The following is a 57,671-nucleotide window of genomic DNA, read 5'->3' on the forward strand; positions in this document are numbered from 1 at the left end:
TTGTCAGCCGGCTCAACAGCGGCGTCGCTGGCCTGTTGAAGAAGGCCGGCGTCAAGACTGTGCAAGGCTGGGCGACGTTCCGCGACGGCAAGACCGTCGAAGTCGAGACCGAGATGGGCGTGCAAGTGATCCGCGCCGAGGTGATCGTCATCGCCACCGGCTCGGCGCCGGTCGAATTGCCTTTTCTTCCCTTTGGCGGGCCTGTGATATCGTCCACGGACGCGCTGGCCTTGAGCGAGGTGCCGAAGAAGCTTGCCATCGTCGGTGGCGGTTATATCGGGCTGGAACTCGGCATGGCCTTCGCCAAGATGGGGGCGAAGGTGACCGTGGTCGAGGCCTTGCCGCGCGTGCTGGCGCAGTATGATGCCGAGCTGACCCGGCCGGTGGTCAAGCGGCTCGCCGCGCTCGGCGTAGAGGTGGTGCTTGGCGCCAAAGCCAAGGGACTGTCGACAAAAGGCGATGCGCTGCTGGTCGAGACAGCGGACGGCAAGAGCGCCAAGGTTGCCGCCGACAAGATCCTGGTGACGGTCGGCCGCAAGCCGGTGACCGAAGGCTGGGGGCTCGACCAGATCGACCTCGATATGGCGGGCAAATTCATCAAGATCGACGACCAGTGCCGCACCTCGATGCGCGGCATCTTTGCTATCGGCGACGTCACCGGCGAGCCGATGCTGGCGCATCGCGCCATGGCGCAAGGCGAAATGGTCGCCGAGATCGTCGCCGGCCACAAGCGCAGCTGGGACAAGCGGTCGATTCCCGCCGTCTGCTTCACCGATCCCGAACTTGTGACGGCGGGGCTTTCGCCGGAAGAGGCCAAGGTCCAGGGCGAGATCAAGATTGGCCTGTTCCCGTTCGCCGCCAATGGGCGGGCGATGACCAAGCTGGGCGAGGATGGGTTCGTTCGGGTGGTCGCTCGCGCGGACAACCATCTGGTGCTGGGCATCCAGGCAGTCGGACAGGGCGTGTCGGAACTGTCGGCTTCGTTCGGACTGGCGCTGGAAATGGGCGCGCGGCTGGAGGACATAGCCGGCACGAACCATGCGCATCCGACGCAAGGCGAGGGCTTCCAGGAAGCGGCGCTGAAGGCGCTCGGGCACGCGCTGCATATTTGAGGCGGTGGTGGCGTAAGAAGCGGTGATGTCCGCGGGGCATTGCCCCCCTTTGTCCTGCCGGACATCTCCCCCTCAAGGGGGGAGATCGGCAGTTTCGGGAACCGCGCCTCTTCTAAGACTTTGAAAATTGGCGAAATCTTAGATTACAGCAAATCTCCCCCCTTGAGGGGGAGATGCCCGGTAGGGCAGAGGGGGGCGATGCCCCGCTAACCTCTCTCAAGAGAGACGTTGCACCTTCAGCTCGCCAGCCGGCTTACCATCTCATGTTGCGCATAGGCGCGGCCGAAACGGTTGGCCAGAAATGCATCCAGCGCGATATCTTCCTGCTTGACGAAGCCGGTGGCCGGCAGGCTGCCGTCGGCCAGCATGTCGAGCACGGCGCAGATGCCGGATGCGGTGGTGATCTGGATGGCGCTGCGCACCTGATTGCCGACGCGCTGCGAATAGATCTTGTTGGCGTAGGTTTCCTGCAGCAGGCGGCCGTTGCGGCGACCGGAGACGGTGACGAAGACGATGACGACGTCCTGCAGCGTCGCCGGGAGCGCGCTTTCGAAAATGTCCTTCAGCACGTCGCGGCGGTGGCGCAGGCCGAGGTCGTTGAGCAGCGCCTTCATGATCGCGGCATGGCCGGGGTAGCGGATGGTGCGGTAGTTCAGCGTGCGCACCTTACCCTTCAACGTCTCGGCGAGCGTGCCGAGCCCACCCGAGGTGTTGAACGCCTCGTAGGTGACGCCGTCGAGCGAGAATTCCTCGCGCTCTTCCAGCGGCGGCACTTCGATCAGTTCGCCCTCGACGATCGCCTCGCACGGCTCGCAATATTCGTTGATGACGCCGTCGGTGCTCCAGGTCAGATTGTAGTTCAGCGCATTGGACGGGTATTGCGGCAGGGCGCCGACGCGCATGCGCACGCTTTCCAGCGTGTCGAAACGGCTGGCGAGATCGTTGGCGACGATCGAGATGAAGCCCGGCGCCAGCCCGCATTGCGGAATGAAGGAGCTCTTGCCCGAGCGGGCCAATTCCTTGACGCGACGGGTCGAGACGACGTCCTCGGTCAGGTCGAGATAGTGCACGCCGGCGCTGGCCGCCGCCTCGGCGATGCGCGTGGTCAGGTGGAAGGGGGCGGCGCTCAGCACAGCGAATTTGCCCGCAAGCGCTGCTTCCAGCGCGCCTGGTGCGGCGATGTCGAGTTCCAGCGTTTCGACACCGGCCGGCAGTTCCGCCGCGGCAAGCTGTACCGCCGCACGGTCGACGACGGTGACGGCATAGTCGCCGGTGGCGGCGAGCATCTCCGCAATGGTCGAACCGATCTTTCCGGCGCCGACGACAACAATCTTCTTCATGACCAATCCCTCAAGCAAAGCAAAATCCTGGGAACAGAATCGCAGCTTGCCCGTCGAAAGGAAGCGTGGAATTGTGCGAAATGAAACTCTGATTGCGCAATTTGCCGAAAGGATTCGTCGAAATGCTCAGTGAAGCCGAACAGGCGCTGCTTTCCCTGCTGCGTTCCAACGCCCGCGCTTCGACGGCCGAACTGGCGCGACAGCTCGGCGTCTCGCGCACGACGGTGCAGAGCCGGATCGAGCGGCTGGAACAGCGCGGTATCATATCGGGTTACGGCGTCAAGCTTTCCGCCGACTATGAACAGGGGCTGGTCAAGGCGCATGTGCTGCTCACCGTCACACCCAAGCTTGCCGACAAGGTGGTGCGGGCCTTGCAGGCGCTGCCGCCGGTGCGGACGCTGCACTCAGTCAGCGGCAATTTCGACATGATCGTCATCGTCGACGCGCCGTCGATCCGCGACCTCGACGCGCTGCTCGACCAGATCGGCGCCATGGACGGGGTCGAACGGACCTCGTCGTCGATCATTTTGTCGACAAGGATTGATAGATGAGCGGGCTTCTCAGAACTTGGGTTCCTCGCCCCCGCAAAGCGGGGGAGAGGTGGCCGCGAAGCGGCCGGAGAGGGGGCTTTCGTAGGGCTCGGCGCGAAATGACTCGAACTGGCGCGGTCGGCGCAGCCCCTCTCCGTCTCGGCTTCGCCGAGCCACCTCTCCCCACTCTCGTGGGGCGAGGAACCCAAGCTGGCATTGGTCGGCACCGGTAATTTCGCCAACTAATCCGTCGCCAGCGGAAAGCTCACCATCACCGCCAGCCCAGGCTCACAATCCTCCAACGCAATCGACGCCCCGTGCAGATCGGCGATGGCCCTGACCAGGCTGAGGCCGAGGCCGCTGCCTGGTGTCGAGCGGCTGTGGTCGAGCCGGTAGAGCCGCTGAAACACTTTTTCGCGTTCGTCGGCAGGGATGCCCGGTCCATCGTCGGCAACGCCGGCAAGGACATGATCGTCCTGGCGCGCCACCGACAGTTTGATCGTCGTGCCGGGCGGGCAATGGCGCAGCGCATTCTCGACCAGATTGGCGAACATCTGCGTCAGCAGCTCCGGGTCGCCATGGATGCGGGCGGCGGTCTGATGCAGCTCGACCGACGACAACGACTTGCCGTCATCCTCGGCCACGTCGGCATAAATCTCGGCGATGGTTTGCAGGATCAGGCCGAGGTCGACATCGGTGAACCGCGCCTTGCGGGCTCCGGCCTCGATCTGCGCAATGCGCAGCAGCGCATCGAAGGTCTCGTTGATCTGATGGCCCTCGGCGCGCGCATCGGCCAGATCGCCGGAAACGTCGCGATCCTGCGCGGCCTTGTCGGCCGCACCCTCCAGGATCATCTGCAGCCGGTTGAGCGGCGTCTTCAGATCGTGCGCGATGTTGGCGCTGACCTGCTTCATGCCTTCGACCAGGCCCGACAGGCGGTCGAGCGCCGCGTTGATCTGGCTGGAGACGATGTCGATGTCGTCGCCCTTGCCGGTCAGCGGAATGCGGGTGTCGAGCCGGCCATGCGAGACGTCGACCATGGTGGCGGCAATGCCGTCGAGCCGGTGCTGGACACGCGAGGCCAGCAGGGCGCCGCCGGTGACCGCCAGGCCGGTGATGATCAGGGTTGCCCAGCCGAAGCTCATCAGCATGATCGTCTCCAGTTCCTCCGTCTCGGACAGGCTGAAGGCGATCGTCAGCGTGTTGGGGCCGATGGCGCCGGAATAGGCGCGGTATTCGGTATCAGGCGGCACGCCGGGCAATACGGCGTCGAACGCCGAGAACCCGTCGGGAAGCCCCGCGGCGGTGAAGTTGCCGGCCAGCCGGTTGCCGGTCGCGTCGGTCAGCGAAAACAGCTGTTCTGTCTTCAGGCTGCGCGCGGAGTGGCTTTCGACGGTCTCAACCAGTTCCTTGAGATCATTGTCGGCGTAGGTCGCGGCGACGACGGCGTAGGTTTCCTTGATGGTGTCGTCGAGGCGTTCGGCAAGATCGGCGCTCATCATCTGATAGACGATGGCGCCCGACAGCACGAAGGCCAGCATGAACAGAAAGCCGAATGTCAGCGCGAGCCGGAACGGCGTGCTGCGCAGCAGGCGAGACCATGTTCCGGTCATGGCGCGAGCGGTGCGTGCAGGCTGTAGCCGGTGTTGCGGACGGTGTGGATGAGCTGGGTCTCGAACGGCTTGTCGATCTTGGCCCGCAGCCGGCTGATATGGGTCTCGACGACGCTGGTCTTGGGATCGAAATGAAAATCCCAGACACGCTCCAAGAGCATGGTGCGGGTGATGACACGGCCTTCGCCGCGCATCAGCACCTCGAGCAGGCTGAATTCGCGCGGCTGCAGGTCGATCGGCTGGCCCTGGCGCGTGACGCGCCGCATGATCAGGTCCATTTCGAGGTCGCCAACCCGCAACACGGTCTTCTGCTCTTGCGCCGCCGGCCGGCGGCCGAGCGCATGGATGCGGGCAAGCAGCTCGGAAAAAGCGAAGGGCTTGACCAGATAGTCGTCGCCGCCGGCCTCGAGGCCCTCGACGCGGTCATCGATGCCGCCGATGGAGGTGAGAAAGATCGCCGGGGTGCGCACACCGGCCGCGCGGACCGCCTTGACCATCGACAGGCCATCGAGACCCGGGATCATCCGGTCGGCGACGATCACGTCATAGCTGCCGCTGGTTGCGGCGAAAAGCGCGTCATGGCCGTTGCGCAGGAGGTCGCAGACATGGCCGGCCTCGGTCAGTCCCCTGACGATATAGTCCGCCGTCCTGTGGTCGTCCTCGACAAGAAGAAGTCGCATCGCTGTTCCGGTTGATCGCCGATATCCGGCACACGCTACCACCGGCATGGGCCCGTTCCTAGGATGACGAAATCAAGGTTCAATCCGACTCCAGCAGGATCTCGTCGATGTCGTCAGCGTTTTTCTTCATCGTCATGTAGAGAACGAGCGCGATGATGCAGCCGAGGAAGATCAGGCTGGTGAAGGTGCTGCCGAAGCCGAGGCCGCCCTGTTCGGCCGGCTGCGACAGAAAATCGCCGAAGGAGGCGCCGAGCGGCCGCGTCAGGATATAGGCGAGCCAGAAGGCCAGGATGGCGTCGAGATGCAGCAGCCAGTAGGCAAGCGCAATCAGCGCGATGACGCCGCCGAACAGCAGTCCGGTCGCCAGATAACCCATATCAAAACTCTCGGCGACGAGGTCGCCGGCGGCGGTGCCGAGCGAGAAGGTGAAGAGGATCGCCAGCCAGTAGAAGATCTCGCGGCGGGTGGTGAAGATGGTGTGGATCGACAGCGTCCGCTCGCTGGCGTACCAGACCGCGAACGTCGCTGCGAGTGCAACCGAGAAGGCGATCGTCGTCGTCTGCAGGCGCACGCCGAAATTGTCGACGAGGTTGTCGGTGATCAGCGTGCCGACGACGCTGATCAGCACCACCGCCAGCCAGTAGGCCCAGGGCACGTAGCGTTTCTGTGCGAACTGCAGGACAAGGGCGACGATCAGCACGCCGGTCATGATCAGCGAGGTGACGGTCAGCCCGAGCCCGAGATTGACGGCGATATAGTCGGCCGCCGTCTCACCCATGGTGACCGCCATCAGCTTGATCAGCCAGAAACCGAGCGTGACCTCCGGCACCCTGTTGTGGTCCGGTGCGGCGAGGTGCGTGTTGGGGGCGAGCATGGATAGGTCCCGAGGTTGCGGCCGGGTGGAAGCGATCCGGCATCTCGACATTAGGCAAGCGACTTCACTGCAGCCTGTCCCGAGGCATACAAATTCGTAAGGATGGCCGTGGTTGGCGCAAAAGGGCTTTACGAACCTCGCGCGTTGCGCTGATAGAAAGCGGGCGCCTTGTATCCGCCATCAATGGCGTGCCCGAGTGCGAAACCCGCAAGCCCCAGGGAACACGAATGACCTACGCTTCGCTCAAGCCGGTTTCAGAGGCCTTCGTGCAGCGCAAGCGGCTGATCTTCGTGCGGGCGGCGGCGGTGCTGGCGGTGCTGCTGCTGTTCCTCACCAAGCCGGCGCTCGCCGAGGGCTCGAACGGGCACGAAACGCTCGAATTCTTCGGCTTCTGCCTGGTGCTCGCCTGCGTCGTCGGCCGGCTCTGGAGCATCCTCTATGTCGGCGGCAAGAAGAATGAGGAGCTGGTTTCGACGGGGCCGTTTTCGATGAGCCAGAACCCGCTCTATTTCTTTTCGACGGTCGGCGCGATCGGCATCGGCCTGCTCTACGGCTCGCTGGTGGCGGCGGCAGTGCTTGGCGTGGCCAGTTTTCTCATCTTCCGCGTCACGGCGCGCAAGGAAGCCGAGTATCTGCTGGGCAAGTTCGGCCCGGCCTACACCGCCTATACCAAGGCGACGCCGCGGTTCTGGCCGAACCCGCTGCTCTATCGCGACGATGACCAGCTGCAATTCTCGCCGCGCGCGCTGAAGCGCACCTTCTATGACGGGCTCTATTTCCTCGCCATTTTCCCGGCCATCGAGCTGGTCGAGTATTTCCGGGAAACCGGCATGCTGTTCCCGGCCTTCATTACGCTCTACTGATCATTAAGGCCTGCTGCCGCTAAATCATGACGTTGCCGGAAGCCCGGCCGGTCTTGGTTTGAACGGAGATGACCGCATGCCAGCTTCGCTGCTGGCCGGCAGGGCCAGTGTGACAGTCTTCACAGCCGAAGACGCTTCCGCCTGGGCGGACCTGATGGCGGCGGTGCCGGCCGAGGTCGGCGATCGCCTGGCCGCCTTGCAAAAAATCGTTGGCGTCACCGGCGTGGCGCAATACCGCGACGGCCGCGCCGAGGCGATCGTGATCGGCCAGCGCCGGCCGGCGGCCGCGATGATGCGCATCGCACTGTTCTGGCCCGCCTCCAGCTTCATCAGCGGCTCGCGCCTGCTGGAGGCGCTGGAGAAGGAGGCGCTTGCGCAAGATCTGCTCTGCCTGCGTGCCGACGAGGACACGGTGCTGCGCATCGGCGGCCAATGGGAGCGCCGCGACGGCTTTCTGCAACGCTGGATCGGCATCGAGCCGACCCGTTGGCAGGAGCGGATACCACCGTCCTGGCCGCAGACGGCGGGCTTTACTTGCGGGCCGTCGGCGTTGGCCATGGCGATGGCCGGCCTCGACCCCGACTTGCGGCCGGACCGGGCGCTGGAGGTCGAGCTCTGGCGTGAAGCCACCACCATCATCGGCCCGAGCGGGCCGGGCGGCTGCGATCCCTACGGCCTGGCGCTGGCGGCGCACCGGCGCGGGCTGCGGACCGCAGTGTTCATGAGCAGCGCCGAACCGATCTTCCTCGACCGCGCCGCCTCGGAGGAAAGGCGCGGGCTGATGAGCTTCGTCCAGGCCGGTTTCAAGCGCGACGTCGAAGCCGCGTCATTGCCGATCGAGCCCCGCGCCTTTGCGATCGAGGAGATCGGAGGGGCGCTTGATCGTGGCTTGTTGGCGCTGGTGCTGATCGATCAGGCGCCGATGATGGGCTACACCTGCCCGCACTGGGTGCTCGTCCATGGCCATGGCGGTGGGATCTATTTCGTCAACGACCCCTGGATTGAGCCGGACCGGCTCGAACAGATGATGGACGTTGTCGACCTGCCCGTGATGGCGGCGGAGCTCGACCGGATGGCCTGGTACGGCAATCCGGCCTACCGGGCGGCGGTGCTGGTTGGGCCGGGTCCCGGGGTCTAGGCTCCCAGCGGATACGGCATATATCCAACAAAGCCGGCAATCTTCCAGCTGCCTTCGACCTTCCTGCAGAAATACAGTGTCTGCCATTTGAGCCGGTCGACGCTGCCATCGGCCTTGGCGATGGAACCGTCGAACTTCTTGTGCAGCACGGCGCGGTCGCCGTCGACATCGATGTCGCGCAGATTGGTGACGCGAAAAATCGCTTCGCGCAGCGGCTCGGCGAATTCGGTCGCCGCCGTTTCCTTGGCCTGGCGCAGCCACTCGTCGCGATAGATTTCCAGCCGTGGGAATTGCAGCCGCCAGGCGTCGGCATTGGCGAGAAAATGCGCATGCATGCCGAAGAAGCTTTCGGCGACGAAATCGTTCTCGACCATCGACCAGTCCTGGCCGATGAAAGCGTCGATGTCGCGCCGCACCAGCATCTCCCACAGCGCGTGGCGGTCGGCGTCGCCTGGTGGAAACGGGTTCTTGTCGAAGGTCATTCTCGGGTTCTCCGCTCTCGCATAGGATATCTCCGTCGCGGCCTGGAAGCCGTCCGGCAGGCGCGCACGATGCAAGCGCTCTTGTAATAAAGCAACGCGGATTTCGAAGAATGTTGCTTTCCAACAAGGGCCCTATCGGGACCGCCCCGATCGCGGTAAATCTGCGCCGAAGCGGGCGCCGCCTTGGCGCCCTGACGCATACTCAGAGGAGGCAATCCCTTGCCCAAACAAACTTTTGGAACATCCCATGTGCCGCTGTCGCCCGCCGTGCGGGCCGGCGACTTTGTCTTTGTCTCGGGCCAGGTTCCGGTCGGCAGCGACGGCATCGTGGTCAAGGGCGGCATTACGGAACAGACCGAACAAGTGCTCGCCAATGTGAAGGCGGCGCTGGCGCTTGCCGGCTGCACATTGGACGATGTGGTGAAGACCACGGTGTGGCTGGAGGACGCGCGCGATTTCGGCGCTTTCAACGCGGTTTACGCCCGGCACTTCCCGAAGAACCCACCGGCCCGCACCACGGTCGAATCGCGGCTGATGATCGACATCAAGATCGAAGTCGAGGCGGTCGCGTACAGGCCGGTCTGACAAGCGATAACGAAGCGGAGGTTTCCCCCATGCAATTCGACCTCCTGCTGAAGGGTGGAAGGCTGATCGATCCGGCGTCCGGCATCGACGCGCCGCGCGATGTCGCCATCGCCAATGGCCGGGTCGCTGCGATCGACGCCGATATTCCCGTGACCAGCGCCGCCAAAATTGTCGACGCGACGGGCTGCATCGTCGCGCCCGGCCTCGTCGACCTGCACAGCCACGTCTATTGGGGCGGCACCTCGCTCGGCGTCGACGCCGACCGGCTGGCGGCCAAGAGCGGCACCACCACCTTCATCGATGCCGGCAGTGCGGGCGCCGGCAATTTCCTCGGCTTCCGCCGCCATGTCATGGAGCGCTCGAAGGTGCGCATCCTGGCCTATGTCAACATTTCCTTTGCCGGCATTTTCGGCTTCTCGCAGACGGTGTCGGTCGGTGAATGCAGCGATCTCAGGCTCTGCGAGCCGCGCGAGGTGGTGGCAGCAGTGCGCGAGCACGCCGATGTCGTCGTCGGCGTGAAAGTCCGCTCCGGCAAGCATGCCGGCGGCACCAGCGGCATCGCGCCGGTCGATCTGGCGCTGGAGGCGGCCGACAAAGCCGGCCTGCCGCTGATGGCGCATATTGACGAGCCGCCGCCCGGCCGTTCCGAAGTGCTGCCGCGCCTGCGCCGGGGCGATATCCTCACCCATTGCTTCCGGCCGTTTCCCAACGCGCCGGTCTTCGCCTCCGGCGCGGTGCGCCCCGACATGCGGCTGGCACGCGAGCGCGGCGTCATCTTCGATCTCGGCCATGGCATGGGTTCGTTCGACTTCGAGGTGGCGCGCGCGATGCTCGCCGAAGGGCTGGCGCCCGATGTGATCTCGAGCGACGTCCACCTCTACTGCGTCGACGGGCCGGCCTTCGACATTCTGGTCTGCATGTCGAAGCTGATCGCGCTCGGCATGCCGCTGGTCGAGGTTTTGCGCGCGGCGACGCAAGGGCCTGCACATGCGATCGCAAGGCCGGACCTCGGCACGCTGGCGGTCGGTACCGTCGGCGATGTCGCCGTGCTCCGCCAGAAGTCCGGCCGTTTCACCTTCGTCGATGCGGTCGGCGCTGCGCTGGTCGCCGATCAGCGGCTGGTGTCGGAAGGCATCGTCATCGGCGGCACCTGGTGGCCGAACGAGGCGGCGAACGATTTGAGCGAGACGGAGCGTTTCGAAGCGCATGCCGACCATACGCATGTCGAGGTTGCCGCCAGGCATTTCGGGCATCGTCACGATTGAGCGGAGTGCCGGCGTGGTTACGCCGGCCCCATCGCGCTCAAGAACTGCTCGACCCCAGTGGTCGTCAAAAGCTCGACGCGCTCGCGAATCAGGTCATCGCTCCAGTTCCACCACTCCAACGCCTGCAGCCGCTCGACGATTTCGGGCTTGAATCGGTAGCGGATGACGCGGGCCGGGTTGCCGACCGCGACGGCATAGGGTGGAATGTCCCTGGTGACGATGCTGCCGGCGCCGATGACCGCGCCGTTGCCGATGGTGACGCCGCCAAGGATAGTGGTGCGGGCACCGATCCAGACGTCATGGCCGACCGTGATCGGCCCCTTGCCGACTGTGCCGGGCGCATTGCGGATCTTTCCGTTCACAAACTTAATCGGAAAGGTGGTCGCGGTGTCGATGCGGTGCTCGGCCGCGCAGATGAAGAGAACACCCGGGCCAACCGAACAGAACGACCCGATCCGCACCGGCACGTTTTCGTGCGGAACGAAGAACGATTCCTTGGTGAGCCCATAGGTATGGCGACCGATCTCGACGCCAGGCAGTGGCGGCAACGGGTCCTTCTTCAGTCCCAGCTTTATGCGAAGCCCTCTCAGCAGTCCCACCGGCTTCCCTCCCCCGAATGCCAGGCAATACAGGGAGACTACTCACCGCATCTGAAAAGTGCGCAAGTAGTTTCGAGTAGTGGCCCGATTAGCCGTTCCCCCTCGAGGGGGAAAGTACCGGCAGGCCTGTCTTTCGGCTGCGCGTTTGCGGCGCTGGTCGACCCCCACTCCGTCTCGGCTTCGCCGAGCCACCTCTCCCCCGATCGACGGGGTAGAGGAAAGGCGCCAGGCTTTTTTTGCCGTCAACGCTGGTCCAGCAACGCTCCCTTCCTTTCCCTCCGGAGGGGGGAAAGGTGGCGCTGCGAAGCAGCGACGGATTGGGGGAACCACGTGGCAATCAAGCCTCGCGCCGATAAGTCACGCCAGTCACAGAAGATGTGTGCATAACGTAGCGTCGATCGGGGGAGAGGTGGCGAGCGAAGCTCGACGGAGTGGGGGTCGAACCTTATCCGGCGTTGCTGACCGCCCCGTAAACCGGCGTCTCGATACCTTCCATCCGCGCCTTGATCTGTAGCGCCACATATTTGGAGTAAAACCGCGACAGCGCCAGATTGCCGCCGTGGAACCACAGCGCTTCCTGCGCCGTCGGCTTCCACATGTTGCGCAATTCGCCTTGCCAGGGGCCGAGATCGCCCTTGACGCCGGAGCCGAGACCCCAGCACGGACCGACCTTGTCGGCGACCTCGCGGGAGACGAGTGCCGCGACATTCTCGTTCATCGACTGGTAGCCGGTGCAGGCGATGATGGCATCGGCCTCGAGTTCGCTGCCGTCCTCGAACAATATGCCCTTCGCCGTCAGCGACTTGATGGCGACGCCGCTGCGGATGCCGATCTTGCCGTCGATGATCAGGTCGGAAGCACCGACGTCGATGTAGTAGCCGGAGCCGGTGCGGTAGGCTTTCATCAACAGGCCGGTTTCGTCGTCGCCGAAATCTATGGCGAAGCCGGAGGCGCTGAGCCGTTCGTAGAAGGCCGCGTCGCGCGCCCGGATGACGTCGTACAGCGCGCGCTGGCCCTTGGGCACCAGCGCGAACGGTGTCGAGGCGACGATCATGTCGGCCTTTTCGGTGGTGATGCCGCGCGCCAGCGCGTTCTCCGAAAAGATCTCGAAGCCGACTTCCATCAGCGTGCTGGACTTGACCACGGTCGTCGGCGAACGCTGGATCATGGTGACGTCAGCGCCGCTTTCCCAGAGATCGACGCAGACGTCATGACCCGAGCTTGCCGCACCGATGACGGCCACCTTCTTGCCGCGGAATTTGTCGCCGCTGGCATATTGGCTGGAATGCAGCAATTCGCCCTTGAACTGGTCGGCGCCGGCCAGGTCGATCTTTCGCGGCGGGCCATAGGCACCGGTGGCGAAGACGATGTGTTTCGGCTTCAGCGTGATCTGCCGGCCGACGCGGTCGACCACCACGGTCCATTCCTTCTCGGCTTCATCATAGGAAGCGCTGAGGCATTTGGTGGCGACCCAGTAGTTGAGCTCCATGACGCGCGTGTACATTTCCAGCCAGTCGCCCATCTTGTCCTTCGGCGTGAAGATGGGCCAGTTTTCCGGAAACGGGATGTAGGGCAGATGGTCGTACCAGACCGGGTCGTGCAGCACGAGCGTGCGGTAGCGGTTGCGCCAGGAATCGCCCGGCCTTGCGTTCTTCTCGATGACGATGGTCGGCACGCCGAGCTGTCTGAGCCGCGCGCCGAGCATGATGCCGCCCTGGCCGCCGCCGATGACCAGGCAATAGGGCTGCTCCGAGGCGCCGAGGTCACGCGTCTCGCGCGCCCGCGCTTCCGACCAGGTCTCGCGTTCGGGGTCGGCCTTGTGGCGCACGCCGAGCGGCCGTTCCGCCCCCTTGCGCTCCTCGAACCCCTTAAGGTCGGCCATCGCCGTGAACAATGTCCGGCAACGGCCATCGCGCAGGCGCATGATGCCTTGGCCCGAGGCCACGGCGGTTTCGAATGTGAACCAGGCCTCGATGGTGCCTTCGTCCACGGTTGCTTCGCCGGTGAGTTGCCATGCCGTTGGCCTGGTCGTCGCCAGCGTCGACTTGAGCATGGCGGCGATGGCCTCGCGGCCTTCCATCGTGGTGACGTTCCAGGTGAAAGTCAGCAGATCGCGCCAGTAGCAATCGTCGACGAACAGGTTGCTTGCCGCGGCGACGTCGCCGGATGCGAGTGCCTGCGCCAGGGATTCGAGCCATGCGGCTGCCTGTTTCGTCGGTGCGATCTCGAGCATTCTTTCCCTCTTTCTTCAGGTTGGCATCGCGCGGTCCTTCCTTCTCTCCTTGTGGGAGAAGGTGGCCTCGCGAAGCGAGGTCGGATGAGGGGTGCTCCAGCTTGGCGCCGACGGCGATCCTTCGCGCACCCCTCAACCGTCTCGGCGCTGCGCGCCGATCCACCTTCTCCCACAAGGGGAGAAGGGAGAACCGCGCCCTAATCCCCGAGCGGCTCCATCTCCTTGCCGGTGCGGTGGATCTGGGCGTTGTATTTGATGCGGCGCACGGTCTCGCGCGCCGAGCCGTCGAGCTTGTAGGCGGAGGCCACCGCCAACAGGTCGATCGCCGCCAGGAAGGCATAGCGTGACGCCGTCGGCTTCAGCGTGTCGGGATATTCCGGCACCGCCACCGTCAGGCGGACATCGCAGGCACGGGCGAGATCGGTGTCGGGCGCGGTCACGGCTATCGCGTTGGCGCGGTAGTGTTTTGCGAGCTCGACGGCCTCGATCACTTCGCGTGTGCGCCCGGTCGCCGAAATGGCGATCACCAGGTCGCCGGGCTTCAAGGTCGAGGCGGTCATGCGCATCAGATAGGGGTCGCACTGGGCGCTTACGGATATGCCGTAGCGAAACAGTCGGTACTGGGTTTCCTGCGCCAGCGCCGAGGAACTGCCGCCGAGGCCGAAGACGGTCACCTGCCGCGCCTTGGCGATCAACTCGGCGGCCTTCTGCAACTCACCCGGATCAATCTGCCGTTCGGCCTCCTGCAAGGCCCGGCGGGCCTCGCCGAACACGGCGTTCCAGAACGGCATGCCATTGTCGTTGCTGACGGCCGGCGACTTGGCCAGATAGAGCGCGCCGACGACGAGGCTTTGCGCCAGCTTCAGCTTGAAGTCGCGCACGCCCTCGCAGCCAATGGCGCGGCAGAACCGGGTCACCGTCGGCTCGCTCACTCCGGCGCGTTCGGCAATCGCCGCATTGGAGGCGTCGACGGCGTATTTGACATCGTCGAGCACGACATCGGCGACGCGGCGTTCGGCCGGGCTCAATTCCGCGTAGGAATCCTTGACCAGCGAGATGATGTCGGGAATGCGCCTGAGGTCGCGTCCCTCCGGATCGTGGCTTGCAACAGGTTCTTCCTGGCTGTCAGCTTCGGTCATGAAGTCGGTCTCCCCTGCCCTTTTGACCTGACCTCTTATCATGGTTGCACGCTGTCGTTCCATGCGTCGGGTCACGCTGCAACCGCTGCGTGCCGCGAGGGTATGTCCGCCTCTCTTTCCAGAGTATGTAGGAAAGCAACACGCATTTCAAGGCAGAGAAAACATCATAAAAACAATGCAGTAATCCTAATCTGGGATTTTGATGGTAAGGGTACCACCGCGAGCGCTTGACAGCAAAGTAGGATAGTTACAGACTGATTTCTGGCAGTCTGATGACCTACTGGATCATCACGCAATCTCCGAGGGGCGGATGAACGCGGGCGAGATAACACCGCCGAAGCTTGGCGTGCAGGCAGCGACCAAGATCTATCACACGGCGTCTGGCGACCTGCTGGCGCTGGACCGCTGCAGCCTCGATGTCAGAGCCAATGAAATCGTCTCCATCGTCGGCCCGTCAGGCTGCGGCAAGACCACGCTTTTGTGGTCGATGTCGGGCCTGCACAGCCTGACCAGCGGCGAGATAAGGCTCGACGGCAAGGCCATCACCGGCCCGCATCCCGATATCGGCATCGTCTTCCAGGAGGCGAACCTCCTGCCCTGGCGCAATCTCGATGCCAACATCCGCTTTCCCTTCGAGATCAAGGGCGAGAAGCCGGATCGTGCCTGGATCGCGCATCTGCTCAATCGGGTGGGGCTCGACGGCTTCGGTGGAAAATTCCCGCGCGAGCTGTCGGGTGGCATGCAGCAGCGCGCGGCGATCGTGCGGGCGCTGGCCCTAAAACCCTCGGTGCTGTTGATGGACGAGCCGTTCGGCGCGCTCGACAGCTTTACGCGCGAGGAGATGAACCGGCTGGTCGAGGAGATCTGGCTCGACACCAAGACCACCATCGTCTTCATCACCCACAGCATCGAGGAAGCGATTTTTCTCTCGGATCGCGTGGTGGTGCTGAGTGCGCGGCCGGGGCGCGTCGCCAAGGAATACCGCGTGCCGTTTCCACGGCCGCGTTCGCTGGAGATCATGGCGACCAAGGAGGTCTTCGACCTCACCAACCGGATCAAGATGGACATTGTCGGCGAGCGTACCAGACCGACGGCGCCGGAGCGCACCAGCGCCGAGATCGTGAGGATCAGGCCGTGAGCGATGCCATCCCGGAATTTTCCAAATCCAAATCGGGTGCCAAGTCCGGTGATGGCAAGGATGTCAGCCTGACCAATCTGTCGGCCTTCGCCAGCGGCCCCGGCATCAAGTCTGGCAAGGAAGTGGCGGCGATCATCGCCGTCGCCGTGGTCATCATCGGCGGCATCGAACTGGCCTTGCGGCTGTTCCATGTGCCGCTCTACATCATGCCGCCGCCGAGCTCGATCGCCTATGCGCTGTTCGACGAGTTCCCGCTGATCGCGCCGCATCTCGGCTACACGCTGGTCGAGCTGGTGTCCGGCTTTGCCATCGGCGCCGTCGTCGGGCTGGTGCTGGCCGCCGTCATCACCCAGTTCCCGTTCGCGGAAAAGATCGTCGCGCCCTACATTCTGCTTCTGGTCACCACGCCGATGCTGGCGCTGGTGCCGCTGCTCATCCTGCGCTTCGGCTTCGGCTACACGCCACGCATCATCGCGGTGGCGCTGGCCGCCGGGCCGATGGTGATGATCAACGCCGCCACCGGCTTTCGCCGCGTCGACAGCGCCAAGATCGCGCTGGCGCGGTCCTATGGCGCCAGCACCTTGCAGATCTTCTGGAAGATCCGCGCGCCGATGGCGCTGCCGATGATCCTGGTCGGGCTGATGATCGGCGCGATCTTCGGCCTGCTGACCGCCGTCGGCGCCGAGATGGTCGGCGGTGGCTTCGGCCTCGGCAACCGGCTGACCACCTATTCGTCGATGATCCAGATGCCGCAGTTCTTCGCCGTGGTGCTGATCCTGTCGACGCTCGGCATCCTGATCTACGTGCTGTTCTTCCTGATCGGCAAGAAGTGGGCGAGCTGGGAGGCTTGAAGATTTGAAGCAAGATGCCCGGGAGGCGGGCGGTGGACTGACGTCAAACAAAAAGGGGAAAGCGATGACCAAAGACAATTTCGTCCAACAGGCAGGGATCTCCCGCCGTTACTTCCTGCAGGTGACAGGCGCCGGTCTGGTGACGGCAACCGCGCTTGGCGCCACCGGCCTCAAGGCGAGGGCCGAGGCTTACGGCAAATTCACCTGGATTTCGCCGCGCGGCACGCTCGAAGTGCTTGACGATTATCCCTACTGGGCGGCCAAGAAGGCCGGCTATTTCGACGGGCTCGACACCGACATGCAGCCCGGCCCGTCTGACGGCACGGCGACAGTGAAGTTCGTCGATGTCGGCCAGGCCGATATGGGCTTCCCCTCACCCGGCGTGTTTTCCTTCGCCATCCAGAACGGCATGAAGCTGAAGTCGGTGTTCCACATGGGTGCCCGCGATACGTTCAGCATCGCCTTCCGCAAGGGCGAGGGATCGAACGATCTGAAGAAGCTCGAAGGCAAGACCATCCTGCTCGGCTCCGCCGCCTGGCAGTCGATCACCGATCCGCTGCTCGCCGCGCAAGGCGTCGACATAAAGAAGGTCAAATATGTCGAGGCCGGCTGGCCGACTTGGGGTACCGCCCTTGCCGGCGGCCAGGGCGACGCGGCACTTGCCTGGGAAGGGCTGCGCGCCGAATGGATCGCCAAGGGTCTCGACTTCGAATACTGGCTCGGCGTGAAGAATTCGAAGCTGCCGGCCAACACTTTCGTGGTGCGCGCCGCCGATCTCGAGGATGCCGACAAGAAGGCGTTTTTGGAAAAATACCTGCGCGGCTGGGCGATGGGCCTCGAATTCGGCTACCAGAACCCGCGCGCGGCGGTCGAAGCGGTGTTCGAGCAGTTCCCGACGCTGGCCAAGAATCTCGGGCCGGAGCTCGGCACCACCTCGATCCTGCAGCAGATCAATGTCTTCCGCGGCGACATGGACAAGCGCGGCGGCTGGGGCTCGCACGACATGGCGAGCTGGCAGGGCTTCTTCGACGAGATCCACAAGATCGGCCAGATCACCAATCCGGTGAAGGCCGAGGATGTCTGCACCAACGATCTCATCCCGGCGGCCAACGACTTCGACAAGGCCAAGGTCAAGGCCGATGCCGACGGCGTCAAACTGTCGGAAGGCTTTGCCGCGCTCGATGTCGAGAAGATCAAGGCGCATCTGTTCGATTCGGCGGTGAAGTAAGCCGGCAACAGAACCGGGCGGCAACAGGGTTGCCGCCCGCAATCCATTGAAAGAAAGCATGGGAGGTGGCGGTGGCCGACAAGGTAAAAGTGCTGGTGGTGGGTCTCGGCAATATGGGTGCGTCGCATGCCAGCGCCTATCACCGCTCCGAGGGTTTTGAGATCGTCGGCATCATGAGCCGCTCGATCAAGAGCAACAAAAAGATCCCGGCGGAGTTGGCCGGCTATCCGCTTTATGAGGATTTCGACCTGGCATTGAAGGAGACGAAGCCGGATGCTGTCTCGATCAACAGCTGGCCGAACACGCATGCCGAATATGCGTTGAAGGCGATCGCGGCCAATTGCCATGTGTTCATGGAAAAGCCGCTTGCCACCAACATCGAGGATGCCGAGAAGGTTGTCGCGGCAGCACGGGCCAAGAAGCGCAAGCTGGTGCTCGGCTACATCCTGCGCGTCCACCCCTCGTGGATCAAGTTCATCGAGGTCGGCAAGACGCTCGGCAAGCCGCTGGTTATGCGGCTCAACCTCAACCAGCAGAGCAGCGGCAGCGCCTGGCACTGGCACAAGAACCTGATCGATTCGCTGATCCCGATCGTCGATTGCGGCGTGCACTATGTCGACGTCATGTGCCAGCTGACCGGCGCCAAGCCGGTGCGGGTGCATGGCATCGGCGCCAAATTGTGGGCCGAGGCCGACAAGCAGAATTACGGCCATCTGCACGTCACCTTCGATGACGGTTCGGTCGGCTGGTACGAGGCCGGCTGGGGCCCGATGATGAGCGAGACGGCCTATTTCGTGAAGGATGTGGTCGGCCCCAAGGGCGCGGTGTCGATCGTCGCCGGCCAGGCGCCGAGTACCGCCTCGGATGCCGAGGTTTCCAATTCGGCCGACATCGACCGCCACACCAAGACCGATGCGCTGAAGATCCACTACGCCGCAGTCGACGGTGACAAGAATTTCTCCAAACCTGACGAGATCGTCAGCATGGAGGACGAACCCGGCCACCAGGAGCTGTGCGACCGCGAGCAGGCCTTCTTCCTGCGCGCTATCCGTGAGGATCTCGATTTGACCGAGCAGATGGATGCCGCGGTCAACAGCCTGCGCATCGTGCTCGCCGCAGAGCAGAGCATCGCGCTCGGCCGGACGGTCGAGCTGGCCTGACGTCGGCGCCAGCCCCCTCATCCGGCCGCTTCGCGGCCACCTTCTCCCCGTGGGGGAGAAGAGAGGGAGCGCCAGAGCGAGACAGTCTCCTCTCCCCTCGGGGAGAGGTCAGCCGAGCGAAGCGGAGGCTGGGTGAGGGTGAGACACTCAGATCCGATATGAAAGGAGTAGTACATGGCCGCTGTCACCGACAGTCTGTTGAAGACCTATGCCGAGTCCGATGCGCTGGACCTCGCTGGTCTCGTGCGCGGCGGCCAGGTTTCGCCGGCCGAGCTGGTCGAGGCGGCGATCACGCTGGTCGAGCGGCTCAATCCGGCGCTGAACGCGGTCATCCATCGGCTCTACGACATGGCGCGTGCGCAAGCGCAGACGGTCGACAAATCTGCGCCCTTCGCCGGCGTGCCGTTCCTGCTCAAGGAACTGGCCTCGTCCTGGACCGGCGCGCCCAACACCAATTCGTCTTTCTACCTGAAAGACGTCGTCGCCGACTTCGACACCGAGGTCGTTCGCCGCATGAAGGCGGCGGGGCTGGTGCTGGTCGGCAAGTCGAACGCGCCCGAAAACGGCTGGTCGATCACGACCGAACCAAAACTCTACGGCGTGACGAAGAACCCGTGGAAGGAAGGCATCACGCCGGGTGGTTCGAGCGGCGGCGCGGCTGCTGCAATCGCGTCGCGCATGGTGCCGATCGCGGAAGCCAGCGACGGCGCCGGCTCGATCCGTATCCCGGCCTCGTGCTGTGGCATTGTCGGGCTAAAACCGTCGCGCGGCCGCGTCAGCCTCGCGCCGTTCGGCGACTATTGGTATGGCGGCGCCTATTTTCTCTGCTGCTCGCGCACGGTGCGCGATACCGCGGCCTATCTCGACGCGGTGGCAGGTGCGCTGCCGGGAGACCCTTATACGCCGCCGGTGCCTGACAGCTCCTGGCTCAGCCTGTCGACACGGGCGCCGAAGAGGTTGCGCATCGGCTTTACTGTCACGCCGCCCAACGGCACCGCCATCGATCCAGAGGTGAAAGCGGCGGTGCTGGCGACGGTGGCCGCACTCGAGCGGCTGGGACACCAGGTCGAGGAACACGACATGCCCGTCGACGCCAACGGCGTCTGGGCGACCTACACCAACATGACCTGCGTGCAGACAGCGGCGACGTTCGACTACCTTGAAACGGTGATCGGCCGGCCTGTAACTCCAGGCGATGTCGAGGCGGTGACCTGGGCAATCATCGAGCGCGGCCGCGCGACCAGCGGCGTCAGGCATATCTCCGATGTCGAGCAGCTCCGGCAGATCGGCCGCGACATTGTCGGCGATCTCAACGCCTATGACCTCTTCGTCACGCCGACGCTGACGCAGCTGCCGCGCCCGTTCGGCTATTACGACATGTCGGAGACCGATCTCGACCGCTACAACGCCAAATGGGCGGATTCGGTGTTTGCCTTCCCCTTCAACATTTCGGGACAGCCGGCGATCTCGCTGCCGCTGGGATGGTCGAAAGACGGCGTGCCGATCGGCGTGCAACTGGTCGGCCGCTATGGCGACGAGGCGACGGTGCTGGCCGCGTCGGCGCAGTTGGAGCAGGAGATGCCTTGGAGGGATAGGCGGCCGGCGGTGAGTGCGTAAGTGCGTGGAACGGCGGGGCGGAGCGGTGAATAGCAAAGCATAGGAGGTCGCGCTCTACGGCGCCCCCCTCTGCCCTGCCGGACATCTCCCCCACAAGGGGGGAGATTGGCGGCTTCGGCGCTCCGCCTCTTCCTGCAACGTTGAAAATTGGCGAAGGCGGTTCCGATAAGCGATCTCCCCCCTCGTGGGGGAGATGCCCGGCAGGGCAGAGGGGGGCGCCGTAGAGTGCTAAGGGCGATAAGGACCAATACCCCCTACCCAACCATCTCCAGCCGCCTCGGCAGCCGGTTCATCACAACGGGTCCCTCCGCCGTGATCAGGAACTGGTCCTCGAGGTTGAAGCTGGCGAGGCCGTCTATGTAGAGCGGGATTTCGAAGGCCAGCACCATGCCGGCCTCGATCGCGACTTCGCTGTCGGCCGCAATGAACGGCCATTGCTCGGAAAACACCGATTGCCCGACGCTGTGGCCGAAATGGCCGCGGCGATAGGAGCGCAGGCCTTGCCGGACCAGGCTGTCGGTGGTGATGCGGTGTACGTAAGCGAGCGTGTTTCCGGGGATCAGCGCCGCCAGCCCGTCCTCGAAGGCGCGCTCGGCGATGGCGTGAAGCTCGGCCTGGTCGGCGGAAGGCGGCCCGAAGATGAAATTACGCGACATGTCGGAGGCGTAGCCGCCGACCGTGCAGACCATGTCGCATTTCAAGGGATCGCCGGCCACGGCCCTGGCATCGGCACCCTTGGCCCGGGCGCCCAGCGTCACATATTCGGCCGTGACGACCGGATGCGACAGGCCGGCGGCCGCATCGGCGACGCCTTTGCGGTAGAGCGCGACGAGGTCGGCCTGGCGCATGCCGGCCATCGCATCCACCTGCAAGCGCTCCAGCCCGGCTTCCGAGAGAAAAATACCTTGCTGCAAGAGATCGATCTCGCGCTGCGACTTGATGGCCCGCAGCCTATCCAGAACCGGTGAGCCGTCGACCATCGGGCAATCCGGCAGCAGCGCCTGGATGGCCGCGAAATCGGCGGCTGGAACAAAGTCGAGGTCGATGCCGAGCGTTGCGCGCGCCAGTCCGAATTCTTTCAGCAAAACCTGCACTTGGCGCACCGAGCCGGCGAGATCGAAGGTCGCTGGCCGCGAGAAATCCGTCGTGCGGCCAAGCGAGGTGAGGCCGGCCTCGATGCGCTCGGTCAGGGGAAGCCCGTAAGATGTATCGACAGGCGCGGATTCGATCCAGATCGGGTGCGAACGCACGACCGCTTCGGGCGCGGCGCTCCGCAGCTGCGCCGCGTTGAAGTCGGCGACGACAACGCCGATCGGCAAATCCTGCCGGGCCGGGATGACGACGAAGCCGCCGCCGGCGCGCCGGAACAGGCCGGCCGGGCCGATCCACGCACCGGTCGCATAGTGGAAGGCCTCGGGTGCCGAGAGCACAAGTGCTTCGATGCCGGCGCGTTGCATCAGTTGCGCGGCGCGCTGGCGGTCGACAAAGCCTGTCATGAAACCTCTCCGGATGTCCGAAGCGGCAACGGAGCATTGCGCAGAGCGACAATCAAGCCGGTTGCTCGCGGATGACGGTCTGCGGGCGCTTGCATTGGCAACATTCGGGATTGCCGAGGCCTCTCAACTTCGTCATCCACGGGTCTCCGCGACGCCGCTGCGCGGCTGCTCCGCCCGTGGATGACGAAGTGATAGGGCGTCGGCCAAGTTTGCCGTCGAAATCCCCTACTTGGTCGTCTCCAGCTTGGCGACGGCCGCGGTGAAGCCGGCGAGGGACACCGGGATGGTGACCGGCTTGCGGGTGACCGATTCCATGCCGATGTTCAGATTGGTTCCCGACTTCATCGCCTTGATCAGTTCCGGCGACAGCGGCGTGGCGGCATAGGCGCCGTTCTGGTCGCTGGTCTGGATAGCGATGACGACCTTCTGTCCCTGGTCGATCTGGTAGCTGACGCCGGACGGCAGGAACAGGCCGTGCGGCAAAGCGAGCAGCATGGCGAAGCTGCCATTGCCGTTGTCGCGGCGCACGGTCACCGTCAGCACACGCTGGCCTGTCTTGGCCTCGGTCAGGTTCTGCGACACCTGGCACCGAAGCTCGGAATTCGCCGAGCCGCTGGAGCAGTTCACGGCCCATGGATTGGCGTCGGCCGGCTTGGGTCCGGCCTCTTTGGCTTGAGGCTGTTTGGATTGGGATTCTTTGGCGGCATCCTCGGCAAGCGCCGGGCCAACAGAAGCCGACAGCAGCCACAGGGCAGCCGATGCCGCGACTATGCGGAGCAGATTAGCTTTCGCTAAAGTAATTGCCATGTTCTTTACGCCCCGCAGTTTTCCTTGCTCCGGCAGGTATTCTCCTGGAAAAGGCTTGATATCGCAATGGCGACTGCTCCGGAAGCCGACTCCCCGACCAAGCAAGCCGGCAAATTTACTGTGGCAATATCGCCACAGGACAGAAGTTTGAGGGCGGTCAACAACAGTCACAACATTCCGGACTCGCTATACAATAGAATTCGCGTAGAAATGAACGCGGGACGTGTAGTCCCAGAAGGACTCGCCAGGGATGGGAACTACCGAGAAGTCTCGGCAGGTTGGTGAGATGGCAGCGCGTGGGGGGGATTTCCACGTGCGTGCCGTCTATCGGCGTTCGCGAATTGTAAGTCATCTCTGGAAGACGACAGCGCTGACGACGCTGGCGCTTGGCCTTTCCGGCGTGGTTGCCTATGGCGACCCCGATGGGCTCTGGCAGCCGCAGATCCGCGCCATCATCGGTGCCGACAACAATGGCGGCAATGCCGCGCTCGAAGGCTTCATCCCGATCAAGCAGACGGCCGAATCGGTGCTGTTCCTGGATGTCAGGGCCAAGCACGATTTCAAGGATGCTTCCGGCCAGGACATCGGCCTCGGCATTCGCCGCATCGTCAATCCCGACCTGATGCTCGGCGGCTACGCCTATATCAACGTCGAGAACTACAACAGCACGCAGTTCACCGCCGGCACGCTGGGCGTCGAGGCGATCACGCCGAACTTCGACGCGCATGTGAACGTCTTCGTGCCGATCAAGGGCGACTCGACCGACCACTCGACCAGCTCGTCGCTGTCGATGGTCAGCAACCAACTGATCGAACAGATATCGGTGCTCGACCACCGCGACTACGCGGCCTGGGGCATCGAAGGCGAGATCGGCGCAAAGGTGCCGATCAACCTGCCCGACAAGCATTCGCTGCGGCTCGACATTGGCGGCTATCATTTCGAGGATCCGCACGGTGACGACGGCAGCGTCACCGGCGCCAAGGCCGGGTTCGAATACACGATCGGCGATGTCTTCGGGAGCGGCACCGAACTGGTGCTCGCCGGCGAGGTCCGCGACGACAATCGCGACCACACCCAGTTCGCCGGCAGCGTGCGGCTGAACATTCCGTTCAATCCCGGCCATGGCTCGGACACGACCGCGGCCATCGGTACGGACCCGATCTATCCGGTCAGCGAAGGCCTGCGCAAGCGCGTCAACGAGCGGGTGCGCGGCGACATCGGCGTCAGGATCCAGTCGCAGGAGTTGACCGGCGGCTCGACGACGCGCGTCGCCATCAACGCCGCCACCAATGCGGCCTTCGGAAAATTCTATTTTGCCGATGGTGGCCTGGCCGGAGCCGGCACGCAGGCCGACCCGACCACGCTGGACGACGCCGTCACCAAGGCCGGCAGCGGCGGTTTTGTCGTTGCGCTCGGCGGCAATGGCAATCTGACGACAGCCGGCGTGACGCTTGCCAACGGCCAGACCGTCATCGGTGGCGGCGAAAACGTCACCGCCAAGCTTTTCAACGGCAGCACGGCGACCTTCAATCTCGGCGGCAGCGACGGTACGATCCAGGGCACCAACGTCGCCAACAACGTCATCACGCTCGGCAACGGCAACACGCTGAACGGCATCACCATCACCGGCGGCGCCGACGGCATTTTCGGCAACAACGCCACCGGCACGACGCTGACCAATGTCACGGTGACGGGCGCCGGCCGCAATGGCGCCGAGTTCACCGGCAATTCGACCAATGTCAGCGCGTCCGGTTTCACCGCGACCGGCAACGGCCTCGACGGCCTGCACATCGAAGACAACGGCACCTACAATTTCACCGGCACGACATTGCTGCAGGGCAATCTCGACGATGGCCTTGATATCACCGGCCAGGGCACCTACACGTTCGCGACAGTCAATGCGCTGAACAATACCGATCGCGGCATTACCGTGCAGGGCACGTCGAGCGGCGGTACGTTCACCACCACCGGCGGCACCATTTCCGGCAATGGCGGCGTCGGCGTCTTCATCGACCCGATCACCGCCCATGTGGTGCTGGATTCGATCACCCAGACCGGCGGCACGTCCGGTGTGGTGCTCGACCATGTTTCGGGCAGCTTTACCGTCAACGGCGCGACGACGATTTCCAACACGACGGGACCGGCGATAGCCATTACCGATTCGCCGGCGACGATCCGCTTCGGCGACATCAACATCACCAATCCCGGCGCCGACGGCATCTCGTTCAGCGGCGTCAACGCGGCAGTGGTGGCCGGCAACATCGTCATTTCCGGCCTCGGCGTCGGCACCGGGCTCGATTTCTCCGGCAGCCAGACGAATTTCACCGCGCAGTCGCTCAACATCACTGGCTCCAATGCTGCCGGCACCATCGGCATCGACCTTGCCGACACCACCGGCGACGCCACGATCATCATCACCAATGGCGGTTCCATTTCGGGCGTCGACACCGGCGTGCGCCTTGGCATTACCGGTTCGCTGGCCCATTCGGCCAATGCCGAATTCAGCTTCGGCGGCGGCTCGATTGCCGGCATCACTGCTTCGCTCGACGCGCGCGGCCTCAACCAGACGCTCGGCCACTATGCGTTCGGCTCGACCACCTTCAGCGGCCCGCAGCTGTTCGACCAGCAGAATGTGATTTTCGTCGGCGCCGTCGGATCATCGGGTGATGGCTCTTCGACGTCGAGCCTGCTTGCGATCGACCAGGCCGACCTCGATACGGACGGCACCGCGATCTTCGTGCTGGTCAACGATGGCTCGCCGATCGATGCGTCGGGCGGTTTCTCGCTCAGCGACGGACAGACGCTGGCTTCCTTCGGCAATGGCCGCTCCTTCTCGCTTGGCGGCATTCCAATCAATGTCACCGGCGACAATGTCGAGCATGACCAGGTTGTCTCGGACCCGGGTGGCGCGGCAACGCTGACCAATTCCGGCGCCGGCGCCGTGGTGACGGCGGCCAATGGCAACTCGCTGCTCGACTTCAATATTTCGGGCGGATCCGGCGCTGGGATCAGCGCCTCCGGCGTCAACGGCCTGACCGTCCAGGGCGTGACGGTGAGCAGCGTCGCCACCGGCCTGTCGCTCAACAATTTCAGCGGCACCGGCACCTTCAACAATTTCGACGTCACCAGCGCCGGCACCGGCGTCAGCATCACCGGCGGCACCACCGGCACGTTGACTTTCGACGCGGCGAGCTCGATCGCCGGCACGACCGGCGTGGCGTTCAACATCGATAGCTCGACGCCGAACCTCACCTATAACGGCACCATCAACCAGACCGCTGCTGCCAGCGCGGTCAAGATCAACGCCATGACCGGCGGCAGTGCGACCTTCGGCGGCAAGATCATTGCCAGCACGGGTGCGGCCAATGCGATCGACCTGACCGGCAATGCCGGCGGCGCGATCAATTTCACCGGCGGTCTCGACCTGACCACGGACGGCGGCTTTGCCTTCAGCGCCATCAATGGCGGCACGCTGACGGTGACCGGGGCGGGCAATACGGTCAACACCGGCGCCGGCGCTACGGAAAACGGTATTCATCTCGGTGGCGCCAGTGGCCTGACGATCGGCGCGGCGGGCGTTACGTTCGCCAGCGTCACGGTCGATGGCTCCGGCGGCGCGGTGCAGAGCGGCATCGTCATCGAGAACACCAGTGGCGGCAATGTCACCTTCGGCGGCGTCGATATCAGCCGCGCCGGCACCGATGCCATCCGCCTCACCAACGTCGCCAGCGGCATCTACTCCTTCAACGGCACGACGACGATCGCGACGGCAGGCGGCACTGTCCCCGGCTTTGCGGTGCAGAACAGCGCGGCGACCGTCAACGTCAACAACCTGGTTACGACAGGTGTTGCCGGCGCCGATGTCAGCCTGACCAACAACACCGGCACGATTGGCATTGGCGGCACAATCACCAATTCCTTCACGGGTGACGGCGTCGTCGTCTCCGGCGGCAGCGCTGCCATCACTATCAGCGCTGCTATCAACAGCTCCGTGACCACGGGTGGCACGGCGGTCAAGGTCGACGGCACCACCGGCGGCTCAGTGGCCTTCAGCGGCGCGGTCACCTCGACCGGCACCGGCAATCTTTTCGCGATCGGCTCGATCACTGCGCCGACCGGCGGCGCGATCAGCTTCACCGGCTCGACACTGTCCGCGACAGGCGGCGGTGGCGCCGTCGTTGTCGGCCTTGCCGGCTCGGCCACGTTGAACGTCACAGCCCCGCTGTCGATCACCAATGCCACGAGCACCGGCCTAGCCGTCGCCAATGTCGCCAGCACCGCATCGGCGACCTTCGGAACGGTGACGGTAACGGGCGCCGGCGCCGACGGCATCGGCATCGGCAATAATGCCGGTTCAGTCACCTTCGGAACCACACAGATCACGCTGGGCACCACGGCTGGCACCGCCGGCATCAACTTCGCGCTCACCAATGCTGACGTCACCTTCGGCACGACGACCGTCAGCAATGTCGGCGCCAACCAGACCGGCATCGACTTCAGCGGTTCATCGACCACGGCCGATTTCGGCCTGACCACCATCACCGGCACCGGCGACCTCACCTCGCGCGGCATCGACCTGTCGTCGACGACAGGCAACAAGACCATCACCTTCCTGCAGGGCTCCAAGATCGACAATGTCGGCGTCGGCGTCGAACTGTCGTCGGGTGGCACCACGGCGACCTCGGCCAACGCCAACTTCACCTTCGGCGACGGCAATGCCGGTGACGGGCTGGAATCCACCATCATCGCCGCCAGCGGTGGCTACACCGTCAACACGATCGGGCTTGATCCGACGCTTGGCAATTATGATTTCGACGATGTCGCCTTCACCGGCAGCGCCCATCTGGCCAGCGCCGTTGGCGGCGTCATCATGGTTTCGCAGTCGGGGGGCGTGATCGCCGCCGGCACGGACGGGCTCAGCGCCGCGGTAACCACGATCTCGGTTGCCGCCGCCGATGCCATGGCCGGCACGCAGACCTTCGCCTTCGTTGGCACCGTCGATCTCAGCGGCACGCCGTTCACGCTCGATTCGGGACAGTCGATCACCGGATTCGGCAACAACACCTCCATCCTCACCTCCGGCACCATCCAGCCGGTCAATGTCCAGGGCAATCTCGGCGCCACCGGCGGCAACGTCACCGGCAATGAGGGCGTGGTCACCGGCACCGGCGACTTCCTGCACCTGCTCGGCAGCAACCAGGTGCGCAACACCGCCTTCGACTTCAACGGCGCCAGCGGCTCGGTCTTCACCGTTGACCAGAGCGCGGGCGGCTTCAACAATGCCGGCGGCATCGTCATCGAAGGTGTCACGGTCAGCAACGTTGCTGCCGGCCAGACGGCGTTCAAGGTCGCCGGCCTGGATTCGAACCTGTCGATCATCAACAACAACGTCAACGTTGCCGGCACGCTGCTCGACGTCGATGGCGGTGCCGGCAACATCACGGTCACGCGCGGCACCTTGCCCAACAGCGCGACACCGGGCACGCTGACCGGCGGCGGCATCTCGATCGCCAACCGCACCGGCGGCCTGGTCAACTTCACCGACAAGGTGACGGTCAACGGCAATGGTGTGTCGCTCACCGGCAATACGGGCTCTACGGTCACCTTCGCCGATCTGGACATCACCACCAACGGCGTGACGGCTTTCAGCGCCTCCGGCGGCGGTACGGTCAATGTCACGACCGGCACGATCAACGCCACGTCAGCACAAGCGGTTGATCTCGACGGCATCACGGCCGGCATCAACTTCGCCTCGACCAGCGTGACATTCGCTTCCGGCAACGGCATCGACCTGCAGAACCTGGCCGGCACGGCAAGCTTCGGTACCGGCACGCTGACCAACACCGGTTCGGGCACGTCGTTCAATGTCGGCTCGACCACCGCCGCCAGCGGCGGCACTGCTGCCATGTCCTACGGCGGCACGATTGCCACCAACGGCACCGGCGCCGCGGTTTCGATCCAGAGCATGACCGCCGGCTCGGTGACGCTGTCGGGCAATCTGACCGACAACAATGCGGCCGCCGGCGGCAACATCTTCGTTGCCGGCAACGATTCCACCACCATCACCTTCTCGGGCACGACCAAGCAGATCAGCTCGGGCACGGCCGACGGCGTCAATCTCGGCCTCCCCGGCGGTTGGCCGCTGGGCACGCCGACCCCCAACACGAACTCCGCCATCAACTTCACCAATGGCGGCCTCGACATCACGACGACAACGGGCGCGGGCTTCATAGCCATTGGCGACCTCGGCTCCTCGAGCTTTACCGTCACTGGCAGCGGCAACAAGATCAATTCCGGCGGCGACGGTCTGCTGGTGAACGGCGCCGATGTCGGCGCCGGCGGCGTCACCTTCGACAGTATCTCGGCGGTGTCCACGAGCGCCTTCGGCGGCGGCGCTGGCGTGTTCCTGTCAGGCATGACCCTGACGGGCGATGTCAACATTGGCGGGCTGAAGGATACCGGCTACATCGGCGCCTCGCTGTCCGCCCTGTTCGGCGCCGGTGTGGTCAATTTCACCGGCACGACCGATCTCGACACCAGCAACGAAGGGTTCGAGATCAGCGGCCAGGTCGGCACCATAAACATCGCCAATGTTGCTGGATCCACCCTGACCATCGACGGCAGCCAGGTCGGCATTGCGGCGGCCGTTCTCCAGACCGGGACCGTCAATGTCGGCGGCAATGGCGGCGTCGCCAGCATCGGCGCGACGACAAGCACCACCGGCTCGGCCATAGCTCTCTCTGGCGGCAACGACCTTATCAATGCGACGCTGAACTACAACGGTTCGATCAAGGTCGATACAGGCTCGGTGCTGCAAGCCGGCGGCGGTGACTGGACCCATCTGAACATGAGCGGTTCGGTTGTCTCGACAACGGCAATATCCGGGCCGGGGGCAGCAGCTTTCATCTTCAGCGGCAACGCCAACGGGCTCTACAATATTTCGAGCACGATCGATCATACCGGCACGGCCGTCGGCGTGCTGTTTGACGGATCGTCCGAGGGAACGGTCACCTTCTCCGGCACATCGAAGATCTTCAACACCAGCGGCGGCACCAACGACGCCATCGTCAAGGCCCCGAGCATCGGGGTGGGCGAAGGTACGGGCACGCTCGCGTTCACCAATGGCGGCCTGGTCATCACCACCAGCAGCGGCGCCGGCTTCACCGCCAGCACCTTCGGCGCCGGCACGATCAGCGTCAGCGGCGCCGGCAACACCATCACCACCGGCACGGGCACCGCGCTCAAGCTCGGCGACACGGCGGGCGCTACGGTTGGAGCGGCTGGCATCAATTTCGCTTCGATTTCGACCAGCGGTGCGGCGACCGGCATCTCGCTCAACAATGTCAGCGGCGGCACCCTCAATCTCGGCACGGTCAACTTGCAGGGCGTCACCACGACCGGCGTCGACATTTCCGGCACGCTCGGCTCGGCACTGAATTTCACCAGCCTGAACATCGGGCTCAACGCCGCCAATGCGGTCGGCCTGGACCTCAACGGCGCGGCACTCGGCGCGAGCAACATCACCGCGGGCGATTTCGATGTCGACGGCGGCAGCTTCGCCGGCACGATCGGCATCGACATGGCCGGCACCACCGGCACCGGCACGATCCAGCTCGGCGACACCGTCAACAACAACCCGGCCGGCCAGACCTCGACCATCGCCAATGTCGGCTATGGCGTGCAGTTCTCCAGCGCCACCAATGCCAAGCTGGTGTTCGGCGACGGCGCCGGCCCGGTCGAATCGTCGATCGCGACCACCGGCGGCCAGGCCATCCACGCCACCGACAGTTTGCCGACGAACGGCGATTACAATTTCAACGACGTCAATTTCACCGGCGACATTTCGAACCTGTCGTCGATCAGCGTCTACTATGTCACCGAAGGCGGCACCGGCGACGGCAGCCTCGCCAATCCGGGCAGCTATATCGGAGCGCAGGCGTCGACCGCCAATGTCGTGGTGCTGATCGACAAGAACGTCAACGGAGCCCAGGAAACCATCGACCTGAGCGGCACGACGTTCAGCCTTGATGACGGGCAGGTGCTGCTCGCCTTCAAGAGCGGCGATGCGGCCGTCGATGTTTCGCAGCTTGGCGTCGACACCAGCGCCGGCGCCTCCGCCGCGTTCCACTTCACCACGGTGCAGAATTCGCCGATCATCTCGGCGCCGGGCGGTATCGATTCGCTGCGGCCGGTGCTGCAGAGCAACAACGCCACCTCGGTGATTAATTTTGCGACATCAGGCACCGGCATCTTCACCGGCGGCATCGAAAACCTGATCGTCCGCAATACCGGCAGCGGCGCGGGCGTTGCCGTCAATGCGACGAGCGCCTCCAGTTTCTTCCTCAGGAACAACGACATCGCGGCCGGCGGCAACGCGCTCAGCCTCGGCACGACGGGTGGCACGGCCGACATGCTGCAACTCAGCATCGACGGCAACACTTTCCAGCGCACCAGCGCCGGGGCTGCCGTCTCGCTCAGTGGCCAGAACCTGTCCGCGACGACGAATTCCATCCTGGTCAATTCGTTTGCCGGCAACACGGTGACCGGCGGCACCGGCGGCGGCATCCTGTTCAGCAACGTTCACTTCAGCGGCGCCGCGGGCGGCACGCTGACGGTCGGCACCACGGGCGCGCGCGTTCAGGGCGACGGCCTGAGCTTCGTCAATCCGATCGGCACGCTGAACCTCACCACGCTCAACGTCGCCAACAATTCCGGCACAGGCGTCCTGGTCAACACCAAGGGCGCCGGCACGGCCTTCTCGCTGAACAACACCGGCGGCGTGGTCGACACGACGGGCGGTGCCGCGTTCAATCTCGATCCGCTGACCGTTGCCATGACGTTCGGCAGCGTCACCGCCACTGGTGGCGCCAGCGGCATCATCTTCGACGATGTCGCCGGCACCTTCACCGTCACCGGCGCGACGACCGTCACCGGCACGACGGGCTTCGGCATCGATGCCATCAACACCAACACCGGCACGTTCAATTTCAACACGGTGACGGTGAACAACACCGCCACGGCCGGCGGCGGCATCCATGTCGCAACCGGCACGCTCAACGTCACCGGGCTCGCCAACATCGACACGTCAACCGGCACCGGCGTCTCGCAAGGCACGGGCTCGACCAGCTTCACCGGCGGCCTGACCATCGACACGTCAAGCGGCGACGGCTTCCTCGGCATCAACGCCGGCTCGATCATCGTGAGCGGAGCCGGCAACACGATCACCACGGCAACCGGCCGGATCGTATCGTTGCAGACCGCAACGATCGGCGCCGGCGGCATGACATTCGACACGCTGAAGGCGACGGGAACGGTCGGCATCGGCGCCGGCGTACAACTCGCCACGGTCTCGGGCGGCACCTTCAACGGCGGCGCCCTTTCCGTCGCCGGCACAAGCAACAATGGGCTGATAGTTCAGAACAGCACGTCGTCAGCGGTCAATTTCAACAGCGTGGTCGTCAGTTCGGCAAGCGCCAACGGCATCTATGTCGTCAACGGCGTTACCGGCCCGGTCACCATCGGCACGGTGACGATAGACAATACGGGTACCGCCGGCGTGCGCGTTGAGAACACGTCCGGCACGATCAACATCAATGGCGGTTCGATCGGCGCCACCAACGACCCGACCGGCTCCGCCGTCCAGGTCGTCGGCGGCGCCGCGACCTTGAACGTCGTCGCTTCGCTCACCAAGACCACCGCAGGCAAGATTGTCGACATCTCCGGCGTTACCGGCGGTACGGTCACCCTGTCCGGCGCGCTCAGCGCCAACACCGCCAGCGACAACGGCATCTACGTCCACGGCAACACCGGCGGCACCTTCAATTTCAACGGCGCCATGACGCTTGCCACGGGCACCAATCAGGCCGTCAATCTGGATACCAATGTTGGCGCCACCGTCAATTTCGCCGGCGGCATGGGTATCACCACCACCTCCGGCCTTGGCTTCGGCGCCACCGGTGGCGGCACGATCAACGTCACCGGCACCAACACGATCCTGACGAGCTTCGGCGGCCAGATCCTGGCCTGGAACGGCATGACCATCGGCGGCAGCGGCGCCACATTCAGCACGCTGACGGCGCAGACCAAGGTCGCAGGCACAAACGATGCGGTCAATTTGACCAATGTCGGCGGCGGTATCTTCAATGGCGGCACGCTCAGCGTCCCGGGTGGAACCAATTCCTTCGGCCTGTTCCTCAACGGCACCAGCGCAACGGTGAACTTCGCCAAGGTGACGATCGCAAATCAGACGGGCACGGCAACCGGCGGCGGCATCAGGATCGACAACAACACCGGCGCGGTGACGATCAGCGACAATACGAGCCTGATCGGCGGCTTCGGCGCCGTGCAGGATATCGGCATCGACATCAATGGCGGCTCCGGCAACGTCACCATCGCGGCGTCGGTGTCGAAGGGAACCGTTGCCAACAACGTCGTCCAGATCAGCGGCCGTACCGCTGGAACCGTGACGCTCAGCGGAACCCTGAGCGCAGACCAGAGTGTCGGCACCGCCAATGGCATCGACGTCAGCAACAACACCGGCGGCACGATCACTTTCTCCGGCGCCGGCAGCGCGCTGAACACTGGAACCACCACCGCCGTCAACCTGGCCAACAACACCGGCGCGACGGTGAACTTCACCGGCGGCGGCCTGGCGATCACCACCACCAGCGCCACGGGCTTCAGCGCGACCGGTGGCGGCACCATCAATGTCACCGGCGCAGGCAACACCATCCAGACATCGTCGGGTCAGATCCTGAACTGGAACGGCGTCGCCGTCGGCGCCAGCGGCGTCAATTTCAGCTCGCTGCACTCGACCGCTTCGGTCGCCGCCGACGCGATCAACCTGACCGGTGTGACCGGCGGCACATTCAATGGCGGCGCTGTCACTGTAGCCGGCACGTCCGCCGGCGGCGACGGCATCGAGATCAACGGCTCGAGCGCCACATTCAACTTTGCCTCCGCCACGATCGCGGCGACCGCCGGCAACGGCATCCTGCTCAGCGGCGCCAACGGCGCGGTGACCTTCACGACGGTGACGATCGACAACACGACGCTGGCCGGCATCAGGATCGACAACAACACCAATGCGGTCAATGTGAATGGCGGCTCGATCGGTGCGACGAACGACCCGACCGACGTCGGCGTCGACATCAATGGCGGCACGGGCGCCGTCACCATCGCCGCGTCGGTGGCCAAGACCACGGCCGGCAATGTCGTCCAGGTCAGTGGCCGTACTGCCGGAACGGTTGCTTTCAGCGGCAATCTGAGCGCGACTGGCGCCGTCGCCAACGGCATCGACGTCAGCGGCAATTCCGGCACGGCGGTGATCAATTTCTCGGGCGCCAGCAAGACGCTGACCACCGGCGCCGGCACCGCCGTCAACCTGACCAGCAACACCGGCGCGACGGTCAACTTCACCGGCGGCGCTCTGGTCATCAACACCACCGGCGGCACCGGCTTCAACGCCACCGGCGGCGGCACGGTGACGGTGCAAGGCACCGGCAACTCGATCACGTCGACAACCGGCACGGCGCTCAACATCGCCAACACGACGATTGGCTCGGGCAACGTGACGTTCCAGAGCATCACATCCACGGCCTCGAGCGGCAATGCCGGCATCGTCCTCGACACGACCGGTTCCAGCGGTGGGCTGAAGGTGACCGGTATCGGCACGACGGCAGGCTCGGGCGGCACGATCTCGAACAAGACCGGCGCCGATATCCTGAACGGGTCGGACGCCAGTGGCCAGACCACGTCCGGAACCAACGGCACCGGCATCTTCCTGCGCAACACGGCGAACGTGTCGCTGGCCAACATGCAGCTCAATGATTTCTCGAACTTCGCCGTCTACGGCAACACCGTGACCAATTTCACGATGACCGGCACGACCATCAACGGCACCAACGGTTCCAACAATGCCGGCGATCTTGAAGAGGCCTCGATCCGCTTCGACAACCTGCTCGGTACCTCTTCGATCACCAGTTCCAACATCAGCGGCGGTTACTGGGGCAACGTCGCCCTCTGGAACACCAGCGGCACGCTGACGCGGCTGACGATGGACAGCAACACGTTTGGCCTGGTCAATGCGACGGGTGGGAACACCAACGTCATTGGACAGGTGTACAACAGCGCGATCGCCAACTACACGGTGACGAACAGCACCTTCGCCGGTACGCGCGCCGACTTCATCGCCTTCCTTGCCAACAACAATTCAGCGATGGATGCGGTCGTACGCAGCAATACGTTCCACAATGGCCAGGCGATCGTACCCGGCGGCGGCACGGCGGTCGACATCCGCAGCGGATCCGGCGGCTTGGCCTCGGCGGCGACGACGACCTTCGATATCTCGCACAATATTCTGACGGATGGCGGGGCCAATGCCTTCGACACGGTCGGCATCTTCGTCGCCAAGGGCCAGGACAATGGCACCATGTCGGGCACGATTGCCAGCAACTCGATTGGGCCTTCGAAGCTGAATTCCAATTCCGATGGCATTTTCGTGCGCTCGGCAGGCACCGGCACGCTGACAACTCTGATCCAGAACAACACCATCACCGGTGTCGGCAACGTCGGCATCCATCTGCAGAACAATGACGGCAGCGCGACGATGAATGCTTCGATCTACGGCAACATCGTATCGTCGCCGACGAGCTCGTTCCCATTTGCCGCGCTGCTGGTCGACAATGGCGCAACCGCGACCGACACCAGCACGACGAATGTCGTCATCGGCACAGGCACTGGAGGCGCGGGCAGCAAGAATACGCTGACGCACAACGCTCTCTATGCGGTCGATGTTTCGCTGAGCAATTTCAACGCCAGCACACACCTCAACCTTTCCAGGAACGGCTCGGCCCAGAGCACCGCTCAAGGTGTCATCACCGACGACAACAATGGTTCTCCGATCGTGGACACGACCGGCGGCAACGGGGCGATCACATTTGTCAACACGTTGCCGGCATTGCCGGCGGTCGTCGCGCCATAAGCTTTCGGGCCGGCTTCAACCGGAAGCCGGCTACTTTTTAATAAAAGCCAAGTTAAAAATATTCTTTTATTTGAACGCCTCCTAACGTTGCGTAAGCTTGTAGTTGTGGGTTAGTATGTACCAACAATGAGGGGGCAGCGATGTCGGAGCCATTTCTTTCCGAAATCAGAATCATGTCTTTCGTTTTTGCGCCGAAAGGCTGGGCTTTGTGTAATGGCCAGCTTCTGCCGATCAACCAGAACCAGGGACTGTTTTCGCTGCTCGGCACCACCTTCGGTGGCGATGGGCGGGTGAACTTCGCCCTGCCCGACTATCGCGGGCGCGTGCCGATGCATGTCGGCGGCGGCCACGCGCTGGGCGAGCGCGGCGGCGAACAGGCGCACACGCTTTTGATCGGGGAATTGCCGTTTCACAGTCATATCGAGCAGGCCACGACCGCCAACGCCGACGTGCCGGCGCCCAACGGCAATTTGCTGGCAACCGTTGCCAACACCTATACGGCGCCTGGCAATCCCACGGCGATGGAGCCCGGCACACTGGCCCCTGTCGGCGGCAACCAGGCGCATATCAACATGCAGCCGTTTCTGACCCTGAACTTCTGCATCGCCCTGCAGGGCATTTTCCCGTCGCCGACCTGAGGAAAAGCAACCATGGCACAACCATATGTTGGCGAAATTCGCATGTTTGCCGGCAATTTTGCGATAGCCGGCTGGATGTTCTGCGAAGGGCAACTGCTGCCCATCTCGGAAAATGAGACCCTGTTCAACCTGATCGGCACCACCTATGGCGGCGACGGCCAGAGCACGTTCGCGCTGCCAGACCTGCGTGGTCGCCTTCCGGTTCATCAGAGCGCTGATTTCGTCCTTTCCCAGACCGGCGGCGTGGAAGAAGTCACGCTTACACCCCAGCAGATCCCTTCGCACACGCATGCGTTCCTTGCTTCGCTGAACAATGCCGCGGCGAGCACCCCCACCGGCAACATGACCGGGCAGGTCGGCGCGTCGCAGATCTACCGCGAGGCGCCGGCGGCCACGCCGATGTCCCCACAGACCGCCGGGCAAACCGGCGGCAGCCAACCGCACACGAACTTCCAGCCCTATCTCTGCGTCAATTTCATCATTTCGCTGTTCGGGATCTTCCCGTCGCCGACCTAAGAGGACCGCCATGGCTGACCCGTTCGTCGCCGAAATCCGCATTTTTCCGTTCAATTTCGCACCCAAGGGCTGGGCCTGGTGCGATGGCCAATTGCTGCCGCTGTCGCAGAACACCGCGCTGTTCTCGTTGCTCGGCACCACCTATGGCGGCAACGGCAAGTCCAACTTCGCCCTGCCCGATTTGCAAGGCCGTGCGCCGATGCACCCGGGGCAAGGCCCAGGGCTTTCACTGCACGATCTCGGCGAGCCGGGTGGTTCGGAGACTGTGCAGTTGCTGATATCGGAAATGCCGCAGCACGGGCACACGCTGATGGCGAACGTCAATCCGGCCAACCTTGCGGCGCCAGGTCCAGCGCGATCCTTCGCGCGTACGTCTCCCGGCACGTCCTATTCGGCGACGGCCACTTTGACGCCGCTCAGCGATCAGGCGGTGCGGCCGATCGGCGGCGACCAGCCGCACAACAATTTGCAGCCCTATCTCACCTGCTATTTCTGCATCGCGCTGCAAGGCGTCTTCCCGCCAAGAACCTGAATTCCGAGCCAACAGGGCAGGACCAATACGATGGCCAAGACAGCAGAACCGAAATCGAAAGCCCCTGCGGCGAAGGCGGCGGCGCCGAAGGCGGCTTCCAGGGCCAGCGCCCGGCCGGTCCGGTCCGGTCCGGCGCCCGTCTACCAGAACATGCCGGCCGGCACGTCGTTCTTCGAACTGTCGCGGCTGATGGTGGTCGCTATCGATACGGCGGCCGGGCGCCTGATCCAGAAGGCGCAAGACGCGCCCAACGGGTCGTGGCCCGCCGCCTGGTCGGCCATCGCTCCCGGCGCCTGGGTGATCATGACCGCCGGCCTGACCAAGGACGGCAGGGTGGCCGTCGTCGCCCAGTTGTCTGGGTCGACCAATCTGTCCTTCATCACCGAGGACGCCAACCAGATCGGCCCGATCGACAAATGGAACACGCCGATCGGTATCGGCGCGCCGCCCGGCGCCGCCTCCTATCAGAAGCTGTCGATGGCGAATGATGCCGACGGCCGCATCGAGGTTTTCCTCACCGACAATCAGGGCAACATCTGGTGGATCTACCAGAATCCGGACCAGATCGTGCAGGTGCAGAAGACCATCACGCCGCCCGGCACCACGACACCGATCGTCGTCACGGTCGACGAGCGCGTTCCGCCGGTTCAGCCGTGGAGCAACTGGCAGCAGATCCCCGGCGGCCTGGTGTCGATCAGGGCCATCCGCCAGGCCGATGGCCGCATCGCGCTTTTCGGCATCAATTCCGGCTTGCATCTCTACCGCTGCCAGCAAGCGATAGCGGAAGCGCTGAAGGTTGCCGACTGGACGGGATGGGTGCAGATCGACACCACGGGCACCGGCGGGTTCACCGAAATGGCGCCGATTGTCGGGCCGCTCGGCGCCACCAATCTGTTCGCCCTGAACCAGAGCGGGCAGGTGCTGCACACGCGCCAGAAGCCGGCCGGCACCGACAGCTGGACGCCCTGGGCCATGACCGAATACAGCCGGGTTGCCAAATACACATTGGCTGCCGGCATCGAGGGCAATGGCGACATCATGCTTGTTGCGTCCGACCAGCAACACGTGCACTCGTTCAACGCCCAGTATGACGCGGCCACTCAAAACTGGTCGGGGTGGCGCGATTTCAACGCTTCGGGCGCCAACACAAGGCTGACGCTCGACTACAATGCCGACGGCCGCGTCGCTTTGTTCAGCCTGATGGGCGGCGGCGCACCCAACGACAACTCGCTGTGGACGCTGTCGCAGATGGGCATCGACAGCACGGAGTGGGAGGACGCCTGGGTGTCGCTTGCCAGCAGCAACGTCAACCAGGCCATAGTCGTGCGCGACCTGACGCCGCCGGTCTGAGCGTTGACTGCGGGCAGCGTGGCAGAAGTCGGCCCGGCACGCCTTCTTCCGGTCTGGTCCCGGTCGCGGCAGGCTGGGCTCGGCTTCCGTGCGGCGACGGAGGCGGATTTGCCGTTCCTGTCGCTTCTCTACGCCTCGACGCGCCTGGAAGAGCTCGCGGTGACGGACTGGACCGAGACGCAGAAGGCCGCCTTCCTCGACATGCAATTCCAGGCGCAACACGCCCACTACAGAAAACACTATCCCGAGGCCGACTGGCTGGTGGTGCAGCGGGCCGGGCAGGACATCGGCCGCCTCTATATCGAGCGCTGGCCAAGCCAGCACCGCATCATCGACATCGCTTTCCTGCCCGCCCATCGCCGCAAGGGATATGGCACGGCGCTGCTGCGCGACCTCATCGACGAGGCATGGTTAGCCGGCAAATCAGCGTCGATCCATGTCGAGAAGAACAATCCGGCGCGGCGGCTTTATGTCGAGCTCGGCTTTGCGGTGGTCGAGGACAAGGGAGTCTATGATTTGATGGCGTGTGCGCGGGCGGGTGAAAGCGCCCGGTGATTTTCGGTTGGCGCTGCCCCTCACCTGCCTGCCGGCATCCTCTCCCCGTATAGTGACGGGGAGAGGGACGCTGTCATCGATGGCTTCGCCAATCATCGGCGTTGCAAGAAAGGCGAAGGCGCGCGGCCAGCCCTCTCGCCCCGTTTACGGGGAGAGATGTCCGGCAGGACAGTGAGGGGCAGCGCCGACAGCAATGATTTTCGCGTCGGCCCAGTCAATGTCACAACCAAATCTCTAATTGAACACCGCCTCATAAAGCCGCCCGGCCGCGTCGGCGGCGATCGGCACGATGAAGATCTCGTGCTCCCTGCCTTGACCCGTGAAGCGATAGGTCGCCTGCGGCAGCGGCGTTTCGCGCGGGCCCCGGAACACCAGTGAGAAGCCGCCACCCGGACGCGGGCTGGCGGCGATGGGCTTGACCGTGCTCAGTTCCAGCGAGACCGGCTTGCCGCCGGCCTCGACGGTGAACACCTGCCCCTGCTCGAAATCCGCTACCGACGCCATGCCGTCACTCCGCTGCTGCCGGGTGCAATCTTGCCGCTTCGCCGCAGGCTGTCCAGAGGCCCTGCGTCTGGCCCGGGCGTTGCGAGACAATTCGCCGGGGCAAAGCGCAAAATACCGCAACGGTCGTGCTTTTATGCGCGCCACGGACACTGTAGTACTTTGTTCCTGCGCCGGAGTCTTGGTCCAGCCAAGATCAGCGCAACAAGAGCAGATGCCGGTCTTGGGGTCTGATGCGCAGCAGCCGGCCTGATCGGCTGGCGGGAGAAAGGGACGGAACCATGGCTGACAACGGGGCAGGAACGGAAGCAGCGCCGGCGGCCGAGGCGATGCCGCTGTTCTATTCGAAGCCGGAGGCGCTCAACCCGGCGCGGCACGGCTCGCTCGGCCTGACCGCGCGCGGCGACTTTGCCTTCGCGCGCACCGCGCACGCCATCCCGGTGGTGGCGTCGGAAATGCCGGCGGCGATGCGCTCCTACCCGATCGTCTTCATCGGCCCGGCCAAATCCCCTGTCATCATCACCGGCGTGCGCCAGGGCGAGAATTTGTTCGTCGATGCCGACGGCCGGTGGACCGCGCCCCACTACATTCCCGCCTATGTCCGCCGCTACCCCTTCATCCTTGCCGAGGATCCGACCACGGCAGGCCGGCTGACGCTGTGCGTGGACAGGGCAAGCGAGCGGGTCATCGACCAGCTCATGGCGCCGTTCCGCGAAGACAAGGTCGCGCCGTTCTTCAGCGGCACGGAGCCGACCGAAGCAACCAAGCAGGCGCTCGCCTTCTGCAATCAATTCCAGATCGACTTCAGAGCCACCCGCGAGATGATCGACAAGATCGACGCGCACGGCTTGTTTGCGCCGCGCCAGAGCAAGGTGACGCTGGAAGGCGGCGAAGTGCTCAACCTCACCGATTTCCAGGTGATCGACGAGCCGGCCTTCAACAAACTGAGCGACGCGGCCTTCCTCGACCTCAGAAAATCCGGCGCGCTCGGCCTGCTCTACTGCCACCTCGCCTCAACCAACAGCTGGACGTCGCTGGTGCACCAGGCATCGCTGCGCAAGGCGGATGGGGTGAAGGGCGGCTGAAGGCCGGGGGTAGCGGCTAACCACGAATTTTCCATCCATGCGAGTAACGTATCAACCTCGCGGCCAAAACCTAGCGGAAAGCACCCAAACCATCGACGGGATCGCTCATGTGGTCGGCAGGAAGTCGATGCCGGTTTCCTGCTCTTGCGAAGCACAATACGTCAGGTACACCTAGACGGCGGAGGAATTTCTATGATTACGGCCCATCAACACACGGTTTCAGAAGTACTTGGCGATAAGTTTTTGCACGAGATACCTCCCTATCAGAGACCTTACGCTTGGACACCAGATGAAGCTCGGGAGCTTTATCAAGATTTGAAGGAAGCTGTCGAAGCATCAAGTGGTGAGCCATATTTTCTCGGAAGCATTGTGCTGATTCGGCCGCAAGGCGAATTGGTCGGCCAGGTTGTTGACGGCCAACAGCGCTTGACCACGCTGACGATTCTCGCCGCCGTACTACGCGACATTGCGACTGATAAAAATGAAAAGGAAGCACTGGCGGCGGCTGTCTACATTGAGCCGAACCAGTTTAAGGCGCAGGTTGAAGCGGTGAGGGTTCGTGCGCACCAACGCGACCGGGTATTCTTCCGAGATTCGGTTCAAGTTCCGGGCGCCACCTCCAAGGAGGTTTCATCTCAGGAGCCTGGAAACGAGGCACAGCGTTTGATATGGCGAAATATCCAGGCCTTTCGCCAACTTGTATCGGTCCTTCCTGAGATCGAACGACAAGCATTGGTGGCTTTCCTCCTCAACAAATGCGTTCTCGTGGTGGTGGCAACGGAATCAAGATCCGCGGCGCTGCGCATCTTTAGAGTACTGAATGATCGTGGAATGGACCTCTCGAATGCGGACGTAATTAAAGCTGATCTGCTCGCCAAATTTACCGACGAGAGCGAAATGGCCCATCAAGCTGAGCGATGGAGAGAGTTCGAGAACGATCTTGGACGGACTGAGTTCGAAGGTCTTTTGGAAACGATCCGATTCATTCACGAGGAGGCAAAAAGCAGGCAGAGTTTGAGTGAGGCATATGCCGATCGCTTTCGTAGTAGCAACGCTGCTGCTGTCAGAGATTTTCTTGGTAATGAGTTAGCCCCTGCAAAGCGCCTTTACGGAAAAATACTGGACTGCGACAGCAGTGATTTTCCCGCAGAGTTGCGTGTTTCAGCCTCGGAGGCGATGGCCGGCTTGAGCCTGGTCCCCAATAAGGACTGGATACCCGTAGCGATCGAGGCTTCGTTGAAACTGGGTGCCGGAGCCAGCTTAGTTCAAACGCTAGCCAAGCTTGAAGGGCTCGCATGGGCCATGCAGCTTGCTCGTCGGTACGACACGCAGCGCATGAATCGATATGTTGAAATTCTCCGTGCCCTCAAGAAGGAAGAACACGAATTGTCTGTCGCCCTTACTCTGACGGCGGACGAGATTTCAGAAGCGTGGCAGTCCTTAACTGGTCCGCTTTATAGCCGATTTCCAACTCGAGTGGTTCGAGCGATGCTTGAACGCCTTGATCGGCTAATGGCAGAGCAGCCGGTAGTGTGGGACGGACAGAAAACAGTTGAGCACATTCTTCCGCAGAATCCCGAGCCGGGCGCTTGGGACCACATTATGCCGGAAGAGCGAGAGGTAATGACGCACAGTCTAGGCAATCTTGTCCTCCTAACTTCTCGCAAGAACTCTAGCGCATCAAATCTTGGCTTTCGCGAGAAGATCGTTGTGTATTTCGGGCTCGGAGGCGCTTCGACAGCTAAAAAACGCGCCACGTATGCCAGCGTCCAAGAATTATCTCACATCGATACCTGGGATGTGATTACTTATACGTCCCGACACACGCGTCATGTTGAGATGTTGGCAAAACGTTGGGGGATTTCCGTCCCAGAGGCTGCTCGGGGAAATGAGAGCCGATAAGCTTAGCTGCCAGAAAACCGGCCTTCAGTAGACAGTCTTAGTTATGTAGGTGAGGGTGGCCATCCCGCAATCTCGACCAGAGGTTGGGTGTGCGCCACCGCACCACCACGATTGTCGCACTTTCTATTCTGACCTCGATCATCGAGCGAATGGCGGCCTTATAAGGCAAGCCAAAATGCGAAAAAGCCGCGGCGGACCGCGGCTTTTCGATGCTTGATTTCCATTGAGGAAATTGGAGCGGGTGAAGCGATTCGAACGCTCGACCCCAACCTTGGCAAGGTTGTGCTCTACCCCTGAGCTACACCCGCTCACACGGCGTCTTGGCCGCAAGCCGGGCCTATATGGCTGAAGAGCGCGGCGATTGCAACAGGGAAATCGCAGGGTTTTTGCAACACGCCAGGCGATGCCGGCAAACCGCCCGCGCCGCGCGGATTTTGCCGCGCCGTTGCGCGATGGTCTTGTGTCGGCCACCGCATTGGCCGTAAACGGCAAGGCAGGAATTGGACGAGAAGAAGATCGATGCCGAAGAGCGAAGCCGAACTTTTTGCCTTTCTTGCCGAACTCGGCATCGCCGTTTCGACGATACGCCACCCGCCGCTCTATACGGTGGCCGATTCGCAGGCGCTGCGCGGCGAAATCGCCGGCGGGCACACCAAAAACCTGTTCCTGAAGGACAAGAAGGACAATTTCTTCCTGGTCACCGTCGGTGAGGACGCCGTCGTCGATCTCAAGCAGATCCACCAGCTGATCGGCGCCGCCAGCCGCGTTTCCTTCGGCAAGCCGGAGATGCTGATGGAGCTTTTGGGCGTTTCGCCGGGCGCCGTTACCGTCTTCGGTGTCATCAACGATACCGCCAACCGGGTGAAGCTGGTGCTCGACGAGGAATTGATGGCGCATGCCGTCATCAACGCGCATCCGCTGACCAATGAGGCGACGACATCGATCGCCGCGGCCGATCTCATCAGATTCGTCGAGGCAACCGGGCATGATGCTGCTATCTTGAAAGTCTCGGCATGATCGCCACATGCATGGCGAAACCGACTTCCAATGACATGGCGCCGACCCGCGGGCCGGCGGCGCGACCGAAAAGGTGACGAGATGAGCGACAACAAGCCGTTTGGCGGGTCATTCGGCAGCAGTGGCGGCCAGTATGCCACCACAGTGCAGTATGGCGGAACCGCCCCCGCGCCGGCAAAGGTCGCGCTTGGCGATGCGCCGGCCGCGCCCGTTGCCGGCGGCGATGTCATCAAGGACACGACGACCGCGGCCTTTGCCGCCGACGTCATCCAGGAATCGCGGCGCCAGCCGGTGCTGGTCGATTTCTGGGCGCCGTGGTGCGGTCCCTGCAAGCAGCTGACGCCGCAGCTGGAAAAGGCGGTCAAGGCGGCCGGCGGCAAGGTCAAGCTGGTCAAGATGAACATCGACGACCACCCCTCGATCGCCGGCCAGCTCGGCATCCAGTCCATTCCCGCCGTCATCGCCTTCAAGGACGGCCAGCCCGTCGATGGCTTCATGGGCGCAATCCCTGAGAGCCAGATCAACGAATTCATCACCAAGGTCGGCGGCAAGGGCAATGGCGCCCCGGCTGTGGCCGACGCGCTGGCGGCAGCGGCCGAAGCGCGCGAGGCCGGCGACATGCAGACCGCCGCCGACATTTTTGACGCCGTCCTGGCGCAGGCGCCTGAGACGATCGAGGCGATCGCCGGGCTGGGCGACCTGCTGTTCGAGGCCGGCGACACGGAAGGCGCCGAGGCGTTGCTGGCAACGGCACCCGAGGCCAAGAAGGACGCGCCTGTTCTCGCCGCCTTGCGCGCCAAGATAGCGCTGGCCGCGCAAGCCGCAGCGCTTGGCAATCCGGCCGAGTTCGAGCGCCGCCTGGCTGAGAATCCCAAAGACCATCAGGCGCGTTTCGATCTGGCCATGATCCAGAACGCCAGGGGCGAGCGCACGGCGGCAGCCGACAATCTGCTGGCCATCATCAAGGCCGACCGCGCCTGGAACGAGGATGGCGCGAGGGCGCAATTGCTGCAGCTGTTCGAGGCCTGGGGCATGACCGACGAGGCGACGCTGGCCGCGCGGCGCAAATTGTCGGCGCTGCTGTTCTCCTGAGCCGGCGGCTCAATCGTCGCACGGGCTTGGCGTCGGCGGTGGCCGCGCCAGATTAGGTACCTGACTTCAGCAGGCCGATGCTCCCTGTGGCGGAAGGCGGAAGAAGTCGATCGGAGGAATGAGGTGCAAGCGGGAAACGCGCATTACCGGCTCGCCAAGGATCTGCCGTCGACGATCCCGATCTTTCCGCTCGAGGGGGCGCTTTTGCTGCCGGGCGGTCGCATGCCGCTCAACATTTTCGAGCCGCGCTATTTGCAGATGGTGGACGAGGCGGTCGCCGGCTCGCGGCTGATCGGCGTCATCCAGCCCCGTCTCGACGGCGCACTGCGCGAGGATGGCGAGCCGGAGCTCTGCAATGTCGGCTGCGCCGGCCGCATCATCGCCTTCTCCGAAACCGGCGACGGCCGTTACCTGATTTCGCTGCAAGGCGTGTTCCGCTTCCGCATCGCCCATGAGCTGACGGTCAAGACGCCGTTTCGCCAGGCGAAGCCCGCGCCCTTCATCGCCGATCTCGATGACGATCCGGCGGCCAACGAGATCGATCGGCCGGCGCTGCTGAAGGCATTTCGCGCCTATCTGCAGGCCAACGATCTCGAAGCCGACTGGGAAAGCGTCAGCCGCGCCGAAAATGCCATGCTGGTCAACGCGCTGTCGATGATGGCGCCCTACGGTCCGGCCGAGAAACAGGCGCTGCTCGAGGCGGCGGATTTGAAGACGCGGGCCGAGACGCTGATCGCCATCACCGAAATGGCGCTGGCGCGCGAGAATGAGGATTTTGGCTCGAGCTTACAGTGAGAGGGTGCGATGGCGGGGCGTGACGGAAAGAAGATCAATGTCGATCCCAAGCTGCTGGAACTGCTGGCCTGCCCGCTGACCAAGGGGCCGCTGGCCTGGGATCCGGAGCGGGGTGAGCTGATCTCGCGGGTCGCCAAGCTGGCTTATCCGGTGCGGGACGGCATCCCGATCATGCTGCCTTCGGAGGCACGGACGCTCTCGGCGGAGGATGTGCTGGCGCCGCCGCCGAGGCTGAGCGGGCCTTCCTGAATTTCGCTGTGTGTAGAAGTGGTCAGAGGCCGGCGGGACAGCGCCCCCCTCTGCCCTGCCGGGCATCTCCCCCACTTGGGGGGAGATCGGCAGTTTCGCCGCCCAGTTCGTCTTTCAACGTTGGAGATTGGCGAAAGCCGGGATGACAGCCAATCTCCCTCCTTGTGGGGGAGATGTCCGGCAGGACAGAGGGGGGCGCTGGCCCGCCGGCATTCTATTCGTAATCGCTCCAGCTGCGACACCGGAGCAGGCCAATGCCTACTGGAAATTCCGCCCCTTGGGCATGACACGTTCCGCCTCTTCCGACAGCGTTGCGAGGTCCCCGACCTGTGTGTCTCTAAGCACCGGCGCTCCCGCCCCGCTGACCTTCTCCAGAAGCACGGTGAGCCAGGGCGTCAGATCCTCGATCTTTTCCGCGACGATATGGATCACACCGGATTCCGACTGCAATTTCCCGCTGACCTTGACGAACCGCGCACCCATGACGATGGGTCGGAAACGGTCGAAGGTTCTTTGCCAGAAGATGACGTTGGCGACCGCCTTGTCGTCCTCCAGCGTCAGGAAGATCGCGTTGCCTTTGCCGGGGCGCTGCCGCACCAGCACCAGGCCGGCGACGGAGACCCGCCTGCCGTCGCGTACCAATGGCAGGTTGGCATTGGGCGTGATGCCGGCGCGGTCGAGCCGCTCGCGCAGGAAAGCGACCGGATGCGCCTTCAGCGACAGGCCGAGCGAGCGGTAATCGTGGATGACGTGTTCGCCAAGCGGCATTTTCGGCAGCTTCGTCTCGGGCTCCAGTTCGCGCAGTCGCAGCGCCGGCTGGTCGAACAGCGGCAGCTTTTCGGCCGCACTCCTGGCGCCCAGCGCGCGCACGTCCCAAAGTGCGGCACGGCGGTCGAGGCCGATCGAGCGGAAGGCATCGGCCTGCGCCAGCCGCTCGATCTCGTCGACATCGAGGCCGGAACGCAGCCAGACATCGCGGACGTTTTCGTAGCCTGCACCGCGCCGCTTTGCGAAAGCCTCCATGCGTTCCTTGGAAAGACCCTTGATCTGCCGGAAGCCGAGCCGCAGCGCATGGTTCGTCTCGATAACACCGCGCATTTCGGCATGGCGCGGCAGGATGCGGGCCGGGTCGAAAGGCGCTTTTTCCAGAGTGCAGTCCCAGACGGAGAAATTGACGTCGACCTCGCGGATGTCGACGCCATGGTCGCGCGCGTCACGCACGAGCTGCGCCGGCTGGTAAAACCCCATCGGCTGCGAATTCAGGATCGCGGCGCAAAACACGTCGGGATAGAAGGTCTTGAACCAGCACGAGGCATAGACGAGCAAGGCGAAGGAAGCGGCGTGGCTTTCGGGAAAGCCGTACTCGCCAAAACCCTCGATCTGCTTGAAGCAGCGCTCGGCGAAATCCTTGGTGTAGCCCTTGCCGACCATGCCATTGATCATACGGTCGCGGTAATTGCCGATGGTGCCGGTGCGCTTGAAGGTGGCCATGGCGCGGCGCAATTCGTCGGCCTCGCCCGGTTTGAAACCGCCGGCGACGATGGCGATATTCATCGCCTGTTCCTGGAACAGTGGCACGCCAAGCGTCTTACCCAGGATCGCTTCCAGCTCTGGCTTTTGATATTCGGCCGCTTCCTTGCCTTGCCGGCGGCGCAGATAGGGGTGGACCATGTCACCCTGGATCGGACCTGGCCGCACGATCGCCACTTCGATGACGAGGTCATAGAAATCGCGCGGCTGGAGCCGCGGCAGCATCGACATCTGCGCGCGAGACTCGATCTGGAAGACGCCGAGCGTATCGGCGCGGCAGATCATGTCATAGACGCGTTGGTCCTCTGCCGGGAGAGTGGCCAGCACATAGGGTTGCCCGTATGGGTCCCGTGCCTTCGGATAGTGGTCGGTAAGCAAGGTGAAGGCGCGCTGGAGGCAGGTCAGCATGCCGAGCGCCAGGATGTCCACCTTAAGGATCTTCACCGAGTCGAGATCGTCCTTGTCCCATTCGACCATCTTGCGCTCGTCCATCGCCGTCTTGACGATGGGCACGATCTCGTCGAGCCGGTCCCTGGTGATGACGAAGCCGCCGACATGCTGCGACAAATGACGGGGGAAGCCCATGATCTCGTTGGCCCGTTCCATCACATGCCGCGATGTGGGGTCGCTACGGTCGAGGCCGCCGGCGCGGGCTTCCTTCTCGCCGAGCTCCGAGGTCGACCAGCCCCAGATCGAGCCGGAAAGCGACGCCCGGACATCTTCCGAAAGGCCCATCGCCTTCGACACCTCGCGCAGCGCCGAGCGGCCGCGATAGCTGATGACGGCGGCGGCTAGAGCCGTGCGCTTGGAGCTGTATTTTTCGTAGATGTACTGGATGACGGTTTCGCGCTTTTCGTGCTCGAAATCGACGTCGATGTCTGGAGGTTCGTTCCTCTCCTCGGAAATGAAGCGCTCGAACAGCGAATCGATTTTCTCCGGCCCCACTTCGGTGATGCCGATGCAGAAGCAAACCACCGAATTGGCAGCCGAACCACGACCCTGGCAGAGAATATCCTTGCTACGGGCGAACTTGACAATGTCGTAGACGGTCAGGAAGTAACGGGCATAGTTGAGGCGCTCGATCAGGGCGAGCTCTTCCTCGATGCGCTTGATCACGGAGGCAGGAACGCCGGCCGGATAGCGGTTGACCGCTCCCTCCCGCGCCAGTCTTTCCAGTTCGGCCTGCGGCCCGAGTCCGGATTCCGTCGGCTCGTCGGGGTAATTGTACTGGAGGTCGCTGAGCGAGAAGGTCAATTCTTCCGCAAAGCGCAGTGTCTCGGCCAGCGCCTGCGGATGGCGGCGAAACAGGCGGGCCATTTCCAGCGGCGGCTTCAGATGGCGTTCGGCATTGGCGGTGAGCTCCAGCCCGACCTCGGCGACGGGTGTGTTGAGGCGGATCGCGGTCAGCACGTCCTGCAGTGGGCGTCGTTCGGCCGTGTGGTAGAGAACGTCATTGGTCGCCATCAGCGGGATGCCGGTCGTCTCGGCCAGCGCCGCCGCCTGCTCGATCCGGAAACGGTCATGGCCGGCATAGTCGGGAGAGACGCCAAGCCGCAGGGCCTTACCAAAACGGTCCTTGAGCTGGCGAAGCAGGGCAAGCCTGCCGTCCGCGTTCGCCGTCAGATCGGGCAGCACCGCCAGCGACATCAAATCCCCCCATTCGACCACGTCGCTGCGCTGGAGCAGGGTGGCGCCCTTTTCGGTCTCGTCGCGCAGATTGGCTTGGGTCAGCATGCGGCACAGATGCCCCCAGCCGGCGCGATCCCTGGGATAGGCGAGAATATCCGGCGTGCCGTCGCCAAAAACCAGCCGGCAGCCGGGGTGATAGGCGAGTTTTTCGACCTTGGCCTGCTGCCAGGCGCGCACCACGCCGGCCACCGTGTTGCGGTCGGCAAGGCCGATCGCGGAGAAGCCCAGCAGCTTGGCCGCGACCACCAGTTCCTCCGGCTTGGAGGCGCCGCGCAGAAAGGAGAAATTCGACTGGATGCCGAACTCGGCATAGGGGATGACGGTCAGTGCGTTCATGCGAAGACCCCATGCATGAACCAGCGCGGCGGCACCTGCGGGTTGCCGTAAAGGCCTTGCCGGTAGAGCCAGTAGCGGCGGCCGTCGACATCCTCGATGCGGAAATAGTCGCGGGTCGATGTGACCGGATCGCTTGACGCTTCACGCCACCATTCGGCGGCGATACGTTCGGGACCCTCGGCACGGGTGACGCGGTAGAGCGCGCGCCGCCAGCGGAAATTGAGCGGCGGACCCTCGGGCATTTCGGTCGCCGGCACGTCGATGGGCTCGGGCGCGCGGAACAGCCGGATCGGCCGTTCCGGCGGGAAGATGGTTTTGGGCGCCTGCAGTCTGTCCGGCTTCTTCGGCGGTGTGGTCCGGCGCGGTGCCTCCGTGAAGGGGATGGTGGCGACGGCGCGTTCCGGCAGATGGCTTTCGACGAGAACCGGCTGCAGCACCGCGCCCTCGCCGAGCCGGGCGCGGATGCGGTCGGCGAACAGCGCGATGTCGGCGCCATCGTCGGTCACCTCGCCGGTCAGATCGGCCTGCGCCATGTCGAAGGCGGCGGCGGCCAGCACCGAGAGGCGAACCAGATCGAAGCCGTAGCCGGCATCGATGTCCTGCTCGAGCGCTGCCAGCCTTTCATGGAACAGTTTCTGGATCAGCCTGGTGTCGCGCAGCGGCCGCGAGGTGCCGAGCGCAATGCGGCTGACGGCGCCGTCGACACGGAAGAGCAGCAACGCCAGCGTCCGGGCGCCTTCGCCACGGCGCTCGAGATCGGTCTTCAAGGTCGTCGCCAGCAGGCCCACCAGCCGTTCGATGTCCTCGGTCAGGGTGATGGGCTCGGCAAGATGGCGTTCGACCGAAAGCGGCGCCACGGGAAGGCGCGGCGAGACCGCCTCGTCGAGACGGCCAAGCGCCTGGTCGAGACGCAGCAGCAAGGTGGCGCCGAAGCGGCGGGCGAGCGGCGCGCGGGGTGCCGCCATGACGGCGCCCGCCGTGCGCAGGCCCACACTTTCCAGGCTGGCGCGGGTCGCCGGGTCGATGCGCAGTGCAGCGAGCGGCAAGGGTGCGAGCAGGGCTTCCTCGTCGCCGCCATCAACGATGCGGTCGCCGCAAAAGCGTGCCGCCGCCCAGGCCGCGCCCGGTGTCGGGGCAAGGCCGGCGCGGACATCGAAACCCTGATGGAAGAAGCGCGACAGGATGTCGTCCAGCATGGCGCGTTCGCCGCCGAACAGATGGGTGCAGCCGGTGACGTCGAGGAACAGGCCGTCCGCGCCGTCCAGCGCCACCAGCGGGGTGTAGCGGTCGCACCAGTCGGCCAGGCCTTCGAGCAGGCGCCGGTCGGCCTCCGCATCGGCCTCGACGATATCGATCGACGGATGCATGGCGCGCGCATCGGCGATGCCCATGTCGCGCTTCAGGTGCAGCGCCTCAGCCCGCTCGTCGAGGGCCGAAATGCGCTGCGCGTTGCCCTGGCGATGGCTGACCACCAGCGGCGGATGATCCGGCGGCCGGGAACGCCATGACCGCCCCAGACGCTGCCGCAGGATCCTTTCGGCCGCCAGATAGGGAAACCACAGCGACAGGATCCTCTGTCCGTTGTTTCTGGCCCCTTCTTTCGTCGAATGCGCGTTCATCGGGGTTCCACTCCAGTGTGAATTGTCCAGGCAGGGCCGTGCGGCTCTTGCCGATGGTGATGGTAAAGGCGGGGCGGCCGATCGAACCGGCGAGCGGCCCGGCGATGGTGGCGCGTGGCGTGGCCGGCGCCGACGAGACGATGAGCCGAACGGGCGCTGCCGTCGGTTCGGGCGCGGCGGCCTGCCGCAGTAGAAACACCGGGCGGCCGGCAGCCTGCGCCCTGGCATGCAGCCGGCGCGTCGCTGTCAGGTCCAGCCGCTGCGGGTTGCCACGGATTTCCAGGATAACGGCAGCGAGCGCCGTCATCCGGGCGGCCTCCTCGGCGACCCACAGTGCGTCGACGAGCTTTGGCGCCTCGGAAAACAGCAATTGCCCGGGCTCGATGCCGAACGAGGCCTGCAGCCCCCTGGCATAGGGAAAGCCGGCCTCGCGGAAGATTTCCGTGGTGCCGATCCAAAGCACCGGCAGCCCTTGCGCCTGCTTGAGGATCAGGCTGGTGAGCGACAGGGCGAAACCGGCGACGGCTCCGGCATCGCGGGTTTCCAGGCCATGGATTTCGCTGAGCGCGGCTTTCGGCAGGCCGCCGCTCAGGGCGGCATCGAGCCGTTCGACGCCGATGGGCAGGAAGGCATCCGGCAAGGCCGCCGCAATGCCGCGCCGGACGATCGTGAGATCGACATCGGCGCTGACATCAGCATCAAGGAGTGCGCCAGCCGGCGCCTGCAGGCGTTCGGGCAGCGTTCCCTCGATTTTCGCGATCTGGCGGCGCAGGGCAAAAACAGTTTCCCGCGCCACGGCTGATATCGCCATGACGGTCAGTGTCCACTCACAATTGTTCCTGTTATGTTCCTATAGATTCCAGAGGGCAGCAGAAGAGTCAAGCAGAGTCATAAGGAATTTATTCCTCAGTGAGGTGGCCACGAGCCCAGCGTATGGGTAGATCGCAGCATCCCGTGATTTCGTCATCCTAGGGCGAAGCAGCCGCGCAGCGGCGTCGCGGAGACCCTGGGATCCATGCCGCGACCTCGACTGTGGAGTGCAGCGGAGCAGAATTCTGCACCGTTGCGGCGCTCAAGAGTCCCGGCATGGATCCTCGGGTCTGCGCCGCGTCGCTGCGCTTCTTGCTCCGCCCGTGGATGACGAACCGATGGGCTTTTCTTCGCCAATCGCCAACGCATCTGGCTCGTCAACACAACGACCCCGTCAACTTTCTGCGCTGAAAACTAGCGCTGGCCGCCAAGAGCCAGCCGTGCGGCCAGACCCGCGAACACGGTTCCGAGCAGGACCTGCGGTGCGCGCTGGAACCGCGTTCGCCTCGACAACGCCGTTCCGATCCGGCTGGCGGTCAGGATGACCAGGCCGTTGACCACCAGCCCGATCAGATTGAGCACGGTCGCCAGCAGCAGGATCTGGCCGGCGACGGAACCGGCCTCAGGGCGCACGAATTGCGGGAACAGCGCCAGCACGAACAGCGCCATTTTCGGGTTGAGCAGATTGGTCAGCAGGCCTTGCCGAAAAATCCGGCCGCGCGAATAGCGTGGCAGGCCGGCGACCGGGGCAAAAGCCGTTCCGTCGGAACGGAATGCCTTCCAGGCGAGCCAGGCGAGGTAGGCGGCGCCGGCATAGCGCACGATGTCGTAGGCGATGGGCGCTGCCAGGAACAATTGCGACAGGCCGAAGGCGGCGGCCAGCGCGTGGCAATAGGTGCCGGCGGCGATGCCGGCATAGGTCGCCAGGCCCGAGGCGCGTCCCTGGCTGGCGCTGCGTGACGCAATCAGCAGCATGTCTGGCCCCGGCGTCGCGGTCAGCGCGAGGCAGGCAATGGCGAAAAGTCCGATGGTGGAAAGGTCCGGCATGAGAACTCCTGAGAGATGGCCGGAACCGACCCCTACGCGATTCCCCGGCCGCGGCAAAGGCGCTGCGGCGAGAATTGCCGCTTCATTTGCCTCGACCGGCGCGAAAGCCTATATGCCGGGTTCAAAGGACAAAGCATGGCCCGCATCTATAAAACCCGCACCTGGCATAGCGAACTCGCGCCCTCGATGGAGGAGTTCGAGTTCCTGGCACTGGAGGCCTACGCCCATTTGCCGGAGGACTTTCGCAAGCTGACCGGCGAGATCGTCATCCAGATCGCGGAATTCCCGACCGACGAGATCATGGACGATCTGTCGCTGGAAACGCCCTTCGACCTGCTCGGCCTGTTCGAGGGCCGTGGCATCGCCGAGCGCTGGAACCCGCAGACCGGCGAAGGCCCGAACCGCATCACGCTCTACCGCCGCGCCATGCTCGACTACTGGGCCGAAAACGAAGAAACGCTGGGCGACATCGTCACCCATGTGCTGATCCACGAGATCGGCCACCATTTCGGCCTGTCGGATGATGATATGGAGAAGCTCGAAGAGGCGGCCGAGTAGGCTGTGCCGATATTCAGGTGAGGCCGACCTGCGAATGGCGGCTTCCTACGCTTCCCAGTTCTACTGCGTCGCAGTAGAACTGTAATCACGTACCCAAATTACGCTCCGTTCCGGTTCTCGGAACCCACGATTCTCGACTAGGCCTGACCTGAATCTCGACACAGCCTGCGTCCGAGCAGGCAGCGAGCCGATCACATGCGTCATCGTCTTGCCCAATTATACAAGTTTTGATATAAATCTGCTATGCCAGTGACGAAGCGCCTAGAGTTTCTGGGAGATTCTCTTGCCTAGCTCCGGGATTTTCCTGAACCGGCGCGCAAGGAAACAGGCGTTCAGTTGCATAAGGTTCAGCTCGGACTTGAGCCAAGCGACTGGAAGCCGATGACGACGGTAGGTCCCAGTGTGCGGGAAATCCGCGTCCGTGACAACACCGGCGCGTTCCGGGTGCTTTATGTCGCGAGCATAGGTGACACCGTCTATGTGCTGCACGCCTTCCAGAAGAAGACGCAACAAACGACGAAACGAGACCTGGATCTTGCCGCATCGCGGTTCAGGCAAATCTAACGGAGGCAGGGCGATGGAACGTCAGAGTTTTGAAAACGTCTGGGACGCGCTCGAGAATACTCCGGCCGAGTCCGCCAACATGACGATGCGCTCCAACTTGCTGATCGCGATCGAGCAGCGGGTGCGGAGTTGGGACGTTACCCAGGCCGAAGCAGCCACCCGCCTGGGGATCACCCAGCCGCGGCTTAGCGACCTCCTGCGGGGCAGGATCGCGAATTTCAGCCTGGACACGTTGATCAACCTTGCCGCACAGGCCGGACTGAGTGTGCGTCTTGATATTGCAGATGCCGCCTGATGCTGTCGTCTACCAGTCGCTAAGCTTGGTGTCCGGCCCGTATTCCTGGCCGTCGATATCCTTCACCACGGCCTGGCCGCAGCGCATGGTTTTGGCTTTCTTGTCATAGGCGTAGGTCGGCGAGCCGAAAAGGTGCCAGCCCTTGTTCAGTGCCGCCGTCACCTTGTGGCAGAAGCTGGCATCGTCCGAGGCGGTCAGAAAGCGGTAGAGTTTCATTTTTCAGTCCTGTCGTAAGTGCCCATAGCCCGCAAGCATGGGGTGATATCATGCGCCGATGGCGGCGGCTTTCGCCAGCAGTTTTTCGGCCTGCGCCAGATGCAGCCGCTCGACCATCCTGCCGTTCAGCGAAATCACGCCTTTGCCAGCATTCTCTGCAAGTGAAAAGGCGTCCTTGACCAGCTGTGCCTCGGCCAGCGCCTGCGTTGACGGCGCGAAGGCGCGGTTCGCCGCTTCGATCTGGGCCGGATGGATAAGGGTCTTGCCATCGAAGCCCATGGCGGCGCCTTCCGCGCACTCGCGGGCAAAGGCATCGAGGTCGCGAAAATCATTGGCAACGCCGTCGAGCATGTCGAGGCCGCCGGCGCGCGCGGCCAGCACCATCTGCATCAGCCATGGCACGAGGTAGCGCCGGTCCGGCGTCGCCAGCACGCCGGTGTCCTTGGCCAGATCGTTCGTTCCGGCAACGAAACAATTGAGGCGCGAGGCGGGATCGCGGCCCAGTTCGGCAATGGCGCCGATGTTGAGCAGCGCCTTCGGCGTCTCGATCATCGCCCACAGTTTCACGCTGTCGGGGGCAAAATTGTCGTCGAGCACATCGCCGACTTCGAGGACATCGCGCGGCGTGGCGACTTTGGACAACAGGATGCCGTCGGGTTCGAATTTTGCCGCGGCTAAGAGGTCGTCGGCGCCCCATTCGCTGGCCAGCGCATTGACGCGCACCACCATCTCGCAACGCCTAGCGGGGCGATTGGCGAAAATTCCGGCCAGCTTGTCGCGAGCGGCAATCTTGTCGGCCGGGGCGACGGCGTCCTCCAGATCGATGATGACGGCGTCGCAGAACAGCTGCGCGATCTTGGCCAGCGCCTTGTCGTTGGAGGCCGGGACGTAGAGCACAGAGCGGCGCGGGCGGTAGGGTTCGGTCATATCCGATCTATGCCGCCTGTGGGTGGTGTAGGCAAGCACCCGACTGGTGAGATGAGCCAATCGCGAAAGCTGGCGGCGCCAACGCTCGGAAAAGGATTGCGGGCAGCGCACCAGCCGTGAAGCGCAGCCTCTGCACGAAAACTGCACACGTTTGCGGAAAACCTCCTCGGATCCGCCCCGCCATCTCCCCGCCCGCCTGCGAGACAGGGGCATGCACAAGCGAGCAAAACCCCGTTGGTCTCTGCCCTACCGGCTGCGCAGCGAAGGCTGGTGGCTGGTCGATCCGCCGCGCGCGAACCCCACAGCGAACCTCATTCCCTTTGTCCGCAAGAGCCCGCCGCCATGGCGACCGGCCTCGATCAGGAAGGCCAGATCATGACATCGTTTTTCACCGCCGCGCCGAGCTATTGCAGCCGCTTCGGCGTCGCCGTGCTGCTGGTCGTGATGGCGGATTTTCTGTTCTATGGCCAGCCTGCCGGGATCACGATCTTCCTCTTCGCCATCCTGGTTGCCGCCGCGGTCGTCGCAGTGCATCCCGCGGCCTTCAGCGACATCAGGGTCTGGCTTAAGCCCGCCGCTTTGCTTGTCGCGCTGCTGCCGCTCGCCGAAAATGTCAGCGCCTTGTCGGTGTCGATTGCGCTGGCGGCCCTGGTCGTCTTCGCGCTTTCGCTGAGTGGTCGTCTGCGGCACAGCATCGCCCGCATTCCCGGCCAGATCGCGCTGTTTTGGCTGGCAGCGCCGTTCCGGTTCGTTCGCGATTTCATCCGTTGGCGCAAGACGGCGCGGCGCTTCGGCCGGCGCCGCGTGCGGCTGGCGGCGATCGCGGTCTGGGTGATGCCGTTGACGCTGGGCGCCGTCTTCCTGGCGCTGTTCGGCGCCGCCAATCCGATCATCGATTACTGGCTGTCGCTGATCGACCTGATGAAGCTGCTCGATCTGATCCAGCTGGCGCGCATCGCCTTCTGGCTGTTCGTGCTCGCCGGTGTCTGGGCTTTTTTGCGGCCACGCCTGCCGCGTTTTTCGAAGCGCGCCTCCCGGCCAAAGTATACCCCTGCCGCTCAACCGGCGGTCAATCCACAAAGGCACGTCATCGAGGACATCGTGTTCGGCAAGGCAGCCATCCTGCGCGCCTTGATCGTCTTCAACGTGCTGTTCGCGCTGCAGACCGGGCTCGATGCCACCTATCTGTGGGGCGGGGCAGCGCTTCCCGACGGCTTGAGCTACGCCGCCTATGCGCATCGCGGCGCCTATCCCCTCATAGTCACCGCGCTGCTTGCCGCCGGTTTTGTGCTGGCGGCGCTCAGGCCGGGAAGCGAGACCTCAGCCGATCCGCTCATCCGCCGGCTGGTCTATGCCTGGGTGGCGCAGAACATCATGCTGGTCATCTCGTCGATCCTGCGGCTCGATCTCTATATCGGCATCTACGCGCTGACCTACTGGCGCATCGCGGCTTTCGTCTGGATGGGGCTGGTGGCGGCAGGGCTTGCGCTGATCGTTGCTCGCATCGCGCTGCGAAAATCCAACGAATGGCTCTCCTCCGCCAATCTTCTGACGTTATCCCTGACGCTTTATGCCTGCTGTTTCATCAATTTCGCAGCAACGATCGCCAACTACAATGTCGACCATTCCCTTGAAATGACCGGCTCCGGCACCCCGCTCGACGCCGAGTATCTGCGCTCGTTCGGCGCTGTCTCCCTGCCGGCGCTGGATCGCTACTACATGCATCAGACCGAACATTTGACCACTTGGGCGGTAGACCTGCAGATGGCCGATGACTATATCGCCGAACAGAAGAAGTGGCGCGCCTGGAGTTTTCGCGGCTGGCGGCTGGCCAGGGTTCTCGACAAGAGAGGTCCGCTCGTGCTTCCTCCACCCGCGCTACCTTCGCAGCCTTCCATGCCGGACCGCTGATCCATGCCGCATCACATCCTCGTCGCCGACGATGACCCGCATATCCGCGAGGTGATCTGCTTCGCGCTGGAAAAGGCCGGCATGAAAACGCATGCAGTGGCCGACGGTGCCGCTGCCTTGCAGGAGATCGAACGCCGGGTGCCGGATCTGGTCGTGCTCGACATCGGCATGCCGGAGATGGATGGGCTGGAGGTCTGCCGGCGCC

General features: G+C 63.9%; 44 protein-coding genes, 1 tRNA gene and 1 pseudogene (2 of these 46 only partly in view). 28 read left to right on the forward strand and 18 right to left on the reverse strand.

The window, feature by feature from the left end; translation table 11 throughout:
• Nucleotides 1-1,112: the 3' portion of a dihydrolipoyl dehydrogenase gene (lpdA, locus tag AC1DX4_RS30810; RefSeq protein WP_477223907.1), read on the forward strand. It extends 283 nt beyond the left edge of the window; only the last 1,112 of its 1,395 coding nucleotides appear in the window; its start codon lies beyond the left edge, outside the window; the stop codon is at nucleotides 1,110-1,112.
• 236 nt (nucleotides 1,113-1,348) lie between these two features.
• Here lpdA and AC1DX4_RS30815 read toward each other — a convergent pair whose 3' ends face one another.
• Entirely contained in the window at nucleotides 1,349-2,452 is a 1,104-nt protein-coding gene (locus AC1DX4_RS30815) for a saccharopine dehydrogenase family protein (RefSeq protein ID WP_477223908.1), read from the reverse strand.
• 122 nt (nucleotides 2,453-2,574) lie between these two features.
• Here AC1DX4_RS30815 and AC1DX4_RS30820 point away from each other — a divergent pair, with 122 nt between their 5' ends.
• Nucleotides 2,575-3,003 (forward strand): Lrp/AsnC family transcriptional regulator, encoded by a 429-nt coding sequence (locus AC1DX4_RS30820; RefSeq protein ID WP_183464419.1) that lies wholly within the window; start codon nucleotides 2,575-2,577, stop codon nucleotides 3,001-3,003.
• Between the two features lie 221 nt (nucleotides 3,004-3,224).
• Here AC1DX4_RS30820 and AC1DX4_RS30825 read toward each other — a convergent pair whose 3' ends face one another.
• From AC1DX4_RS30825 to AC1DX4_RS30835, 3 genes are all read right to left on the reverse strand, one after another.
• Entirely contained in the window at nucleotides 3,225-4,595 is a 1,371-nt protein-coding gene (locus tag AC1DX4_RS30825; protein ID WP_477223909.1) for a sensor histidine kinase, read from the reverse strand.
• Nucleotides 4,592-5,275, reverse strand: a complete 684-nt coding sequence (locus AC1DX4_RS30830) for a winged helix-turn-helix domain-containing protein (RefSeq protein ID WP_477223910.1) — start codon at nucleotides 5,273-5,275, stop codon at nucleotides 4,592-4,594. Before AC1DX4_RS30830 ends, AC1DX4_RS30825 begins: the two co-directional genes overlap by 4 nt.
• Before the next feature lie 79 nt (nucleotides 5,276-5,354).
• Nucleotides 5,355-6,149 carry a COG4705 family protein gene (locus AC1DX4_RS30835; protein WP_477223911.1) on the reverse strand — a complete coding sequence of 265 codons (795 nt, stop codon included), beginning with the start codon at nucleotides 6,147-6,149 and terminating at the stop codon, nucleotides 5,355-5,357.
• Nucleotides 6,150-6,376: 227 nt separating this feature from the next.
• On the opposite strand from AC1DX4_RS30835, the gene AC1DX4_RS30840 reads away from it, so the two are divergent.
• Nucleotides 6,377-7,012, forward strand: a complete 636-nt coding sequence (locus AC1DX4_RS30840; RefSeq protein WP_477223912.1) for a methyltransferase family protein — start codon at nucleotides 6,377-6,379, stop codon at nucleotides 7,010-7,012.
• Between the two features lie 76 nt (nucleotides 7,013-7,088).
• Nucleotides 7,089-8,150 (forward strand): peptidase C39 family protein, encoded by a 1,062-nt coding sequence (locus AC1DX4_RS30845; protein ID WP_477223913.1) that lies wholly within the window; start codon nucleotides 7,089-7,091, stop codon nucleotides 8,148-8,150.
• Here the strand turns inward: AC1DX4_RS30845 and AC1DX4_RS30850 are convergent.
• The gene (locus AC1DX4_RS30850; RefSeq protein WP_477223914.1) at nucleotides 8,147-8,632 is read right to left on the reverse strand and encodes a hypothetical protein; all 486 of its coding nucleotides are present in this window, start codon (nucleotides 8,630-8,632) and stop codon (nucleotides 8,147-8,149) included. The two genes, AC1DX4_RS30845 and AC1DX4_RS30850, sit on opposite strands and share 4 nt — an antisense overlap.
• Nucleotides 8,633-8,851: 219 nt before the next feature.
• Between AC1DX4_RS30850 and AC1DX4_RS30855 the strand changes: the two genes are divergently transcribed.
• Complete coding sequence (locus tag AC1DX4_RS30855) at nucleotides 8,852-9,217, forward strand: RidA family protein (protein ID WP_027046070.1); 366 nt, start codon at nucleotides 8,852-8,854, stop codon at nucleotides 9,215-9,217.
• A 29-nt stretch (nucleotides 9,218-9,246) separates the two neighbouring features.
• Nucleotides 9,247-10,482, forward strand: coding sequence for an amidohydrolase/deacetylase family metallohydrolase (locus tag AC1DX4_RS30860; RefSeq protein ID WP_477223915.1), 1,236 nt, complete (start codon nucleotides 9,247-9,249; stop codon nucleotides 10,480-10,482).
• 17 nt (nucleotides 10,483-10,499) lie between these two features.
• Here the strand turns inward: AC1DX4_RS30860 and AC1DX4_RS30865 are convergent, their stop codons facing one another.
• The 3 genes from AC1DX4_RS30865 to AC1DX4_RS30875 all read right to left on the reverse strand — a co-directional run bounded on the left by AC1DX4_RS30865 (nucleotide 10,500) and on the right by AC1DX4_RS30875 (nucleotide 14,453).
• Nucleotides 10,500-11,081 (reverse strand): CatB-related O-acetyltransferase, encoded by a 582-nt coding sequence (locus AC1DX4_RS30865; protein WP_477223916.1) that lies wholly within the window; start codon nucleotides 11,079-11,081, stop codon nucleotides 10,500-10,502.
• A 445-nt stretch (nucleotides 11,082-11,526) separates the two neighbouring features.
• Nucleotides 11,527-13,314: an NAD(P)-binding domain-containing protein gene (locus tag AC1DX4_RS30870; protein WP_477223917.1), complete on the reverse strand. Its 1,788-nt coding sequence runs from the start codon at nucleotides 13,312-13,314 to the stop codon at nucleotides 11,527-11,529.
• A gap of 197 nt (nucleotides 13,315-13,511) precedes the next feature.
• Nucleotides 13,512-14,453, reverse strand: coding sequence for a MurR/RpiR family transcriptional regulator (locus AC1DX4_RS30875; RefSeq protein ID WP_477223918.1), 942 nt, complete (start codon nucleotides 14,451-14,453; stop codon nucleotides 13,512-13,514).
• A 310-nt stretch (nucleotides 14,454-14,763) separates the two neighbouring features.
• On the opposite strand from AC1DX4_RS30875, the gene AC1DX4_RS30880 reads away from it, so the two are divergent.
• The 5 genes from AC1DX4_RS30880 to AC1DX4_RS30900 all read left to right on the forward strand — a co-directional run bounded on the left by AC1DX4_RS30880 (nucleotide 14,764) and on the right by AC1DX4_RS30900 (nucleotide 20,447).
• Nucleotides 14,764-15,591: an ABC transporter ATP-binding protein gene (locus AC1DX4_RS30880; RefSeq protein WP_477223919.1), complete on the forward strand. Its 828-nt coding sequence runs from the start codon at nucleotides 14,764-14,766 to the stop codon at nucleotides 15,589-15,591.
• Nucleotides 15,588-16,442: an ABC transporter permease gene (locus AC1DX4_RS30885; protein WP_477223920.1), complete on the forward strand. Its 855-nt coding sequence runs from the start codon at nucleotides 15,588-15,590 to the stop codon at nucleotides 16,440-16,442. The genes AC1DX4_RS30880 and AC1DX4_RS30885 overlap by 4 nt, the downstream gene beginning before the upstream one ends.
• Nucleotides 16,443-16,506: 64 nt before the next feature.
• The gene (locus AC1DX4_RS30890) at nucleotides 16,507-17,670 is read left to right on the forward strand and encodes an ABC transporter substrate-binding protein (protein ID WP_477223921.1); all 1,164 of its coding nucleotides are present in this window, start codon (nucleotides 16,507-16,509) and stop codon (nucleotides 17,668-17,670) included.
• A gap of 71 nt (nucleotides 17,671-17,741) precedes the next feature.
• A complete protein-coding gene (locus tag AC1DX4_RS30895) occupies nucleotides 17,742-18,830 on the forward strand; it encodes a Gfo/Idh/MocA family protein (RefSeq protein ID WP_477223922.1) in 1,089 nt (362 codons plus the stop codon).
• Nucleotides 18,831-19,004: 174 nt separating this feature from the next.
• Complete coding sequence (locus AC1DX4_RS30900) at nucleotides 19,005-20,447, forward strand: amidase (RefSeq protein WP_477223923.1); 1,443 nt, start codon at nucleotides 19,005-19,007, stop codon at nucleotides 20,445-20,447.
• A 254-nt stretch (nucleotides 20,448-20,701) separates the two neighbouring features.
• Here the strand turns inward: AC1DX4_RS30900 and AC1DX4_RS30905 are convergent, their stop codons facing one another.
• A complete protein-coding gene (locus tag AC1DX4_RS30905) occupies nucleotides 20,702-21,943 on the reverse strand; it encodes a M24 family metallopeptidase (RefSeq protein ID WP_477223924.1) in 1,242 nt (413 codons plus the stop codon).
• A 225-nt stretch (nucleotides 21,944-22,168) separates the two neighbouring features.
• Nucleotides 22,169-22,750, reverse strand: a complete 582-nt coding sequence (locus AC1DX4_RS30910) for an invasion associated locus B family protein (protein WP_477223925.1) — start codon at nucleotides 22,748-22,750, stop codon at nucleotides 22,169-22,171.
• A gap of 286 nt (nucleotides 22,751-23,036) precedes the next feature.
• Between AC1DX4_RS30910 and AC1DX4_RS30915 the strand changes: the two genes are divergently transcribed.
• The 6 genes from AC1DX4_RS30915 to AC1DX4_RS30940 all read left to right on the forward strand — a co-directional run bounded on the left by AC1DX4_RS30915 (nucleotide 23,037) and on the right by AC1DX4_RS30940 (nucleotide 39,323).
• Nucleotides 23,037-35,732, forward strand: coding sequence for a beta strand repeat-containing protein (locus AC1DX4_RS30915; RefSeq protein WP_477223926.1), 12,696 nt, complete (start codon nucleotides 23,037-23,039; stop codon nucleotides 35,730-35,732).
• Nucleotides 35,733-35,872: 140 nt separating this feature from the next.
• Nucleotides 35,873-36,370: a phage tail protein gene (locus AC1DX4_RS30920; RefSeq protein ID WP_477223927.1), complete on the forward strand. Its 498-nt coding sequence runs from the start codon at nucleotides 35,873-35,875 to the stop codon at nucleotides 36,368-36,370.
• Between the two features lie 12 nt (nucleotides 36,371-36,382).
• Nucleotides 36,383-36,886 carry a phage tail protein gene (locus tag AC1DX4_RS30925; protein WP_477223928.1) on the forward strand — a complete coding sequence of 168 codons (504 nt, stop codon included), beginning with the start codon at nucleotides 36,383-36,385 and terminating at the stop codon, nucleotides 36,884-36,886.
• A 10-nt stretch (nucleotides 36,887-36,896) separates the two neighbouring features.
• Entirely contained in the window at nucleotides 36,897-37,418 is a 522-nt protein-coding gene (locus AC1DX4_RS30930; protein WP_477223929.1) for a phage tail protein, read from the forward strand.
• Between the two features lie 30 nt (nucleotides 37,419-37,448).
• A complete protein-coding gene (locus AC1DX4_RS30935; protein WP_477223930.1) occupies nucleotides 37,449-38,768 on the forward strand; it encodes a PLL family lectin in 1,320 nt (439 codons plus the stop codon).
• 18 nt (nucleotides 38,769-38,786) lie between these two features.
• Nucleotides 38,787-39,323, forward strand: coding sequence for an N-acetyltransferase family protein (locus AC1DX4_RS30940; protein WP_477223931.1), 537 nt, complete (start codon nucleotides 38,787-38,789; stop codon nucleotides 39,321-39,323).
• Between the two features lie 234 nt (nucleotides 39,324-39,557).
• Here the strand turns inward: AC1DX4_RS30940 and AC1DX4_RS30945 are convergent, their stop codons facing one another.
• Nucleotides 39,558-39,827, reverse strand: a complete 270-nt coding sequence (locus tag AC1DX4_RS30945) for a DUF6916 family protein (protein ID WP_477223932.1) — start codon at nucleotides 39,825-39,827, stop codon at nucleotides 39,558-39,560.
• 278 nt (nucleotides 39,828-40,105) lie between these two features.
• Here AC1DX4_RS30945 and AC1DX4_RS30950 point away from each other — a divergent pair, with 278 nt between their 5' ends.
• Nucleotides 40,106-40,909 (forward strand): SapC family protein, encoded by an 804-nt coding sequence (locus tag AC1DX4_RS30950; protein WP_477223933.1) that lies wholly within the window; start codon nucleotides 40,106-40,108, stop codon nucleotides 40,907-40,909.
• Between the two features lie 192 nt (nucleotides 40,910-41,101).
• On the forward strand, nucleotides 41,102-42,811 hold the full coding sequence (locus AC1DX4_RS30955; protein ID WP_477223934.1) for a DUF262 domain-containing protein: 1,710 nt from the start codon (nucleotides 41,102-41,104) through the stop codon (nucleotides 42,809-42,811).
• 233 nt (nucleotides 42,812-43,044) lie between these two features.
• Here AC1DX4_RS30955 and AC1DX4_RS30960 read toward each other — a convergent pair.
• Nucleotides 43,045-43,119: transfer RNA gene (locus tag AC1DX4_RS30960), tRNA-Gly, on the reverse strand.
• Between the two features lie 211 nt (nucleotides 43,120-43,330).
• Between AC1DX4_RS30960 and AC1DX4_RS30965 the strand changes: the two genes are divergently transcribed.
• The 4 genes from AC1DX4_RS30965 (at nucleotide 43,331) to AC1DX4_RS30980 (ending at nucleotide 45,964) form a co-directional block, all read left to right on the forward strand.
• Nucleotides 43,331-43,828, forward strand: coding sequence for a prolyl-tRNA synthetase associated domain-containing protein (locus tag AC1DX4_RS30965; RefSeq protein WP_477223935.1), 498 nt, complete (start codon nucleotides 43,331-43,333; stop codon nucleotides 43,826-43,828).
• Between the two features lie 81 nt (nucleotides 43,829-43,909).
• Nucleotides 43,910-44,920 carry a thioredoxin gene (gene trxA / locus AC1DX4_RS30970; protein WP_477223936.1) on the forward strand — a complete coding sequence of 337 codons (1,011 nt, stop codon included), beginning with the start codon at nucleotides 43,910-43,912 and terminating at the stop codon, nucleotides 44,918-44,920.
• 123 nt (nucleotides 44,921-45,043) lie between these two features.
• The gene (locus AC1DX4_RS30975; RefSeq protein ID WP_477223937.1) at nucleotides 45,044-45,715 is read left to right on the forward strand and encodes an LON peptidase substrate-binding domain-containing protein; all 672 of its coding nucleotides are present in this window, start codon (nucleotides 45,044-45,046) and stop codon (nucleotides 45,713-45,715) included.
• Nucleotides 45,716-45,724: 9 nt separating this feature from the next.
• A complete protein-coding gene (locus AC1DX4_RS30980) occupies nucleotides 45,725-45,964 on the forward strand; it encodes a Trm112 family protein (RefSeq protein ID WP_477223938.1) in 240 nt (79 codons plus the stop codon).
• Nucleotides 45,965-46,222: 258 nt separating this feature from the next.
• Here the strand turns inward: AC1DX4_RS30980 and AC1DX4_RS30985 are convergent, their stop codons facing one another.
• From AC1DX4_RS30985 to AC1DX4_RS31000, 4 genes are all read right to left on the reverse strand, one after another.
• Entirely contained in the window at nucleotides 46,223-49,519 is a 3,297-nt protein-coding gene (locus tag AC1DX4_RS30985; protein ID WP_477223939.1) for an error-prone DNA polymerase, read from the reverse strand.
• Nucleotides 49,516-50,991 carry a DUF6504 family protein gene (locus AC1DX4_RS30990; protein ID WP_477223940.1) on the reverse strand — a complete coding sequence of 492 codons (1,476 nt, stop codon included), beginning with the start codon at nucleotides 50,989-50,991 and terminating at the stop codon, nucleotides 49,516-49,518. Before AC1DX4_RS30990 ends, AC1DX4_RS30985 begins: the two co-directional genes overlap by 4 nt.
• Complete coding sequence (locus AC1DX4_RS30995) at nucleotides 50,933-51,949, reverse strand: ImuA family protein (protein WP_477223941.1); 1,017 nt, start codon at nucleotides 51,947-51,949, stop codon at nucleotides 50,933-50,935. The genes AC1DX4_RS30990 and AC1DX4_RS30995 overlap by 59 nt, the downstream gene beginning before the upstream one ends.
• A gap of 413 nt (nucleotides 51,950-52,362) precedes the next feature.
• Nucleotides 52,363-52,995, reverse strand: coding sequence for a LysE family translocator (locus tag AC1DX4_RS31000; protein ID WP_477223942.1), 633 nt, complete (start codon nucleotides 52,993-52,995; stop codon nucleotides 52,363-52,365).
• 135 nt (nucleotides 52,996-53,130) lie between these two features.
• Between AC1DX4_RS31000 and AC1DX4_RS31005 the strand changes: the two genes are divergently transcribed.
• The 3 genes and pseudogenes from AC1DX4_RS31005 to AC1DX4_RS31015 all read left to right on the forward strand — a co-directional run bounded on the left by AC1DX4_RS31005 (nucleotide 53,131) and on the right by AC1DX4_RS31015 (nucleotide 54,412).
• Entirely contained in the window at nucleotides 53,131-53,553 is a 423-nt protein-coding gene (locus AC1DX4_RS31005) for a metallopeptidase family protein (protein WP_172221986.1), read from the forward strand.
• A 243-nt stretch (nucleotides 53,554-53,796) separates the two neighbouring features.
• A pseudogene (locus tag AC1DX4_RS31010) lies at nucleotides 53,797-54,117 on the forward strand (type II toxin-antitoxin system RelE/ParE family toxin).
• A gap of 13 nt (nucleotides 54,118-54,130) precedes the next feature.
• Nucleotides 54,131-54,412 carry a helix-turn-helix domain-containing protein gene (locus AC1DX4_RS31015; RefSeq protein WP_477223943.1) on the forward strand — a complete coding sequence of 94 codons (282 nt, stop codon included), beginning with the start codon at nucleotides 54,131-54,133 and terminating at the stop codon, nucleotides 54,410-54,412.
• A gap of 9 nt (nucleotides 54,413-54,421) precedes the next feature.
• Here the strand turns inward: AC1DX4_RS31015 and AC1DX4_RS31020 are convergent, their stop codons facing one another.
• The gene (locus AC1DX4_RS31020; RefSeq protein ID WP_477223944.1) at nucleotides 54,422-54,628 is read right to left on the reverse strand and encodes a DUF1737 domain-containing protein; all 207 of its coding nucleotides are present in this window, start codon (nucleotides 54,626-54,628) and stop codon (nucleotides 54,422-54,424) included.
• A 48-nt stretch (nucleotides 54,629-54,676) separates the two neighbouring features.
• Nucleotides 54,677-55,555 (reverse strand): HpcH/HpaI aldolase/citrate lyase family protein, encoded by an 879-nt coding sequence (locus AC1DX4_RS31025; RefSeq protein WP_477223945.1) that lies wholly within the window; start codon nucleotides 55,553-55,555, stop codon nucleotides 54,677-54,679.
• A gap of 375 nt (nucleotides 55,556-55,930) precedes the next feature.
• On the opposite strand from AC1DX4_RS31025, the gene AC1DX4_RS31030 reads away from it, so the two are divergent.
• Together AC1DX4_RS31030 and AC1DX4_RS31035 are read left to right on the forward strand one after the other, a co-directional pair.
• Complete coding sequence (locus AC1DX4_RS31030) at nucleotides 55,931-57,466, forward strand: DUF4153 domain-containing protein (RefSeq protein ID WP_477223950.1); 1,536 nt, start codon at nucleotides 55,931-55,933, stop codon at nucleotides 57,464-57,466.
• Nucleotides 57,467-57,469: 3 nt separating this feature from the next.
• Nucleotides 57,470-57,671: the 5' portion of a response regulator gene (locus AC1DX4_RS31035; RefSeq protein ID WP_477223946.1), read on the forward strand. 491 nt of this gene lie beyond the right edge of the window; only the first 202 of its 693 coding nucleotides appear in the window; it begins with the start codon at nucleotides 57,470-57,472; the stop codon falls past the right edge of the window.

The organism is Mesorhizobium sp. P3_A8, from assembly GCF_056402995.1.

What these genes read in the sequence shown, in the direction of transcription:
- AC1DX4_RS30830 (WP_477223910.1), bottom strand. Translation starts at nt 5,275, where the DNA reads ATGCGACTTCTTCTTGTCGAGGACGACCACAGGACGGCGGACTATATC.
- AC1DX4_RS30915 (WP_477223926.1), top strand. Translation starts at nt 23,037, where the DNA reads ATGGCAGCGCGTGGGGGGGATTTCCACGTGCGTGCCGTCTATCGGCGT.
- AC1DX4_RS30950 (WP_477223933.1), top strand. Translation starts at nt 40,106, where the DNA reads ATGGCTGACAACGGGGCAGGAACGGAAGCAGCGCCGGCGGCCGAGGCG.
- AC1DX4_RS30930 (WP_477223929.1), top strand. Translation starts at nt 36,897, where the DNA reads ATGGCTGACCCGTTCGTCGCCGAAATCCGCATTTTTCCGTTCAATTTC.
- AC1DX4_RS31015 (WP_477223943.1), top strand. Translation starts at nt 54,131, where the DNA reads ATGGAACGTCAGAGTTTTGAAAACGTCTGGGACGCGCTCGAGAATACT.
- AC1DX4_RS30870 (WP_477223917.1), bottom strand. Translation starts at nt 13,314, where the DNA reads ATGCTCGAGATCGCACCGACGAAACAGGCAGCCGCATGGCTCGAATCC.
- AC1DX4_RS30900 (WP_477223923.1), top strand. Translation starts at nt 19,005, where the DNA reads ATGGCCGCTGTCACCGACAGTCTGTTGAAGACCTATGCCGAGTCCGAT.
- AC1DX4_RS31005 (WP_172221986.1), top strand. Translation starts at nt 53,131, where the DNA reads ATGGCCCGCATCTATAAAACCCGCACCTGGCATAGCGAACTCGCGCCC.
- trxA (WP_477223936.1), top strand. Translation starts at nt 43,910, where the DNA reads ATGAGCGACAACAAGCCGTTTGGCGGGTCATTCGGCAGCAGTGGCGGC.
- AC1DX4_RS30845 (WP_477223913.1), top strand. Translation starts at nt 7,089, where the DNA reads ATGCCAGCTTCGCTGCTGGCCGGCAGGGCCAGTGTGACAGTCTTCACA.
- AC1DX4_RS31000 (WP_477223942.1), bottom strand. Translation starts at nt 52,995, where the DNA reads ATGCCGGACCTTTCCACCATCGGACTTTTCGCCATTGCCTGCCTCGCG.
- AC1DX4_RS30835 (WP_477223911.1), bottom strand. Translation starts at nt 6,149, where the DNA reads ATGCTCGCCCCCAACACGCACCTCGCCGCACCGGACCACAACAGGGTG.
- AC1DX4_RS31030 (WP_477223950.1), top strand. Translation starts at nt 55,931, where the DNA reads ATGACATCGTTTTTCACCGCCGCGCCGAGCTATTGCAGCCGCTTCGGC.
- AC1DX4_RS30860 (WP_477223915.1), top strand. Translation starts at nt 9,247, where the DNA reads ATGCAATTCGACCTCCTGCTGAAGGGTGGAAGGCTGATCGATCCGGCG.
- AC1DX4_RS30985 (WP_477223939.1), bottom strand. Translation starts at nt 49,519, where the DNA reads ATGAACGCACTGACCGTCATCCCCTATGCCGAGTTCGGCATCCAGTCG.
- AC1DX4_RS30965 (WP_477223935.1), top strand. Translation starts at nt 43,331, where the DNA reads ATGCCGAAGAGCGAAGCCGAACTTTTTGCCTTTCTTGCCGAACTCGGC.
- AC1DX4_RS30815 (WP_477223908.1), bottom strand. Translation starts at nt 2,452, where the DNA reads ATGAAGAAGATTGTTGTCGTCGGCGCCGGAAAGATCGGTTCGACCATT.
- AC1DX4_RS30890 (WP_477223921.1), top strand. Translation starts at nt 16,507, where the DNA reads ATGACCAAAGACAATTTCGTCCAACAGGCAGGGATCTCCCGCCGTTAC.
- AC1DX4_RS30905 (WP_477223924.1), bottom strand. Translation starts at nt 21,943, where the DNA reads ATGACAGGCTTTGTCGACCGCCAGCGCGCCGCGCAACTGATGCAACGC.
- AC1DX4_RS30825 (WP_477223909.1), bottom strand. Translation starts at nt 4,595, where the DNA reads ATGACCGGAACATGGTCTCGCCTGCTGCGCAGCACGCCGTTCCGGCTC.
- AC1DX4_RS31025 (WP_477223945.1), bottom strand. Translation starts at nt 55,555, where the DNA reads ATGACCGAACCCTACCGCCCGCGCCGCTCTGTGCTCTACGTCCCGGCC.
- AC1DX4_RS30820 (WP_183464419.1), top strand. Translation starts at nt 2,575, where the DNA reads ATGCTCAGTGAAGCCGAACAGGCGCTGCTTTCCCTGCTGCGTTCCAAC.
- AC1DX4_RS30955 (WP_477223934.1), top strand. Translation starts at nt 41,102, where the DNA reads ATGATTACGGCCCATCAACACACGGTTTCAGAAGTACTTGGCGATAAG.
- AC1DX4_RS30980 (WP_477223938.1), top strand. Translation starts at nt 45,725, where the DNA reads ATGGCGGGGCGTGACGGAAAGAAGATCAATGTCGATCCCAAGCTGCTG.
- AC1DX4_RS30910 (WP_477223925.1), bottom strand. Translation starts at nt 22,750, where the DNA reads ATGGCAATTACTTTAGCGAAAGCTAATCTGCTCCGCATAGTCGCGGCA.
- AC1DX4_RS30840 (WP_477223912.1), top strand. Translation starts at nt 6,377, where the DNA reads ATGACCTACGCTTCGCTCAAGCCGGTTTCAGAGGCCTTCGTGCAGCGC.
- AC1DX4_RS30995 (WP_477223941.1), bottom strand. Translation starts at nt 51,949, where the DNA reads ATGGCGATATCAGCCGTGGCGCGGGAAACTGTTTTTGCCCTGCGCCGC.
- AC1DX4_RS30875 (WP_477223918.1), bottom strand. Translation starts at nt 14,453, where the DNA reads ATGACCGAAGCTGACAGCCAGGAAGAACCTGTTGCAAGCCACGATCCG.
- AC1DX4_RS30880 (WP_477223919.1), top strand. Translation starts at nt 14,764, where the DNA reads ATGAACGCGGGCGAGATAACACCGCCGAAGCTTGGCGTGCAGGCAGCG.
- AC1DX4_RS30850 (WP_477223914.1), bottom strand. Translation starts at nt 8,632, where the DNA reads ATGACCTTCGACAAGAACCCGTTTCCACCAGGCGACGCCGACCGCCAC.
- AC1DX4_RS31020 (WP_477223944.1), bottom strand. Translation starts at nt 54,628, where the DNA reads ATGAAACTCTACCGCTTTCTGACCGCCTCGGACGATGCCAGCTTCTGC.
- AC1DX4_RS30935 (WP_477223930.1), top strand. Translation starts at nt 37,449, where the DNA reads ATGGCCAAGACAGCAGAACCGAAATCGAAAGCCCCTGCGGCGAAGGCG.
- AC1DX4_RS30920 (WP_477223927.1), top strand. Translation starts at nt 35,873, where the DNA reads ATGTCGGAGCCATTTCTTTCCGAAATCAGAATCATGTCTTTCGTTTTT.
- AC1DX4_RS30925 (WP_477223928.1), top strand. Translation starts at nt 36,383, where the DNA reads ATGGCACAACCATATGTTGGCGAAATTCGCATGTTTGCCGGCAATTTT.
- AC1DX4_RS30945 (WP_477223932.1), bottom strand. Translation starts at nt 39,827, where the DNA reads ATGGCGTCGGTAGCGGATTTCGAGCAGGGGCAGGTGTTCACCGTCGAG.